The organism is Vreelandella titanicae BH1, from assembly GCF_000336575.1.
Classification (GTDB): Bacteria; Pseudomonadota; Gammaproteobacteria; order Pseudomonadales; family Halomonadaceae; genus Vreelandella; species Vreelandella titanicae.
In genome coordinates this window covers 285,259-342,929 of sequence record NZ_AOPO01000005.1, presented here as the reverse complement: position 1 = coordinate 342,929, position 57,671 = coordinate 285,259, and the positions used below count along the sequence as shown (strand labels likewise).

Sequence of the window (57,671 nt, the reverse complement as noted above, 5' to 3'; positions counted from 1 at the left end):
CCGCCCAGCCAGACGCCCGGAAATCATCGAACCGAAGGTACCGCCGAGATAGGTCAAAAAAATCAGCCCCAGGCCACTGGCGGCTAATTGGTACGGCGCTGCCGCCAACCGAAAGGTGATATAGCTGTATTGATTGATAAAAATCAGGAAGTTGATACCCCCCAGGCAGTAAGCAGCGAGCAGTACCGGGTTACGCAAATGATTGACTAAATCGCTTACCGCTTTGCGCAGCTCAAAGCGCTGGGGAGTAAAGGCGCGGCTATTGGGCAACAGGCGCCAAAACACTCCACAGCCAATTAGCGTCATAATGCCGACCGCTAGAAATGCTGCCGTGGGGCCGCCAATTTCAGCGGCGCCGCCACCGACGATACGCCCACTGATGCCGCCAAGTGAATTAGCGCCAATATAGAGTCCTACAGCGCTTAATAACGCCGGTTTCTCAAACTCATCGCCCATCCAGGCGATCGCCACCGCTGGCAGCCCGCCCAGCACAAAACCCTGCACCAGGCGCAAAAACAGCAAGCTTTCAAAGGTGGGGGCGAATGCCAAGGCAATAGAACAGCCGCCTGCAAGCAGCAGAGTAATGCGCATTATGCCTTCGCGACCAATGGCATCCGAGAGTGGCCCAAAGACCAACAGCGCAATGGCTAAGGAGAGGGTCGACACCGACATGAGCAGGCTGACACCTAAGGTCGAGACCTGATAGGTCTCCTTTAACCCCGGCAGCAGCGGCTGTGGTGCGTATAAATTGATAAAAACAAGAAATGAGCCGAGGCAAAGCGCCAAGGTGGCGCGCCACCAGGCGCGCGATTTGGCTTCAATCATGCCGTTCCTAAAACGTGTTCGGTCTGGCTACTGGAAAACGCTGCCGCCCAGTTGGGCCAGATGCGTTGGCTCCAGCGCGCGACGTGACTGCCAGTAGTAGCGCTGCCAGTAACTATTATTCAGGCTGGAGATAATGACCCCTTTTGAGGTCGAGGCGTGGAGAAAATACCCATCGCCCACGTAGATACCCACATGGTTATAACGACCCGGCGGTCGGAAGAACACCAGATCGCCCGCCTGCAGCTCTTGGCGGTCGATCGGGCGTCCCTCGTGTACTTGACCACGGGTGGAGCGCGGAAGCTCTAAATTAAAGGTGTCACGGTAAACATTGCGAACCAAGGCCGAACAGTCGATGCCTCTTTCTGAGGTGCCGCCAATTCGGTAAGGCGTTCCTGCCCAGCGCTGGTGTTGCGCCATCAGCGCCTCGCGAACCACTGTTGGCGGCGGTACTTGCAAGCTGCGCAAATGCGCATCGATGGGATCAACCGGGGACATTTGCGGGTTCGCCCCCATTCCCGGCAACGTCATTGAAAAGTAATTCTCGGGGGCCTGAATATTGTTTTGTCGCGCTGAACCTGCACAGCCAGCGAACAATGTAACTAAAAAACAGACACTTACGACACGGACAGCGGTCACAGCGGGGCGTGGCGACGCAACCATGCGATTAACCTCGTGACATTAATAAGAGGGCGGTATGACAAAACTCATTTTTTCTAAGCACGACTATAAGCTAATTATCATATGTTTGGCGAGCATCAATGTAATGTGCGCTGATCGCCCGGTAAGGTATCAATATGCAGTGGCGCAAAATGGCGTGGTTTATTGCCCGGAAAATCCAAGCTCACCCATGGGCCAGCCAAAACCGGCGCGCCGCATATCCAGGCCACCAGCGCCTGACGAAAACCAGCTAAAAAGCTTTCTCGCTCTGGGGTTTCGCCCATAAAAAACGAGAAGCCTGCGTACATCCCCATGGCGTACTCCTGCCATCCGGCATAGTGATCTGCCGCCAATTGGTAAGCACGATCCAACACCTTAGCGAAAGCAGCGCTATCCAGCCAGTTTAACTGCCGCGCGGCAATGGCCAAATCGACCAGCTGGGCAATATCCCAGGCCGCCATATCCACCTCATTACAGCCATCTTCGTTGTCGCGCACACGACGTAAGCGAAGCAGGTGGTGGCGTTCATCTTCAGCACAGTCGCCGGATTCAAGAATGGCGATTTCAGCGCTTAAGCGCTCAGTATTGAGGGTATAGGGCGCGTAGTTAATCTGATACTCCTGACGATCCCCCGACTCTAGCATGTAGGTCAAAAACTCCTGCATATCGCCTGCGTTGCTCAAGTGGTAGTGGCTCTCCACCCACTCGCGAATCTCGGCGCACTCACGGGCACTCTCAGGCTGGGGCTCACTCCATACGGCACTGTTCAACGGGCCCACCAGCGACATAGCGGTGAAGTGACTCAAGGTGGGGCGGCTACCCGGTTCACGCCAGGCGTCATGACGCCAATCCAGCCAGTGAAACAGACTACCGGGATCTTCAATGTGCCAAATAATTTCATTTACCAGCGAGGCGTGCTCAGGCTCGGGCAGACAGCTCTCCCAAGCGAACCAGGCTTCCAACAGCCGCTTGGCATTGGGGTAAAAACGGCACAGGCAGCTTCGCAGTGCGCTGGCATACTCCATTAACGGCGCGCGATCGAATAAGCCGCTGTCGAGGGACATATGCAGATAGAAGGCGAATTTTTCGGCCATATGGATCGTGGCCGCATGGCGGCTTACCCCTTTAACCGCATTGCGCTGCTTAAGCTCTTCCGGGGTCGGCTGACCAAACCAGCTTTGCGAGGGAGGCAAAACGCCATGCACGGCGTCGGCCGCCAACTGATTAAGATGGTGCGCCTGAGCGGGTAACCAGTAGCGCGCCAGTGCATGAGCGCCTTCATCGGCATGTAAGCCAAGTGACTCCTGCAAATAGAGCGCCGCATCGGCACGCTGCTCTTCCGGCAGCGCCGCGGAGGGGGCTATCTGGCGCAGCATGGCATCCGGTTCGCGTACGCTGGCCAGCGCCAACAACCAGTGATGGGGCGTATTGCGCCACTGCCGAATGCGCGCTTGAGATGCCTTGCGTGTAGGCTCATCCAATAGCTCCCCTGGGGAGCATTTCCAGGGGCTATTCCAAGGGCTATGGGCGCTGTGCAGCAACAACTGATGCCGCTCGCTGGGTGTTTTACCCCGCCGGTCAATGCCATCAAACAGACTCTGCCCGCGCCCGTACGCATTCAGCACGGCATACCAGTCGTGGTAGCGCCGACTGAGTAAATCAGCGGCGTGCCCCGCTAAGTCATCAGCCTCTTCCTGGCTCAGCAAGCCACAGCAGGCGCCAGCCCAGGCAAGTTCCACAATCCGTAGCCAATCCCAAGCCGCCCACTCCAGGGGCTCGCCTTGAGTGACGAACTTATTCAGCACCGGCGCATAGGGCGAATCTTCCACAACGCTACGCTGCCACTCCATGCGTTGGGCGTTGTCCATACTGAGCAATTCGCGTGCTTCGATATCCCAGCGCTGGCGCTCGCCTTGAGCGCCTAGCCAAAGCATCACGCCTATTAGCGCGTCACGGTCATGGACATCCCACACGTGGGCCAGCCACTCGGTGGCCTCGGGCCAGTCGGTTTGGCTGGCGGGATAGACAATAACCGGCCGGAACAGCGCGCATAGCCGCCAGCTCTGCGCTTCGGGCTGCTGGGGCCATAGCGAAGCGGGAGCCGGCAGTTCAGCCAGGGCATTTTCAAGCGTATCCCAGGTAACCCCTTCGCCATCGGTTTCAAGCTTAGCCAGCGCTTGGCAAGCGTCAATAAAACGGTCATCGGCCCCCACTTCCCAGCCCCGCGCGCCTAACGCACGGCGCAGGTCTGCTAGCCAGGCACGTAGGTCGCTGTAATCACTGGTGATGCGGCGAGTTAGGTGATGCGCCCAATGACGGGCTTGATCAGCCTCTAACCAGCCAGCCGCTCCCGCCAACGCGGCCCATTCCAAAGCGCCTAGCAAACGGTCAGCGCTACCTGCGGGAGCCCCCAGCCCGTGGAAGAGCTGTTCGGCCAGCTCGCCTCGATTGGTAATGCCCAGTTGTAGCAGGCGCTGCTCTGCCGCTCCTGCATCGACCGCCAGCGGATGAGGAGTAAACGCCCAATCACACAGCACCAGCTGTTGGGCCCACCAGGCATTTAACACGTCGATCAAGAGGCACCTCGAAAAAGCACAATAACACCAGCCAATAGCCGGAAGTAAAGCTGCCTAGTGTAACGGAAAGTGGTGCGAACACCGATAGCCTTAGGCCTCGGTATGCATAAAACGACACCGCCCGGCAAAAGGCCGGGCGGTGACATACAGGTAGCAACTCAATCGCTACGCTTTTTTAACCTTACTGATTACCCAAAGAAGCACCACGGCACCCACGATCGCGGTGACTAGCGAACCGATAAAGCCACCGGACGAAAGGCCCAGAAGGCTAAACAAAAAACCACCTATAACCGCACCAACGATACCGACACCGATGTTACCCAGGATGCCAAAACCGCCGCCGCGCATGATGTTGCCAGCAATCCAACCAGCCAAGCCACCAATGATTAACCATGCAATAAAGCCCATATAGTCTCCTTACTATCTCGATTACGGGTTGCAGTTACGCGTTTTACCTTAGAGTCACGCTTGTTCTACCATAGCACACAGCGTTAGTGTTCGGCGCCTATTCGGTATCGATGCTTGGCAACTCTTAAAGGAAAATTCATGATCCCCGACTCGCTCAATCAACTGATTAAAAGCACTCAAGGACAGCAAACGACACAGTGGGAAGGCCGCGACGTGGTGCTTTTCAATATGCCTTGGGGCGAGTTGGTGGTTAGTCTCCAGGGCGCTCAAGTGCTGCACTTCTGCCCTGCTGGTGATACCGGCTGGTTATGGCTGACGCCTACGCCCCAGGCGCTGCCAGGCGCTATCCGGGGTGGTATTCCGCTCTGCTGGCCGTGGTTTGCCGACGAGCGCTATGCCGATGAGAGCCCCAACCACGACGGCCCTTTCCATGGCCTTGCCCGCCATGCTGAGTGGCGTCTAGACGCTGTTGATGAGCACGCCGAGGGAATTGAGCTCCACCTCTCTCCAGCACAGCCCCTGCATACACTGCTTACTGCGCGCCTGGTGGTACAAGCCAACGCCCAGCGCTTGAACGTTGAGCTGATTAGCGAAAACATCGGCGAAACGCCGATTAAAACCAGCGGTGCGCTGCATACCTATTTAGCCGTTGCCGATACCCACCAGTGCCGCCTGGAAGGCCTTTCCGGCGCGCGCTATCTCGACAAACTGCGCGACTTTGCGGAGAGCGAACAGCAAGGCACGCTGGCCGTTCAAGGCGCCGTTGACCGCATTTATCACACCAATGAAGCCGTGCTGCTCAACGATGGTGAGCGCAGCCTGCGCATCGGCAAGCAGTCCAGCGACTCCACGGTGGTGTGGCACCCCGACCAAGACCTGCCCAGCGACACTCCCGCCGACGTAGCGCGCCACTTTATCTGCGTTGAAGCCGCCAATACGCGCCTAGACCCAGTCTGGCTAGTGCCTGGCGCCCAGCACCTGTTAGGCACCACCCTCAGCCGCAGTTAATCTTCGGTTCATCAATGCTTTGCTATCATGTGCTCAATGGCATTAGAGCTAGGGAGATCCAATGGATCCGCAACAATGGCTAGAAGCCGCCACGCTGGCGTTTAATTTAATCGGTATGGTGGTGTGCTTAGTGGGCCTAACCTTGGCGCAGAAGATGACTCGGCGCTGGCCAGGCTACACACTGGCGGGGGTTGGCTTTTTGATCGCCACCCTACCGATGCTTTCGCAACTGGTATTAATGTTTAGCCAGTAAAGGCTAAGAGAGCCTGCCTGGCTTGGCCGATCGTCGCGAGAAGCACGGATTTTGAGCCAAATTTATCGATCGATTGAGGCGAATAGCGTGCTATTTAACGAAATTGATCGAATAAAGTTGGCCAAAATACCGGGATTCGCAGTAGATCAGTGTTAAGTCAGACAGGCTCCTACAAAGGGATCGAAAGGATGCGCCAGCCGTTAAGTCGCGAACTGAGCAATTTATTAGAGCGTGGGCGAGATCGCCAGCTGCGCTTGGCGGTCACCGGCCTTTCCCAAGCGGGGAAAACCGCGTTTTTGACGTCGTTGGTCAATCAACTGCGTCATGCGGGCGTTGAGGCGCAGCTCGATTTGCTACCCGCTGCCCGGGAAGGCCGCTTGCTGGGTGCCCAGCGGCTTAACCAGCCCGACTTAGGCGTGCCACGGTTTCCCTACGACCCCGGCATGGCTGCACTACGCGATACGCCGCCGCGCTGGCCGGAGCCCACTCGCGGCATCAGCGAGTTACGCTTACAGCTGCGCTACCGCCCTGCCCGCAGCGGCTGGCTAACCCCTGAAATCGCCCACCTTACCCTGGATCTATTCGACTACCCCGGCGAGTGGCTGCTCGATTTGCCGCTGCTGCAGCACGACTTTTATAGCTGGAGCCAGGCCCAGGCGTTACACGAGGGCGAACAGCGCCGCAGCCTGTTTAGCGAATGGCTTGCCGCAGTAGAACAACTCGACCCCGCTGGCGAAGCGGATGAAGCCCAGCTTGCTGCTCTTGCCGAGGAGTACGCTCAAGGCCTTCGTCGCGCCAAAAAGGCCGGTTTTTCCGACCTGCAGCCAGGGCGTTTTTTACTGCCCGGCGAACTGGAAGGTGCGCCGGTGCTGCAGTTTTTTCCGCTACCGCAGCTCGACGCCTCTCAACTCAACACCTCTAGAGAAACGCTGGAGGCACTGCCTGCCAATAGCCTTTACGCTACCCTGGCGGCGCGCTTTCGCTACTACCAGCAGCAAGTGGTCAAGCCCTTTTATCGCGATCACTTCCGCCGCTTTGACCGCCAGATTGTACTGGTGGACGTGCTTGGCGCGCTCAATGCCGGGCCAGAACGCTTTGAAGACCTTTCCAGCGCGCTACGCCAGTTAATGCACAGCTTCGATTATGGCCAACGCAGTCTACTTACGCGCCTGTTCGCACCTAAAATTGACCGCCTGGCGATTGCCGCCACCAAAGCCGATCACGTCACTCCCGATCAACACGGCCACTTGGTACAGCTGTTGGAGGCCCTGCTGGCAGAGCCTCTCAAAGACCTTCGCTTTGCCAACGTGCCGGTTAAAGCGCTCTCGCTGGCGGCCATTCGTGCCACTGAAGCCCGTGAGGTAACCCATGAGGGTAAGCGTTCACCTGCACTGCGAGGCACCACACTAGAGGGCGAAGAGGTGCTGGTTTACCCCGGCGATGTGCCCGCCCGGCTGCCCGCTGCCGATTTCTGGCAGCAGCAGGGCTTCGACTTCCCCGCCTTTCGCCCGATGCCAACCAGCTCAGAAGCGTTGGATCATATCCGCATGGACGCCGCCATCGACTGGCTGATTGGAGATAAACTGACATGACCACCCCACAGCCACGCCGCCACTTCACGCTGGATGACCAGCCTGAAAAGGCCGCTGATGCAGAGACAGTCCTACGTCAGCGCGAAGCCTTTGCTGGCGCCAGCGAGCATCATCCATTGGCGCCCCTTCCCGAAGATAAAGCGCTGCCTGCTGCCAGTTTAGGTGCGCCGCGTAAACGCCGCTGGGGGCTGCTATTTGCCCTGGTGGGTGGTGCCGGGCTAGGCACGGCAGAACTGGTCACCGGCATTCCTGATGCGATGGCTCAGTCGCAGTGGCTAGCCATGGCCTGGCAGCTGTTCGGGGTCAGCCTGATTGGCTTGGGCGGCCTCTCCCTGCTCAAAGAGGTGGGCCGTTTGCGCCGTCTCAAGCGCCACGACAAACTGCGCGGCGATCTGGCCGAGCTGCCGCTACGCTCGCCCAAGCAGGCCCGGGCCATGGCCGAGCAGTTGAGGCGCCAACTTAAGCTCGCCGACGATGACCCGCACTGGCTAGCCTTTCAGCGCGCCAGCCAACCCCACCATAGTGGTGAGGAGATCCAGACGCTGCTGCGTTACCACCTGCTAGCGCCGCGTGACCGGGAAGCCCAGCGCCTGATTACGCGTATGTCCGGTGAAACCGCCATCATGGTCGCCATCAGCCCGCTAACACTGGTGGATATGGCGCTGGTGGCCTGGCGCAGCCTGGCGATGGTGGATCGACTCTGCCGCCTTTATGGTCTCGAGCTGGGCTACGCCAGCCGCCTGCGGCTGTTTCGTAACGTGCTGCACAACATGGCTTTTGCCGGTGCCAGCGAACTGGCCACCGACGCCAGTATGGATATGCTCTCGCTGGATTTAGCCAGCCGCCTTTCCGCCCGTGCGGGTCAAGGCCTCGCCACCGGGCTGCTTAGCGCGCGCCTTGGGTTACGCGCCCAGCGGCTCTGTCGTCCGGTGCCCTTCACTGCCGATGAGCAGCCCAAAATCGCCGATCTACGCCAAGACCTGTGGCGGCAAATCAAACGGCTCGATAAAGAAAAGGTGCCGCAGAATCGCTAAAGGGTTAAACGGCGGCACCCCTCCTTTTCGGCCACAAAATGGGATTCAACGCTGTTTATCCTCATGATGGGGGTTTGACATGGCATCTTCCACTGAGGAGACGTAGTGTATGAACCATCCCAATGATCCTGAGTCGCCTTCGGTAACGAGCGACATGCAGACCGACTATGTCGTCGGCCAGGACAATATCAAGGGGCAGCTTGGCCCCATCGGTTTCGACATCCACAACCGCGTTTTTGTGGTATCCGCGCTTGCTTCCGCTATCTTCATCGTCCTCACCCTGCTGTTTCCAGAGCGAGCGGGGAGCACTTTTCAGTCCATTGTTGCCTTCTCGACGGGAACGTTGGACTGGTATTTCATGATTCTGGTCGACTTCTTTATTCTGTTCTGCTTAGCGCTGGTGGTTTTGCCTTATGGCTCAGTCAGGCTGGGCGGGGCCGATGCGCGACCGGATCACAGCTATCTCTCCTGGTTCGCCATGCTGTTCACCGCGGGAATCGGCATCGGCCTGCTGTTCTTCGGCGTACTCGAACCGGTTTATCACGCCAATGTCTCGCTGCCTCTGGGCATCGCATCCCCCTTCGGCGCCGATGGCGAACTGAACTCAGCGGCTATTGATGATGCCAGCGCCATGGGCCTGGCGGGTACCTATCTACACTGGGGTATCCATGGCTGGGCGGTGTATGTGGTGATGGCGCTAGCGCTGGGCCTGTTTACCTATAACAAGGGCCTGCCATTCTCTATTCGCTCGGCGTTCTTTCCCATTCTCGGTGAGCGTGTCTGGGGCTGGTGGGGCCATGTGATCGATATCCTGGCGGTGTTTTCCACCCTCTTCGGGCTGGCCACCTCACTTGGGCTTGGGGCACAGCAGGCTAATGCGGGGATGAACTTTGTCTTCGGCCTGGAAGTAAGCACCTTGACCCAGGTCATCGTCATCATTCTGGTGACGGCGGTGGCGCTGGTGTCGGTTTGGCGCGGTCTTGAGGGCGGCTTGAAGAAGCTCTCAGAGATCAACATGATCCTGGCCGTTCTGTTCTTCTTTTTTGTGCTTTTCGCTGGCCCTACTCTGCTGGCCATGGCGGGTTTCTGGTCGGGACTTACCACCTATGTCACGGACTTTATTCCTCTGTCCGCGCCCTTTGGTCGTGAGGATGATGCCTACCGCCAGTCCTGGACGATTTTCTACTGGGCTTGGTGGATTAGCTGGGCACCTTTTGTGGGGATGTTTATCGCTCGGGTATCCCGGGGCCGCACGGTGCGTGAATTTATCCTCTGCGTTTTGCTGGTTCCCAGTCTGTTTATCTTTGTCTGGATGGGCGTCTTTGGCTCGACCGCCCTTGAACAGCTCTATGCTGACCCGGCGGGCAGCCTGGTTAAAGAGTATGTCATCGACAACTACAGACCCGAGCTTTCGCTGTTCGGCATGCTGAACGAACTACCCTTGACGGGGCTGATGTCGACCCTGGGCATCGTGCTGGCGCTGATCTTCTTTGTCACCTCCTCGGATTCCGGCTCCCTGGTCATCGATACCATCACCGCCGGTGGTAAAATCGATGCTCCGCGGCCACAGCGGATGTTCTGGGCGGTCGTCGAGGGTCTCATCGCGATTGTGCTGCTTATCGGTGGTGGTCTGACCGCCCTTCAGGCCGGTGTTACCGCCACCGCTATTCCGTTCTCGATTGTGATGCTGCTGATGTGCTACTCGATCATCAAGGCGCTCAATGGCGAGCTACGGCTTATTCGTAAGTAATACCTGCAGTTGAAATCTTTAGGTAACTACAAAAGAGGCCCCCTGCTGAAACCAGCAGGGGGCCCACTATTTCACAACAGGTTCAAGTCAAACCGCTTACGCAATACGCTGCTCGGTCTCGGCATCAAATAGAATCGCTCTGCCCATATCAACACGTAGCGATAAGCGCTCCCCTGCAACCACTGCGCATTTAGGCCCAACACGGGCGGTAACTTCCTGTTCGCCAAGGGGTAAACGCAGCAAGATATCCGCCCCGGTAGGTTCTACCACCGCCACACTGGCACTTAGCAGCGTTCCTTCGGCTTGGGACGTTAATCGCTCATCCTCTTCGCTGAAGTGCTCTGGGCGTAGGCCAAGAATGACCGGCTGGTTAAGCCGTTCGGCCATATCTGGGGCGATGCGCTCCTCCGGCCAGGGTAGCACCAGCTCATCCTCACCTGGCGTGGCAATCCTCAGTTGATACCCACCGTTATCGTCCTCCAGTGTGGCGCGAATGAAATTCATCGACGGCGAGCCCATAAAGCCAGCCACAAACATATCCACTGGGTTGTTGTAGACCTCATCCGGCGAGCCGAGCTGCAGAATATGGCCATCGCGCATCACCGCAATGCAGTCGGCCAGGGTCATGGCTTCGACCTGATCGTGGGTGACGTAAACAATGGTGGTACCCAGGCGCTGGTGGAGCTTTTTGATCTCGGTACGCATATCCACGCGCAGTTTGGCATCCAGATTAGAGAGCGGCTCGTCAAACAGGTACACCTTTGGCTCCCGGGCCAGCGCCCGCCCCATGGCTACCCGCTGACGCTGCCCGCCGGAGAGCTGGGCAGGCTTGCGTTCCAGCAGGTGAGTGATCTGCAGTAGATCGGCTACCCGCTCCACGGCCGCTTCCCGCTCGGCTTTGGGCACCTTGCGCATCTCCAGCCCGAAGCTGATGTTCTGGCGTACGGTCATGCTGGGGTAAAGCGCGTAGGACTGAAACACCATGGCGATATCCCGATCCGCGGGGGTGCGCCAGGTCACGTCTTCACCATCGATATAAATATTGCCAGAGGTCACCGGCTCAAGCCCGGCAATGGCATTCATCAGCGTGGACTTACCGCAGCCCGAGGGGCCAACCAGAATCAGGAACTCGCCGGAATCGATCGAGATGCTGACGTCTTTGAGCACCCGCTCGCTGCCAAACTCTTTGCGCACGTTGTGGATTTCTAAAGCTGCCATAATGAAAATCCTATTGTAAAGCGACTGACAAAACCCACTTATTTGGATGGTTAGAAGTAGCCCGTAGCGGGGGTCTTTCGCCATGGATGGCGAAAGTAGCGCCCAGGGATGGGTTCACAGCGCCCCCGCCTAGGGCTGCTTCTAACCTTTTAAGAAAGGTTGCCATTCACTTAATTGTTATTAACCTTTAACCGAGCCTGCTGTCAGCCCGCGCACGAAGTATTTTCCCGCCAACACGTACACCACCAGGGTGGGCAGCGCGGCAATCATCGCCGCCGCCATATCCACGTTGTACTCGCGAACGCCAGTGGAGGTATTCACCAGGTTGTTTAGCGCCACGGTAACGGGCTGGGTGTTGTGGGCTGAAAACGCCACGCCAAACAGGAAGTCGTTCCAGATTTGGGTGAACTGCCAAATCACTGAGACGACAATAATCGGAGCCGAAACCGGCAGTAGAATGCGCCAGAAGATGCGGAAAAAGCCCGCGCCATCCAACTTCGCCGCCGATACCAGCTCGTTGGGGATACCCACGTAGAAGTTGCGGAAGAACAGCGTGGTGAAAGCGATGCCAAAGACCACGTGAACCAGGATCAACCCGGCGCGGGAGCTGGAGATCCCCAGCCAGCCGAGGGTTTGCGCCATGGGCAACAGCACCACCTGGAAAGGAATAAAACAGCCAAACAGCATTAATGCGAAGACTAATTCAGAACCTTTGAAGCGCCATTTGGTTAGCGCATAGCCGTTAAGGGCACCGATAGTGGTTGAGATCAGCACCGCTGGAATCACAATCGCAAAGGAGTTCCAGAAGTAGCCGCCAACGCCATCGCAGCGCATGCCGGTACAGGCTTCACCCCAGGCTTTTGTCCACGGCGCGAAAGTAGGATTTTGCGGAAACGAGAGCAGCGACCCGGCGCTGATTTCGCTCAGCGGCTTCACCGAGGTCATCAGCATGACCACCAGCGGTAGAATATAGAACAGCGCGGCGAGTATCAGCACACCATAGAGCAGACCACGGCCCAGCCGCGCAGCGGGCGTCTGACGACGAATCACATTAGCCATGCTTGCGGCTCCTTAATTCGGAGTAGAGATAAGGAATCAAAATCGCCAACACGCCGCCCAACATCAGCATGGCGCTGGCAGAGCCCAAACCTATCTGCGCCCGGGTAAAGGCATGAGCGTACATAAAGGTGGCGGGTAAATCGGTGGCGTAGCCAGGCCCGCCGCCGGTGAGCGCGACGACTAGGTCAAAGCTCTTAATCGCAATATGGGCCAAAATCATCACCGCGCTAAACACGACCGGGCGCAGGCAGGGCATCACCACGCGCAGATAAATCCGCGGCAGACTAGCGCCATCCAACTGCGCTGCTTTGATAATGCTGTCGTCGATACCCCGCAGCCCGGCTAAAAACAGCGCCATCACAAAGCCTGACGCCTGCCATACGGCGGCAATCACCAGGGTATAAATCGCCATATCCGGATCGACAATCCAGTCAAAGCGAAACGACTCAAAGCCCCAGCCTTGAACCATCGCCTGAATGCCTAGCTGCGGGTTGAGTAGCCACTTCCACACCACGCCGGTAACGATAAATGACAGCGCCATGGGGTAAAGATAGATCGTGCGCAGTGCCCCCTCTTGGCGAATTTTTTGATCGAGTAGTATCGCCAGCAGCGAGCCAATCGCCAGGCAAATCACCACGAACAGCACGCCAAAAATCATCAGGTTGGTCGAGGCGACCCACCAGCGCTCATTGGCCATTAAGCGTGCATATTGACCAAAGCCGACAAAGTCATAGCTGGGCAGCATGCGCGAGCTGGTTAGCGAGAGCACGAACGTCCACAGCATGAAGCCGTAAACAAAGAACAACGAAATGGCCACCGACGGTGCCAGCACCAGACGAGGCAGCCACGCCTGCAAACCGCCGGATGGCGTCGACCGCTTAGCGCCAGCCCCTAAAGGCGTCGCAGAGGTATTTTTCATGGGGAGGGAATCTCTCATGGAGAAGTATCCTTGCCAAGCAACGAAGGCGCCGCCGTTGCAGCGGCGCCTGAAGAACGCTAACGCTAGAAAAGCCTAGAAAGAGGCCGCTTCGGCAGCGCTCACCATACGTTCTGCCGCTTCTTCAGCAGGCATATCGGCGTCGTTGAAGTAGTTGGTAACCACATCAAAAATGGCACCCTGTATATCCGCACGTACGGCCATGCCGTGGGCCATACTGGGCACTAGGCCACCCTCTTCAGCGGTGCGCTGGAAATCAGCCAACGACTGCTGGGCACAGCTATCGAATTCGCTCATGTCCAGATCTGGCCGCGCAGGAATCGAGCCTTTGGCAAGGTTAAACGCTTCCTGGAAAGTAGGCTCAAGCACTAGGCGGGCTAACGCTTGCTGCGCTTCGCGCTCATCGTCGTCAGTGACCCGGAACATGGCCAGACTATCGATATTGAAGGTGAACGCATCTTCGGTGCCCGGCGCTGCGGCACAGAGGTAATCTTCCCCGGCGGTCAGTCCAGCCGCAGTGAACTCCCCTTTGGCCCAATCGCCCATCAGCTGAAACCCTGCCACTCCTTCAATCACCATTGCCGTGGCAACATTCCAGTCACGCCCGGGCATGCCTTCATCCATCAGCTCGCGGGTACGCTTGAAGTCCTCAAGGGCATCGATCATTTGTTCGCCGCCCAGGGCTTCAGGGTCTAGTTCTACCAATGCCTGCTGATAAAACTCGCTACCCTGACCACCTAACAGTACGCTTTCGAAGACCGTAGCGTCCTGCCAGGATTGGCCGCCATGAGCCAGCGGTACGAAGCCCGCTTCTCGGATAGCCTCACCTGCCTCGAATAGTTCATCCAGCGTGGTGGGCATCTCTACCCCTGCCGCTTCGAGCACTTCGGGGTTGGCCCACAACCAGTTTACCCGGTGTACGTTGACGGGTACCGCCACGTATTGGCCGTCGTGACGCATGATATCGGCCACGACTTCCGGCAGCAGCTCATCCCAGCCTTCCGCATCGGCAACGCCGTTCAGGTCACCGAGCAAGCCAAGCTCACCCCACTCCTGAATTTCGGGGCCTTTGATTTGGGCTGCAGAGGGTGGGTTGCCCGACATGGCACGAGATTTAAGCACCGTCATGGCGGTTTCACCGCCGCCGCCTGCCACTGCAAAGTCCTGCCAACCGTAGCCTTCAGCTTCCATTAACTCTTTAAGCACGTTGGCAGCGCGAGCTTCACCACCGGAAGTCCACCAGTGCAGCACTTCTACTTCACTCGCTTGAGCGGTGGTGGCTAGCGTGGCACCTGCCAGAGCAAGCGCGAGGGTCGTTTTCTTTAACGTCGACATGGAGTAACTCCTTATATTGTTATTGTCCTCTCGGACGTTCGACATCCAAGAGGTTACGCCAAGGTGAGCGTCAACGGGAGTTACCGAGTACTGCATAGTGTTGGGGTTTTATTACAAACCTGTAATAGTTTCCTGGCGGGGTAGCGTGAGAGTCACCACCAGCCCACCAACAGCATGGTTGGCGAGCGTAATATCGCCACCGTGGGCGCGGGCAATATGCCGAGCAATACCCAACCCCAGGCCGCTACCGCCAGTGTGTCGGCTGCGTGAGGGCTCCAGGCGAACAAAGGGCGAAAACACCCGCCCCAACTGCTCTTCGGGTATACCTGGGCCGTGGTCACGAATACGCATGGTGACAACATTACCGTGATCGATTAGCTGCACATCGGCCTGCTTTCCATAGAACACCGCGTTCTCAAGCAGGTTTGCCAGGCAGCGCTTAAGCGCCAGCGGTTTGGCAATCAGCGGTGGAATAGGGTTACCGCTTTTAGTCTCGATAGTGACCTTACCGCCTTGAAGGCTAAGCTCTTCGGCCAACTCTTCGATCAGGTGCGTTAGATCAACGGACGCCGGCTCTTCGTGCAGATCCAGGCCTTTCACCGAGGCCAAGGCGCCTTTAACCAAGCTATCCAGCTCATCCAGTGAGGCGCAAAAGCGCTCGCGCTGATAGTCGTCATCGAGCATCTCAGCGCGCAGGCGCATGCGGGTTAAGGGGGTCTTTAAATCATGGGAAATCGCCGAAAACAGCCGTTCGCGCTCCTCAATCTGCTCGCGAATACGCCGCTGCATACGATTGAACGCCGCGGCGGTGGCGGCCACTTCTTTGGGGCCACTCTCCCGTAGTGGCGGCATATCCAAATCATCGCCCAACTGATTCGCTGCCCGTGAAAGCCGCGCCAGTGGCCGGGTCACGCTGGTAATACCCAATAGAGAAAGCGCCAGCACACTCAGCAGCACCAGTAACCCGACCAGCAAACGCTCTTCAGAAAGCCAGCGATAACCGCTGAAAATATCGGGTACGCCCAGCAGCGTGGCAACATAGAGCCAGGTGCCTGGGGCAAGCTCCAGTTGAACCACTAAAATCGGCGGCGAGAGTGGCTCCATCAGCAGGCTGTGCTGCCCCCAGCGGGGCGGCAGGTCGTAAAGCAGTACCTCGTTATTGAGCACTCGCAGGTTTTCCGGACGGGAGAACTCGACAATCACGTCGTCAATATTGAGCTGCTGGGTAAGCACCGAGCGCACATTGTTCACTACCACCTGTTTTTCCGGCCCCGAGCCGATATCGTCGATGGCCAGCCTGCGTTCGTTGACGCTAACAAAAAAGCGTGTGCCGCCCATATTTCGCAGCTGATCGAGCACAATATGGCGGTAGTCAACGGGCAGTGAGCGGAAAAACTTCATGGTGGAGGCGATACTAAACGCCATATTGGTGGACAGCTCATCAAGCTGTGCCAAGTGGCTGGAGCGCACCTGGGAAGTCCAGATGGCGTAGCTGGCCCCTTGGGCGACCAGCACTCCGGCGATCATGATGATCACGAAGCGCCCGCGCAGCGAAGTCGGCAGCCAGCGGGCAGCTCGTCGGGATAAGCGTCGACGAATGGTTGCCCACTCCACGCGTCTCACGTTAATGCATCTACTTGGGCGGTTAACACATAGCCTGCCCCGCGCACCGTTCGAATCAACTGCGAGTGCTGGGCATCTTCACCCAGCCGTTGGCGCAGGCGGCAAACGTGGACATCAATGGAGCGATCAAGCGGCGGCGCGTCCCGCCCACGGGTAAGCGCGTATAGATCATCCCGAGTGAGCACCTTCGCCGGATGCTCTAAAAACACCTGCAATAGCTGAAAATCAGCCCCTGAAAGCGCGGCGCGCTCGCCCTGCAGGTCAATCAACTCGCGGGTCATGCGGTCGAGTTGCCAATTGCCGAAACTGACCCAGCGCGCCTGCCCCGCAGGCAACTCTGGTGGAGCACTGCGGGTGCGTCGCAGTACCGCTTTGACGCGCGCCAGCAATTCGCGGGGATTAAACGGCTTGCCCAAGTAGTCATCAGCACCCAGCTCCAGACCCAGAATGCGGTCGGTCTCATCGGCACTGGCGGTAAGCATGATTATCGGCACATCGCTGTGCTTTCGGACGTCACGGCAGATGGTAAAGCCGTCGTCACCGGGGAGCATTAAATCGACAATCAGCAAGTCGGGGGCGTGTTCAGCACGCAGCGAATGCAGCGCTTGGGCACCGTCCGCCGTAAATACCCGGTAACCGTGCCGCCCCAGGTAGTCCGCGAGCAGTTCACAAATTTCCGGGTCATCGTCGACCACAATCAAAGTAGCAGGGGTTGTCGTCATCTCAGCGGGTTCAGCCCTACGCTATTGTCGTTATTGGGCCTTGATGATGGTCGAGGAAACTGTGCATCTCAAGCCCCCTTCGACTAATGATGAAATCACCTGTGGCTACGCTATTTCTATGTATTAATAAGAATGCTAACAAAAAAATACAATATTTACTTAATGCTTTTGTTTGCTTAGCCGATTAATAATGTAGATATAGAGCAATAACCAGCGCTTTCGTCACTATCATCGGCCACATATTGATGGCGGTTAAGCAAAGCCACAAGGAGGTATTGCAATGACAATCGGTATCGGGCCATCTACTCCGGTGACCTCTCAATCTACATCGGGTAGCCGCACCCAGGATGTATCGACCAAGGGAACCGAACAGGGCGAAAACACAGCGCCTACTTCTGGTTCATCGAAACCATCAAGCCAACTTTCCACTTTGGCTCAGCAGTTAAGTGACAGCGCCCTGCGTGCCGAAGAGCGTGATGCTAGCCTGGATCGTAAAGCGTTAGGGCAAAAAGCCGATGCACTGCTAAGCCAAATTACCGGCCAAGGCTACCATAACAACCGAGCTCGATATGATGCCGAAGTTCCCAACACCGATGATCCAGAACTCTTGGAGCGAGCAAAGCAGGCCACCTCCTTTGTTAATGGCAGAGGTAGCAATCCTTTTAGCGGCTTGTCTCAAGATCAATTAGTACTGATTATTTATGACGATAGTGGCACGTTTACGGCCAATGAACAGCGCGCAGCCTGGCAAGAAGATTATGATCAGCGGCAAGTATGGAAACAGGCCGTCGTAGCCCGTGGCAAGCTGGAGTACAGCCAAACAGGCAAGATGACCGACTTCTTCAAAGAAGTGCTTGGCAATTACAACGACCTGCCTCCCATCATGCAGGCACAATATCCCGACTTCTATGCCCCACGCCTTGAGCACCTGATCGAGATGGATTTCAACTTTATGACCCACCGCGCCGAAGGCAAAGGGGCACCTGAAGATATTTTTGACATACTGATGTCGAGCGAAGACTTTGCCAATCTTGGTAAACGCTTTGCTAACTCAACGGTTAGTTGAAAAGAGATAATAGTAAATGCGAAGCAATTCTAGCGCTGAGGAAGATATTTCACGCGAAGCGCTCATGGCCGATGCCAACGCTCTTCCTCAACAGCTTAATCAAAGTCTGCTTGAGGCTTTTATTGGCAAAAACGATGAAAAACCCACTGAACGTAGCTTTATAATGAAAATGTTTGATTGGCTGAAACCACCAGCGAATAAATAAAGCGTAACGTCAGTTTTTGAACAGCTCATCAAGGGAGTTGGCGGTCAAGATCGCTCCAGACCACTCATCCAACTGCGCAGGCGTTGCTTGCTCCAGCCGCTGTTCTGCCCAAACAGGCAGCTCGCCAAATTTTAGGCCAAGCTGTTGAGCTGCTTCAGATTGACCTCAGCCCCAAGTCGCTGCAAGTGACGAAATTAAGAGCCACTAATTAATACGTAACCCTACAGCCCAAAGCGCTTTTTCAGCCATTGGGCAACGGCGGCTTCGCCATGGTGACCGATACGTTCAGCGCCGGTGACACGATCAAATAGCGCAGGGTGGGCATTGGCCATTACCTGGGCCTCCCCTGCTAAATCGAGCATTTCGGTATCGTTAAGATTATCGCCAAACGCTAGGCAATCTGCAGGCGTTAAGCCCAACCGTTCCAGCAGTGATGACAGCGCCACGCCTTTGTTGACCCCACCGGCCATGATTTCCAGAGAATCAATGGTGGAATAGGTAATATGCAGCCCGTCGCCGTGGGCCTCTTGCGCCTGTGCTTCTAACTGCTTTAGCGCCTTTGGGTCGCCTAGATAGAGCACTTTGCCTACACCGTTAGTGTCCATTTGCGCGGGGGACACGACTTCATAGCCAAACCCTGTAGAGGCATGAAGAGATAATAAATGTGGAGCTTCTGAATCAATATGCCAGCCGCTTTCGCGATAAAGATTAAGCCGTACTTGAGGAGGGCGCGGAAGACCGATTAGCGTCTTTGCATATTCAGGCTCAAGGTGATTAGCCGCCAACAAAGCATCGTTGGGATCATGTACATAAGCACCATTGGTGCTAATCAAGTGCGCCGGAATATCCAACTGATCACGAAACACCTTCATATCGTGGTAGTGGCGGCCAGAGGCGAGTGCGACATGATGACCTTGCTTCACCAATGCTCTTAGCACCTCTACGGTGCTTGCGTGCAGGGTGTGGTCGCTTCCTAATAGGGTGCCATCCAGGTCAGAAACAATCAGGCGAGGTGTCATAGCGCGCTCCGTGAGTATGAATATTCAGCTTAACCGATTCCCTTGAGCGCATGTAAGCCTTTGACTCGCCATTACCAAAGCCAACATCAGGGCCAACATCGCATAGCGACAATTGGCGCAGCCTGCGGGAATCCGTATAGTGGCAGCCTAACTCTCGCCAACTGATTGAGCTCATGCTTCAGAACAACGCCATGCTTGCCCAGCTCAAGCAACAGATTCGTCAAACCACCCCCCGTGCTGAAGGGGTGATCAAAGCCACCGACAAAGGTTTCGGGTTTCTCGAAACCGACGACGGTGAATCCTATTTCGTGCCGCCGCCCGCCATGAAGCAGGTGATTCACGGTGATCGCGTGGAAGGCGTGATTCACGAGAACGGTGACAAAAAGTCCATTGAGCCGGAAAAGCTGATTGAAGCGGGTCTTGATCGGTTTGTCGCCCGGGTGCAGAAGCGCGAAGGTCGCCTATCTGTCGCCCCCGACCATCCGTCGATTAAAAACGTTATCAAGGCGCGGATTAAGAACAGCCTTGACGAAGACTCCATTGCTGACGGCGATTGGGTCGTTGCCCGCTTGGTACGCCATCCACTAAAAGCCGATGACCGCGCTTTCTTTGCCCAGATTGATGAGCTGGTCGCCAAAAGCGATGATCCGGCAGTGCCATGGCGCGTCACACTTGCACGCCATGCGCTGGAGCAAGAGTGCCCCGATGCGGGCACCGACTGGCCGCTGATCGATGAAGGCCTGACTCGCGAAGATTTAACGCCCACGCCCTTCTTCACCATCGATGGTGAGAAGACCCGCGATATGGATGATGCGCTGCACGTGGCTACTCGTGCGGAAGGCGGCTGGCGGTTGAGCGTAGCGATTGCCGACCCCACCGCTTATGTGGAAGAGGGCCATGCGGCTGATTTAGAAGCCCGCACTCGCGCCTTTACCGTTTACCTGCCTGGCCAAAACGTCACTATGCTGCCAGAGCAGCTAGCAGATGATCTCTGCTCGTTGTGGGAAGGCAAGGAGCGCCCCGCGCTGGCCTGTACGCTGGATATTAATGCCGACGGCAGCATGGGCGATTACCGCTTTTTTGCGGCGAACGTTAAATCTCACGCCAAGCTCATTTACGACAACGTCTCCGACTGGATCGAAGGTCAAGGCGACTGGGCACCCGCGGATGAGATCGCCGAGCAGCTTACTGCGCTGCGTGATTTGACCGAAGCGCGTACCGCTTGGCGCAATGAACACGCGCTGGTGTTTAAAGACCGTCCCGACTACGTGTTTGATCTCGATCCCGCCGGTAACGTATTGGCGGTGCGCACCGAAGAGCGCCGCATTGCCAACCGCATGATCGAAGAGTCGATGATTGTGGCTAACGCCTGCTGCGCGGATTTCCTGGCCCAGCACATCGGCCACGGTATCTTTAACGTGCATCGCGCGTTCGAGCCCGAGAAAGCCGAAGCCGCCCAGGAATTCTTGGCAGGTCAGGAGATCGTGGTCGAACGCGAAGCGCTGACAGAGCTTGCCCGCTACACTGAGCTTAAGCGTGTGCTGGAAAGCCGCGATGACGCCTGGCTGGATGCGCGCCTGCGCCGCTTCCAGGGTTTTACCAGCATGTCGGCCCAGCCCGGCCCACACTTTGGCCTGGGCCTAGCCGCCTACGCTACCTGGACCTCGCCGATTCGTAAGTATGGCGATATGGTCAACCACCGCCTGATCAAACGCGTGTTGAAAGGCGAACAGGCCCCCGCCGAAGCGACCCAGCAGCTCACCGAGCAACTGACGGAACGCCGCCGCCTGAACCGTATGGCCGAGCGCGACGTGAAAGACTGGCTCTACGTGCGTTACCTAACGCCCGCTGCACAGAACCAGGATACGTTTGAGGCCGAAATCATGGCCATCAACCGTGGCGGCATGCGCGTTCGTCTGGTGGAAAATGGCGCAACTGCGTTTGTGCCCGCCCCCTTGATGCACAGTGACCGCAGCAAAGTGGTCATTGACGATAAAGAGGGCCGTATCCAGATCGAGGGCGAAGAGCGTTACAAGCTTGGCGATCCGCTGCGCATAGTGCTCACTGAAGCACGCGAAGAGACTCGCTCGCTAGTGGCAAAGCCTGCCAATTGACGGGTAGGCAATAGCTAGACATTACTCAAAGGGGCAGCGTTCACGCTGCCCCTTTTTTAGTGTGTTTGATATCTGGATTCGCTACTAGCTATTGGCAAGTGGTCAAAAAAGCTCTTCGTTTCGCTCACTGATTAAGGGCCAGCTAGCGTCTTTTTCAGACACCACCGTGGGTGGCATCGGCCACTCAATCGCGAGACGTTCATCGTTATAGCGCAAACCACTTTCAGCCTCGGGATGATAGGCAGCCGAGACCAGATAGCTGACTTCAACATCGTCGGTCAGCGTCTGAAAGGAGTGCGCAAAGCCTGGCGGTACATACAGCTGGCGCCGGTTTGCGTCGGTTAATTCAAATAACTGATGGTGCAAGTAGGTTTCCGAGTCTTTACGGATATCCACGATGACATCGACAATCGCGCCTCGAATGCAGCGCACCAGTTTGGCTTCGGCATGGGGCTGCCGCTGATAATGCAACCCCCTTAAGGTGCCACGCTGAGCAGAAAAGGAGGTATTCTGCTGCACAAAGTCACTCAGCAGGCCATGGCGCTCAAACTCCGCATGGCACATGGTACGGGCAAAAAAACCTCGCTCATCACCATGCGGTTCAAGCTCTATCAGGCGGGCATCCTTGAGGTTCGTTTGATGAAAATGCATGTCTTACTCCGTGAAAGTAGCAGCGACACCAGACGTCAATTCCAGGGCAAACATGGCTTCCTGTTCGGCATAAAGACGGTCGATCAACCGCCCTGGTGGTATACGCACATCATCAAAGGTCAGCGCCGCATCCTTTTCCACATGCCCCACCACCTGGCAGCCCAGCGCTAGCCCGATAGGTAATAGCCGATCCCTGCGTATTACCTCGATATTTTCCGCCACTCCATAGACTTCGAAGCCACCGAGTTCTTCAATTGTATCGCCCTCCTGCAAAGCTTTTTTGGCTACGGCGATGACGCCCACCCTGGGGCCCTCTATGGGGGATAACACGGGATCACGGAACAGCACGGCGCGGGCAACGGACGTGGGCACTTCGAAATGGCACAGATGGTAAGGCGTCGTGAAGCAGTAATACGGCCCCTCGCCCAGCTTGTAGAGTTCGAGATAGTGGCGCTGACGGGGGCTGTCGGTCGTCCCTAGCACAAACACGCCTGGCCCCGGCCGTGCCCCAACAACGTAATCCACCAGCCCCGGCCCCTTCGGGTTCAGGTAGGGCTCAAATGCCGATACCGTCTGTTCGATGGGTATTAAGGGCCCACCGGCCACACCATCGGAGAAATCAGGGCCAAGCATGCCGCGCTGCGCCACTTGCATACCGGTGCCGTTGGCGACGATCGCCTGTTCGAACGATATCTTGGTGCCATCAGCAAAAGAGGCCACCATTGCCGGCTTTTGCCCCCAGCGTTTGGCAAAACCTTCCTGGGTAGCCGGGTTGCGATATGGGTCATGCAAGCCTTTAATGTTGCCACACAGTACCGGCTTAATGCCTAGCCCGGCGACGAACCGATAGAGATTCATCTGTACACCAGGCTGGTCGCCATCAGCAAAGCTGTAGACAACCCCTGCCGCATCGGCTTTCACTTTCAAGATGGGGCCGATAGTGCCGTCGAGTTCCGCGTTCATTTGAATGACGTCTTTACCACTTTCCAGCGCCGCCAGGACGGCATGCGCCGCGAACTCCAACGAGCCAGTGACTTCAATAATTGCATCCAATCCCTCTGCGCGTGCCAGTGCCACGGCATCCTCGATGACTGCCGGTCGCCCAGCCGCAATCGCCGCTTCAAGTTCCTGCTGAGTCTCGCAGGCGACTGGCTCAATCCCGGTTTGCTGGAAGACTTTGATCGCTGCATCCAAATGACGATTGGCAATCGCACAAAGGCGCATCCCGGGCGTAGCGGTCATAATCTGCAGACCGATACCGCCCGCTTGGAACCCCGCCCCGACCATCCCCACTCGAATGGGATTACCCTGCGCCTCTCGTTGGGCAAGCGCCGTATCAACAATAATCATTGATGGTTCATTCCTTCCAGAGCTTCCAGGGGGCGCCTTCTGCCCAGGCGGTCTCGAGTACCATTCTGTCTCTCAGCGTATCCATGCTTTGCCAGTACCCGTTATGATGGAAGTAGCCCAATTTCCCCAGCTCGATCATCCGGTTCATGGGCTCGTTTTCCCATACGGTCTGGCTATCGTCGATCGTCTCGAACACTTCCGGATTACAGACGAAGAAGCCGCCATTGATCAGCCCTCCATCTATTTCGCCCTTTTCACGAAAGCCCTCTACCTGGCTGTTGCCCTCTTTCAAACGCAGGGCACCGTAGCGGCCTGGCTGCGTTACTGCCGTCAGGGTGCACCAATTTTTCGAGGCCAGATGTGAGTCGATCAAGGCATTGATATTCAGATCACTCAACCCATCGCCATAGGTCAAACAGAAAGGCTCATCTGCCAGGAGAGACATTGCCTTCTTGAGACGCCCTCCGGTCATGGCATCGGCGCCTGTATCCAGCACAGTGATTTTCCAATCATCATTAACGCTCTGAAGCCAGTCGACGTTACCTGTCTTCAGATCGATGGTGTAATCGGTTCGATTGCCGCGATAATTGAGGAAATAGTCACGGATGTACTCCACCTTATAGCCACCCAGGACGATAAACTCCTTTAAGCCATGATGGGCGTACATCTTCATGATATGCCAAAGGATCGGCCGACCACCCACTTCCACCATGGGCTTGGGGCGAATGGCTGTTTCTTCACTTAAGCGCGTTCCGAACCCTCCCGCGAAAATTGCGACTTTCATAGTCTAGCCTCCGTTTCAGGCCTCAAGGTTAATGTGGGTAGCAGCAGACAAAGCACTCGGGGTGACTGCATCACACATTTGCCAGCGCAGGTTTTCAGATAGACGGCGCGCAGTGATATGTGCCTGCAGCGCATGCAGACGCATATAGCGCGAGGCTCGGAACTGGGTATCGGAAAACTCCATGCTTTTGAGCCCATTGATCAATCCCATGATCGAATCTATTAGCGTCATTTGTGGTTGGTGCTCAGGTGCCAACTTGGCAAACAGGCTGAAATCCACTTGGTAGGAGCGACTGTCCGCCGGGGCTTGGGTATTGATACTCAGCGTGGTGCCGGGAACGGCTTTGGCCACTGCAGTGGCTAAGTCTCGCACTTGATGATTGCGTTCGTTCGATCCGGTATTGATATTGAGTATGCGCCCGCCGTTTTCAGGCTTGCGCTGTACTGCCCAATCGACAGCTCTGGCCATATCGGAGACGTCGATCAAGGGCCGCCAGGGAGACCCATCGCTAAGCACGGTAATATGCTGCTGACTTAGGGCACAGGCAACGAAATCATTGAGCACCAGATCCAGCCGTAAACGCTCTGACATTCCGCAAGCAGTCGCAAAGCGTAAACTGGTAATCACCATGTCGCCCCCAATGCCGGCTAACGCTTCTTCAGCTGCTATTTTCGAGCAGGCATAGGCGGTAACGGGAGCCACGGGATCCAACTCACTGCGCGGAGCCCCTAAAGCGATGCCATAAATGCTGCAACTTGAGGCAAAAACGAAGTTTTCTACCCCCGCCTGAGCCGCTGCCTTGGCAATCTCAACCGTCGCCTGCTGATTGACCTCAGCTGTCACTGCGGCGAAACGGTCTCCCATGGGGTCATTGGAAATCGCCGCCAGTTGAACTACAGCCGTATAACCTTCAAAAAAATCAGCCGGAATATCTCGCACATCCCCCATAAACTGCTGGTCGAGATAGCGCTCAGGAAGAAGTTCGGCATTCGTCAAACAGTGTGCGAAGTAGGCAGTGTCATACCCATGAAGAGTGGCGGATGGGTGACGTAAGGCTAGCTCCCGCACCACAACGGAGCCAACATAGCCCATGTTCCCTATGACCAAGATTTTCAAAATACCACCTCGCCATTATCGTCAATTAAACGAGTTTCCCTACGCTCTTATTTTCAAGCTTATTTAATTCCGATGTTTTTATTCATGCCTACTTGTTGCATTGCATATTTCTGGACTAAAAAGTGTATAGCAGGTAACACAAGGATACTTTAAAGAAATAAAAAAATTGCCACTTCCCAATCAGTAACACTTAAGCCGGACAATATGACTACTGCTTATATAAGTAAAAATCACATGTAAACTAACAACACTACACTCCTGCACTAGTTTTTTAATGTATTAAAAATCAATGTACTATGATCTTTATAATTAAATTTCTTCCGGTAGCCCTCATGAAAAGCCACACACCCACACACATTACAATAAGAAACATAAAAATTACCAAAGATTACATTTTAAAGATAAGTGACACCGCTTTTACTGTCAAGAATAGAGGCGGGTTAAAAATCTAGTCTGCAGTACTATTTTTTTCATGTAATAAAGCAAAAAAAAGAGTGCTTTTTTCAAACATTGCTTTTTATTTCTCTATATACTTTTTATAAAATCTGCCATCAATCAGTCTTACTAGCAGCTCACCCAGCCTATGATAAAGCCTCGGCGTTGATGCCAGTGGTGTTTGTTCCCATTGACTACGGCAGAGGAGTGATTGATGACAAAAAAGAGCGTACCCAGACCGAAGAATTAGAGTGTTATACGCTTGTCAGTTCGCTGCGCGAAGAGGACCACTTCCTGATGGCACAACCTAGTGAAAAACTTTATTAGCCCATTAAAAAGCAGCAGCGCCTTTGAGGCGCCACTGTTGTTATCAGATTATTAGAACTCTGCTTGTCTTGCAGCCGAGGATAAGGCCATTGCAGGCTTGTACTCTGTTGCTTTTTTCACAACAGCTTCATCTATTTGAAAGGCAGCTACCAGCTCGCGAAGTCGCCCAGCCTGATCTTCCAGGGAAAATGCTGCATTAGTCGACTGCTGAACCAAGGTGCTGTTTTGCTGAGTGGTAGAATCCATTTCAGTAATAGCAGTATTGATCTGCTCAATACCACTGCTTTGCTCCCGAGTGGCAGAGGAGACCTCGACCATCAGCATAGCGAGGCGCTGGATCACCGCTTCCGTCTCACCTATGGTCGCAGCGCCTCGCTCCGCTTGGTCAGAACATAGCTTTATTTTGCTACGCGTATCGTCGAGCATACTACGAATCTCACCTGCTGAAGCGGCACTGCGGCTTGCTAGCGCACGAACTTCTGTAGCGACCACTGCAAATCCACGGCCTTTATCACCAGCACGCGCCGCTTCAACGGAGGCGTTTAAAGCCAGGATATTGGTTTGAAATGCAATCGTATCGATGGCCTCAACGATCTTATCCATGCTTAGCGATGCGGCTGTCACTTCGCGCATTAATTCCACACTTCGGGAAACTTCTTCACCACTGCTTTGCATCTGTTGCGAAGCATTATGGGCCAGCGTATCAGCCTCTTTGGTTGAATCACTATTCTGGCGAACCGTTGCCGTCATCTCCTCCATACTTGAAGCCGTCTCCTGCAAGGCAGCTGCTTGCTGCTCAGTACGAGCGGCGAGCTCCTGCCCACCTTGGGCAATTTCATTGGCTCCGTTCAAGACATTCTCGCTAGAGTCACGTAGTGATGCGACCAAGGTAGTGAGCTCTTTACTCATTTCGGCCATGGAGGTTAATAACTGAGCCGTTTCATCACGTCCTGTGGTTACGATATCGTGTCGCAAATCTCCTTCCGCAACGCGCCTAGCAACCTCAACCGCTCTCCGCAAAGGCAATACAATGCTACGCGTAATAGCAATTGCCAGCGCCAGCGCCATCAACAACGCCACCCCCGCGAAAATACAAAGCTGCCAAATAGCCAAACGATACTCGGCATTTATCGCCTCGTTAGCCGTCTTGACCCCTTCAGCAGCCACTAGGCTAATTTCATCAGCCAACTCCTCAAGCTGGTAGATACTCTCTTTATGCTCACCGAAAGCCAGATTGGCTTGAGAGGTTTCGGTAATACTGCCTAGTTCAATTTGGCGATAGACTGACAAAAAACCCTCTTCATACCCCTGGAGGGCGCTTCCTGCCTGTTGGTACAAAGCATCGAGGCTATCTTTATCGGCAATTTGGCTACCCGCCTGGAAGGCGGCCTGTATTTCTTCGATGGTCGCCACCCAACTTTGCTGATAAGCCGCTACACGATCACGACTGTCAATATTGATGAAGATATCTTTTTCAAAGCGCCGCGCTTGCAATGCCAGACGCTGAATTTCAGCGGCATTGCTTGCGAGTGCTACGTCCGTGTCCAAGGTTTTTTGGGCAGTATCCTTGGTGAAGGTGATGCCCATAATTCCCGCTATTAAAGTGCCCAAAAGAAATAGCGAGACCAAGCCAAAAGCCAGTGCGAGCCGTGTACCGATCTTGAACCGTGAAAGCATTGCCAAATCCTAACAAGTGAAAGAGCTAGGATTTTAGGCAACAAGAATGAAAACTGTAACTCAACCTTTGCAAACTATTGTCAACTTTTATACATAATCAAAGAGTATCTACTATACCAGCGCGTCTCACCTGCGCTAACTTACTGACAGACTAGACATAACCTGAGCAGATATCGGCCAGTTCTATGACACTATCTGCCGATGCTGACAGAAGAACCGCAGCATTTCCCGGGCAGCGTCAGGGCCTTGAGGGTCGGTATAGCTGCCCTTTTTGCTACCTCCTGACCAAGCCATGCCCCCATGGATACGCCACTGCTCTAAGCATGGCTTACCCGAAGCATCACGGTGGGTGGTACAGGTGTAGCCGCGGCCCTTGGAACGTTGCCTTGCACTACCGTCGCTCCTGCTTGACGCGATGTGCTGTACTGGGCGGCCACGCGATCCGCGTTGCGGGGGAGCACGGTGGTGTCGCGGTCGCCATGAAACATAATCGCTGGCACATCCGACGCCCACCCGGCTCCTTTTGCTTTGTTACCGCCAGCGAGGGGCCCTGTGCCTCCCTGCATGACCCCCAAGGCATCGGGGAAACTCTTGACCACGCCGTGGAGCAGCCCAGAGTGCACGCCTACCGCCGCAAAGATATCGGGGTAGATCATCGCCAGAGTGGTCGCCATGGTGGCGCCTGCCGAGAGCCCTGCCACATAGACACAAACGGGCTCCGTTGTCTCTGAACTGACTTATTTCTCCTTTATGGTGAAACGATGACACTCTTTGGGGTTGGAGGTTAGCTTGCACATTGCCGATGTGACGATGTTTCATGCCCCCGCCAGCGGCGGTGTGCGTACCTATTTGCAGGCCAAACACCGTGTTTTCTCGCGTATTCCACAGCTGCGCACCAGCCTGCTGGTGCCGGGGGCGGAGCGGGATAGTCTTGGCGACCACCACACGCTACCGGCGTTACACCTTCCTTTGGGGCAAGGTTACCGCTTTCCGCTACGCGGTTCTCCGTGGCGTGATGCACTGATTGATCTGAAGCCCGATCTGATAGAGGCTGGCGACCCCTATGTAACGGCCTGGGCGGCGCTCGATGCGGGGCAACGCCTCGGCGTGCCTGTGGTGGGCTTTTATCACTCTGATCTTCCGCGCCTGATGGGTGATCGCTTTGGGCGCTACGTTGAGAAACGCTTAACCCACTATGTCACGACGCTTTATAGCCAGTTTGATAGCGTGCTGGCACCCTGTAACGCCATGGCGAATCGACTGAATGACTGGGGCGTCAATAACGTTCGCGTTCAGCCATTGGGCGTCGATTTGGCGCAATTCAATCCCCAGCAGTGTGACTCTGCGTTTCGCCAAACCATGGGTATACCCAGCGACAAAAAGCTGCTGATCTTTGTGGGCCGCAATTCCCGCGAGAAAAATATTGATGTGCTGCTTACGACGATGCGTCAGCTAGGCAGCGATTATCATTTGCTGCTGATGGGGCCCGGCATGCCACATCACGTACCCAGTAATGTCACCATCGTTGATCGCTGTTGTGGCGCCCACGAGGTCGCGAAGGCGCTAGCCAGTAGCGATGCGCTGTTACATGCGGGCACCCGAGAAACCTTCGGCTTAATTGCTCAGGAAGCGATGGCAAGCGGCATTCCAGTAATAGCAGCGAACGCAGGGGCGCTGGCAGAAAACGTGCCGCTGGGGGCGGGTATTTTATGCAAACCGCTCGACCCCGTTGCCATGGCGGAGGCGTGTGTGGCACTGTTCAGTAATGATGTCGCCGCCAGTGGGCGCTATGCGCGCCGCCATGTAGAGCGCCATTTCAACTGGGATGGTGTCATGCATTCCCTGCTGGAGCACTATCAGCAGCTTTGCCACGGCAGCCAACCGTATGCACTCCACCAACACCACTAGTCGCCGTCAGCTACTGAAATGGCGACCCATCCATGGTGTGATGATTGCCTTAGCGCTGATTGCACCACTAGTGCTCACTGCTTGGTTGGGTGGCGCTGAAGCACTGCAGCGCGTCAAACACTTCCCACTTGGGCTGCTGTTATTGATGCTGGTGATGGCCTTTCTGTGCTGGAACCTGAATGCAGCAAGGCTACGTTTGATGCTGGGTGGCCGTGCGGGCAGGCTCGGCCAGCGCGGCGCGCTGGGTATCGAGCTGGCGTCCAAGTTTGCCCTGTGCGCCACCCCAGGCGGCAGCGGTGGCCCAGCAACCCTGTTGTTGTTGCTTGCGCGGCGCGGTTTCCCGCCTGCCAAGGGCGCGGCGGTGTTCCTGATTGATCAAGGCTGCGATTTACTGTTCTTCCTGGCCATGCTGAGCGGCCTGGTGCTCTTTTCAATGCTAAGCGACACCCAATGGCCACATCAGTCGCTCGTGCAGTGGGCACTGGTAGGATTAGCGTTCATGGCAGCGCTGGTGATTGTCGTAATGCGTTATCTACCCAGCCTATTGCGTTCACCCGGCGTGAACACGCCATGGCCAAGCCGATATCAGCGACGCTGGCTCGTACGGCGCCTATTGCGCTGTCGGCATGCGTTAAAGGTCACCCTTAAGCTCCCACGCAGTATACTGATCGCCATGCTAGCGCTGACGACGGCGCACTGGCTCATGCGCTACAGCTTGCTCTATTTGGCAGTACTGGGAGTAGGTGGCCATGCGGACTGGATGTGGACATTCTTGACCCAGATGCTGGCGATGGCAGCCAGCCAATTTAGTTTTCTGCCCGGCGGCGCGGGTGCTGCGGAGGTGGGCGTAGGAAGCCTGTTGTTACCGTTGATGGAGCGCGAGCAGGCCGCAGCAGCGGTACTGGTGTGGCGGTTGGTCAGCTACCATTTATATTTGGCGGCAGGCGCGCCGCTCTTTGTACTGTATAGCTATCGCATGCTGCGTCGCTCTGCGGCGTGATAGCAGATGTAATGGCGCAAGGGTAGAAACCAAAAACAGTAAGGGCGCCCCGAGAGGCGCCCTTATAGCGTGCAGCTAAACGTCAATGGCTTACCAGCCAGTCACTTCTTTCAGCGCATCACCGATTTCAGCCAAAGAGCGCACGGTTTTAACACCGGCGTCTTCTAGAGCAGCAAACTTCTCGTCAGCGGTGCCTTTACCGCCAGAGATGATCGCGCCCGCGTGGCCCATACGCTTGCCAGGAGGTGCAGTAACACCGGCAATGTAGGAAACCACGGGCTTGGAAACGTTGGCTTTGATGTAAGCCGCCGCTTCTTCTTCAGCCGTGCCACCGATTTCGCCGATCATGACGATAGCTTCGGTTTTCGGGTCTTTCTCGAACATCTCAAGGATGTCGATGAAGTTAGAGCCCGGAATCGGGTCGCCGCCGATGCCCACACAGGTAGACTGACCAAAACCGTGATCAGTGGTCTGCTTAACGGCTTCATAGGTCAAGGTACCAGAGCGCGATACGATACCGACACGGCCCGGCTGGTGAATGTGACCCGGCATGATGCCGATTTTGCATTCGCCTGGGGTGATAACACCTGGGCAGTTGGGGCCGATCAGACGTACACCCAGTTCGTCGCACTTCACTTTGGCTTCGAGCATGTCTAGCGTAGCGATGCCTTCAGTGATGCACACAATCAGCTTGATACCGGCATTCGCCGCTTCAAGAATCGAGTCTTTACAGAACGGCGCCGGTACGTAAATAACGCTGGCTTCCGCGCCGGTTTTCGCTACCGCTTCTTTCACGGTGTTGAAAACAGGCAGACCGAGGTGCTCCTGGCCGCCTTTACCCGGTGTAACACCACCGACCATTTGCGTACCGTAGGCAATCGCCTGCTCGGAGTGGAACGTGCCTTGGCCACCGGTAAAGCCCTGGCAGATGACCTTGGTGTTCTTATCGATCAGGATGCTCATTACTTGCCCTCCGCCGCTTTAACGACCTGCTGAGCCGCGTCGGTCAGACTGGTAGCCGCGATGATGTTCAAACCGCTAGATGCTAGTTTTTCAGCACCCAGCTCGGCGTTGTTACCTTCCAGACGTACGACAACCGGTACGTTGACACCCACTTGCTCAACGGCACCGATAATGCCTTCAGCAATCATGTCACAACGAACGATACCGCCGAAAATGTTAACCAGTACGGCTTTAACATTGTCGTCAGAGAGGATGATTTTGAACGCTTCTGCCACGCGCTCCTTGGTGGCGCCGCCGCCAACGTCCAAGAAGTTAGCGGGCTTGCCGCCGCTCAGGTTGACGATGTCCATGGTGCCCATGGCCAAACCTGCGCCGTTAACCATGCAGCCGATGTTGCCATCAAGCGCGACATAGTTAAGTTCCCACTTCGCCGCATCGGCTTCACGCTGATCTTCTTGCGAAGGGTCACGCATGGCCTGCAGGTCAGGGTGACGGTATAGAGCGTTGCTATCCAGACCCAGTTTGGCGTCGAGGCAGTGCAGATTGCCTTCTTCAGTGACGACCAGCGGGTTAATTTCCAACAGCGCCAGGTCTTTGTCGTGGAACAACTGAGACAGACCCAGGAAAATCTTGGTGAACTGCTTGATCTGGTCGCCCTTCAGGCCCAGCTCAAAGGCTAGCTCACGCGCTTGGTACGGCTGCGCGCCGACCAGCGGATCGATTTCGGCTTTGAGAATCTTTTCCGGCGTCTCTTCTGCAACCGTCTCGATCTCGACACCACCTTCGGTGGAGGCCATGAAGACCACACGACGGGTAGTACGGTCAACCACGGCACCGAGATACAGCTCATCGGCGATGTCAGTGCAGGTCTCAACCAAAATCTTGGCAACAGGCTGACCTTTTTCGTCAGTCTGGAAGGTTACCAGGTTTTTACCCAGCCACTGCTCTGCAAATGTTTTGGCTTCAGCCGGGTCTTTAATCAGCTTAACGCCACCCGCTTTACCACGGCCACCGGCGTGAACCTGGGCTTTAACCACCCACATGTCACCACCGATTTTTTTGCAAGCCTCTTCCGCTTCTTCGGGCGTGTCGACTGCAAAGCCTTTAGACACTGGTAGACCATAGTCGGCAAACAGCTGTTTACCTTGATACTCGTGAAGATTCATCGATTCATGCCATTGGTTGCATGTGACTCGAACGATGATCAGTTTCTAAAAAACTGGCCATCCCCGTTCTTTCGATCTTTGTGGATTAAGACAAAGCCGAAAGTTTGCGCCACCCTTAAAAGGTGGCGCTTCGTTGTTTAACTAAATTACTTACGCTTCTTGCGATTGGCCATATGAATCGCGTGACCATCTACCGCAAGCGCTGCTTCATGAATTGCTTCAGCAGTCGTTGGGTGCGCATAACACGTCAATGCCAAATCCTCAGCGCTGGAGCCGAACTCCATGGCAATCACACCCTGGGCAATCAATTCGCCAGCGTGTTGACCCACAATGTGCATACCGAGAATGCGGTCAGTTTCCGCATCAGCGATGATCTTAGCCATGCCATCTGAAGCGTTGTTGGCGAGCGCCCTACCGTTAGCTGCAAACGGGAAAGAACCCGTTTTAATCTCAATTCCAGCAGCCTTGGCTTCCTGCTCGTTAATACCGACCCAAGCCACTTCTGGTGCGGTATAGATCACGCTAGGAATAGCGTCATAATTCATCTCAGCCTTATGGCCAGCGATAATATCGGCCACCATAACGCCTTCTTCAGAGGCTTTATGCGCCAGCATCGGGCCGCGTACACAGTCGCCGATAGCATAAATGCCCGGGACGTTGGTACGGCACTGGTCATCGACAAAGATAAAGCCACGCTCATCCAACTCAACGCTAACGCCTTCGTCAATTACGCCTTTGGTGTAGGGGCGACGGCCAACACAAACGATGAGCTTGTCAAAGGTCATCTCTTGTTCGCCGTTGGCATCGCTGTACTTCACAACGACTTCTTCGCCTTTGACTTCCGAACCGGTCACACGAGCGCCGAGTTTGATATCCAGGCCCTGCTTCTTGAGTAGCTTCTGGGTCTCCTTGGCGATGGCGGTATCCACCATCGGCAGGAAGGTGTCCATGGCTTCAAGCATAGTGACTTCACTGCCCAGGCGACTCCACACACTGCCCAGTTCGAGACCGATGACGCCAGCCCCAATCACACCCAGACGCTTAGGTGCTTCGGTAAATTCAAGTGCACCACTAGAGTCAACGATCAAGCCTTCGGTCATCGGGGTCGGCGGAATCTCAACCGGCACAGAGCCCGCTGCGATAACAATGTTGTCAGCGTCATAGGTGGTTTTTTCACCATCATGGCCAGTAACTTCGACCTGCTTAGACGCGACTACTTTGCCGGTGCCTTCAAGGGCGGTAACACCATTGGCTTTGAACAGCGCGCTAATACCACCGACGTTCTTGGCGATGACCTGATCCTTGAACTCAAGCATCTTGGCAATGTTCGTTGACACATCGCTGATTTCAATACCAATCTCGGCGTAATGGTCACGGGCCTCAACAAACTTGTGCGAGGTTTCCAGCAAGGCCTTCGAGGGAATACAGCCCACGTTTAGGCAAGTGCCGCCGTGAACTGTTTTACCTTCCTTGTTAACCCATTTTTCGACACAGGCCGTTTTTAGGCCCATCTGTGCGGCACGAATGGCGGCGACGTAACCGCCAGGGCCGGCACCAATAACGATCACATCAAACTTATCAGCCATGTTGGCTCCTCTAGCTTGCTGGCCTTCCGCCCGCTTTAACTCGAACCGGGCGGAAGGCTGTGTACGATTGCAGATATATCCTGGTTAAGCAGAAGCGTACTAAATCAATATGACGCTTATGCTTTTTTAGATATCCAGCAGTAGACGTGCCGGGTCTTCCAGCAATTCTTTCAAGGTGACCAAGAATTGAACGGCGTCTTTGCCGTCGATCATACGGTGGTCATAAGAGAGCGCCAGATACATCATCGGGCGAATCTCGACCTTGCCGTTGATGGCCATCGGACGATCCTGGATTTTGTGCATGCCCAGAATGGCAGTTTGCGGCGGGTTGATGATCGGGGTGGACATCAACGAGCCAAAGGTACCGCCGTTGGTGATGGTAAAGGTGCCGCCGATCATGTCGTCCATGCCCAGCTTACCGTCACGACCACGCTTGCCGAAGTCGACAATCTTGCGCTCGACGTCAGCGATTTTCATGCTGTCGGTGTCACGCAGTACCGGTACAACCAAACCACGGTCAGTGGATACCGCAACGCCGATATCCTGATAACCGTGATAAACGATGTCGGTGCCGTCGATAGAGGCGTTAACGTCCGGGAACCGCTTGAGCGCTTCTGAAGCCGCTTTTACAAAGAAGCCCATAAAGCCCAGCTTAATGTCGTGAGCTTTTAAGAACGTCTCTTTGTACTGCGCACGGAGGGCCATGATCTCGGTCATGTCCACTTCGTTGTAGGTAGTCAGCATCGCCGCGGTTTGCTGCGCCTGAACCAGGCGCTTGGCGATGGTCTGACGCAGACGGCTCATCGGTACGCGCTTCTCGATGCGCTCACCTTCGGCAGTTGGTGCCGCGGCAGCTTTCGCTGGTGCAGACGATTTTGCTGCTTTCTTGGCAGAACCGTCTTTGACCGCTTTCTGAACGTCTTCTTTCAAGATGCGGCCACCTTTGCCGGTGCCTTCAATCTTGGCAACGTCCAGGTCATGCTCGGCAACCATTTTACGTGCGGCCGGAGCGAGGATTTTGTCACCGACTTTCTCGTCGGCGCCATCGCCATCGCTGCTGTCTGCTTTAGCGGACGCTGAATCGCCACCGCTTTCGCTTCCACTGTCGCCACCGGCCCCTTCGGTGAAGGTCGCAAGAATCGCTTCAGATTCAACCTGGCTACCCTCTTCGGCTTTAATTTCAGCCAGGGCGCCATCGGCCGGAGCGACCACTTCCAGCACAACCTTATCGGTTTCGATGTCGGCCAGCACGTCATCGCGCTTGACCGCTTCACCGACCTTTTTGTGCCAGGTCGCCACGGTGCCTTCCTGGATCGACTCAGGGAAGCTGGGGGCTTTTACGTCGTGTTGCTTGCCGCCACCGCTGGCTTTTTTCTCTTCTTTCTTACCTTCAGACTTCTCTTCGGATTTTTCAGCGCTGTCATCGCCCGAAGATTTCTCTTCTTTTTTGCTGCCAGACGCGCTGCCTTCGCCGATTTTGCCCAGCACCTGTTCTGACGCAACCGTATCGCCCTCTTCGGCCATTACGTCGGTCAGGGTTCCCGCTTCCGGTGCGACGACTTCCAGCACCACTTTGTCGGTTTCGATCTCAACAATCAGCTCGTCACGCTCAACGCTGTCACCCGGCTTTTTATGCCACGCCGCCACTGTGCCTTCGGCAACGGATTCCGGAAAGGTTGGCGCTTTGATCTCAGTAGCCATGTCGTTTCCCTTATATGTTCTCTAAATCCGGTGGTCGCTTATAAATTAAAAGCGTCTTCCACCAGCTGGCGCTGCTGTTCAGTGTGGACGGACATATAGCCAGCTGCTGGAGCAGCAGAGGCAGGACGTCCTGCAAATTTCAACTCGCGACCAAGGCCATCTTTCAGCATGTCGGCCACTGCACGCATATTGTGCTGGCTGGAGTACCAAGCGCCCTGATTAAGCGGCTCTTCCTGGCACCACACAATATCTTCTACGTTGGTATAGTCTTGCAGCGCTTCCAGAAGCTCTTCTTTCGGGAAGGGGTATAGCTGCTCAATACGCACAACTGCCGTGTCATGACGCTCATTCTCAGCGCGCCAAGCGGCTAAGTCGTAGTAGACCTTGCCAGCACATAGCACAACGCGTGTGACCTTCTTCGGCGCCAGATCTGCCTGGTCGGCGAGTACCATATGGAACTTACCGTGAGCGAGATCTTCAAGGCTCGAAATCGCTTCTTTATGACGCAGCAGCGATTTAGGTGTCATCACCACCAGCGGTTTGCGCAGCGGGCGAATCACCTGACGACGCAGTAGATGATAAATCTGTGCGGGCGTGGTGGGTACGCAGACCTGCATATTGTGCTCAGCACACATTTGCAGGAAGCGCTCCAAACGCGCCGAAGAGTGCTCCGGGCCCTGGCCTTCGTAGCCGTGTGGCAACAGCATGGTTAAACCACACACCCGGCCCCACTTCGTTTCACCCGACGAGATGAACTGATCCACGACCACCTGGGCGCCATTAAAGAAGTCACCAAACTGAGCTTCCCAGATCACCAAGTCATTCGGCGCAGTGGTTGAGTAGCCGTACTCAAATGCCAACACTGCTTCTTCCGAAAGGAAGGAGTCATGAATGGTGAAACGCGGCTGACCATCGGCCATATTCTGCAGCGGAACATAGGTAGTGCCATCTTTCTGATTATGCACCACCGCATGACGGTGGGAGAAAGTACCGCGCCCAACGTCTTGCCCGGTAATCCGGATCGGATGCCCCTGCTCTAGCAGCGTGGCGTAGGCTAGCGTTTCCGCAAAGCCCCAGTTAAGTGCCAAACCACCAGCCTGCATTTTACGCCGGTCTTCATAAATCTTGGCCACCTGACGCTGCACTTCGACGCCGTCCGGCACTTCACACATGCGAGCCGCTAACTGCTGCAGACGCTTCATATCAAACGTCGTGTCGGCATCACCAGACCATTCGTGACCCAGGTAAGGCGCCCAATCAACGAACAGAGAAGCGTTGGGCTCTTGCACCAGTGCATTGGCAACGTGGTTGCCTGCCACGAGATCATCACGATAGGTTTCGATCATCGCTTTAGCGGACTCTTCAGAGAGCACGCCCTGATCAACCAAGCGCTTGGCGTACAGCGAGCGCGCAGAAGGGTGATCTTTGATCTTGGAATACATCATCGGCTGCGTGCCTGACGGCTCGTCAGCTTCGTTGTGGCCACGGCGACGGTAGCAAACGAGATCGATCACCACATCTTTTTTGAACTGCTGGCGATAGTCGAGAGCGACTTGGGTGGCGTGCAGCACTGCGTCCGGGTCATCGCCATTGACATGAAAAATAGGCGCTTGAACCATCTTGGCAATATCAGTGCAGTATTCGGTAGAGCGTGCATCCAGCGGATGCGAGGTGGTGAAGCCCACTTGGTTGTTAATCACAATATGGACGGTGCCACCGGTTTTATAAGCACGGGTCTGAGACATCTGGAATGTCTCCATCACCACGCCTTGACCGGCAAACGCCGCATCACCGTGGACGTTGATCGGCAGTACTTTACTGCCCTCTTCGTCGTTACGGCGATCTTGGCGGGCACGCACCGAACCCTCTACGACAGGCGCGACAATTTCCAAGTGCGACGGGTTAAACGACATCGCCAAATGGACTTCGCCGCCCGGGGACATGACGTTCGAACTGAAACCCTGGTGGTACTTCACATCACCTGAGCCACGCTCGATGACTTTCTTGCCGTCGAACTCATCAATCAAGTCAGCTGGGTTTTTACCCAGAATATTGACTAGCAGATTGAGTCGACCACGGTGCGCCATACCGATGACCACTTCCTTGGTGCCATAACCGCCAGCACGCTGGATAAGCTCGTCCATCATCGGCACAAACGATTCGCCGCCTTCAAGACCGAAACGCTTGGTACCTGGATACTTGGATGCCAGGTAATTCTCCAAACCTTCGGCGGCCGTCAAACGCTCCAGCACGTGCTTGCGCACGTCGGCACTGAAATCAGGCGCACTGCGTACCGACTCAAAACGCCGTTGTAGCCAGCGTTTCTCTTCCGTATCGACGATATGCATGATCTCGCAGCCGATGGAGCGGCAGTAAGTACGCTCCAACGCATCTACGATGTCACGCAGTGGCGCTTTGTCGATACCTAAAAAGAAAGAACCGGTTTGGAACTCGGTATCCAGATCAGCTTTTGAAAGCTGATGAAAGGACAGATCGAGATCGGGGACGGGGGTGGGATTACGCAGCCCTAGCGGGTCGATATTGGCCTTTTGATGGCCACGGAAGCGGTAAGCGTTGATCAGTTGCAGGACTTTTACCTGCTTTTTGTTTTCACCGCTATCGGCAGCGGCGACTACCCGGCCCGGGCGACTTTCGCGCCCCAACTGGTAGAACTGATCACGCACGGGGCTAAGTGGAACATCGTGGGAGGCACTGCCCTCGGGACGCGGCAACTCATCAAAATAGCTGCGCCATTCGTCAGGGACAGACTCAGGATCGGCGAGGTACTGCTCGTAAAGCGCTTCCACGTAGTGAACATTGCCGCCACTAACGTGAGAGGAACGCCACATCAACTCCATTATGCCTTGTTGCATCTCTCGGTCACCCTGCACTGATGGGGTGGTATCGGTATCGTCGCAAACATGCGGCGACATCGCTATTGCCCTGCCGGCGGGGCGGGACATTTGCCGGCGGCGCCGGCCAACGGCCGGAAACCCTGTTCGTCTAGCTATTCTTCATCTAACACTTTATGTCGCATCTAGCGGTCATACTGTGCTTCTAGCGGTCATACGATGTTTCGTCTTCAGTTCATGCTCGAAAGCCGGTACCCCAGGCACCGGCTTTCAAACTTGTCTGATCAGCGGTGCGACGTGACGCCGCACCGCCTGACAAACCCTATGATAACAAGCGAAGCGCCATGATTTAAGTGGCATTATCACCCAACTTAAGTGGCAGGCGCTTTTTTACTAAGATGTCATAGGCTTAGGTAGCATCAGCGAGTAACATTTCGCGAATTTTACCAATTGCCCGGGTAGGGTTGAGCCCTTTTGGGCACACCGCTACACAGTTCATGATGCCACGGCAACGGAACACCGAGAACGGATCTTCCAGGTTGCTCAACCGTTCGCTGGTAGCCGTGTCACGTGAATCGGCCAGGAAGCGGTAAGACTGCAGCAAACCGGCCGGGCCGACAAACTTCTCGGGGTTCCACCAGAACGACGGGCAAGACGTTGAACAGCATGCACATAGAATACACTCATACAAGCCATCTAGCTTGTCGCGCTCTTCTGGCGACTGCAGACGCTCAATGGCCGGTGCAGGCGTATCGTTCTGCAGGTACGGCTGAATACGCTCGTACTGCTTATAGAACAGCCCCATATCCACGACCATATCGCGAATAACCGGCAGGCCCGGCAGCGGGCGCAGGGTCAGCTTGTTGTTTTTGACAACGTCTGACAGCGGCGTGATACATGCCAAGCCGTTTTTGCCGTTCATGTTCATGCCGTCTGAACCGCAGACGCCTTCACGGCAGCTGCGACGAAACGCCAAACCGCTGTCTTGTTCCTTCATCATATGAAGAACATCCAGCACCATCACATCGCGGCCTTTAGTATCGACCTGAAACTCCTGCATGTAAGGTGCGGAGTCGGTTTCCGGATTGTAGCGGTATACGGATACCTGAAGATTGGACATAGTGACTCCCTCTCGTCTATGCGGCGTTTAGTAGGTACGAACCTTAGGCTCGAACGTATCAACGGTTTTCGGCTTGAAGTTAACGTCGCGTTTTTTCAGCTCTTTCGTCGCTGGGAAGAAGAGCGAGTGCTTCAGCCAGTTGACGTCATCACGGTCTGGATAGTCGTAACGCGAGTGGGCGCCGCGGCTCTCTTTACGCTCTAGGGCAGCGATCGCCGTCGCTTCAGCCACTTCCATCAAGTTATCAAGTTCCAGTGCTTCTACACGGGCAGTGTTGAAGGCATTGGACTTGTCAGGCAAGTAGGCATTAGCGATGCGCTCGCGCAGCAGCGCTAGCTTGTCGACGCCTTCCAGCATGTTTTTCTCTTCGCGGAATACGCCGAAGGAGGTCTGCATGATTTCCTGAAGCTCAGCTTTCAGCTCAGGAATACTTTCACCACCCTCAGACTCATTCCAGCGCGTGATCCGCTTCATGGCCGACTCAATGTCAGACTCGGAAGCGTCCAGGTACTCAATGCCTTCGTTCAGCGCGCCTTCAATAAACATGCCTGCAGCACGACCGAAGACCACTAGATCAAGTAGCGAGTTACCGCCCAAGCGGTTAGCACCGTGAACAGAAACACACGCTGCTTCACCACAGGCAAACAGGCCGTTAACGATATGATCGTTACCGCTTTCGTCCATGGTAATCGCCTGACCATGAATATTGGTCGGAATACCGCCCATCATGTAATGGCAGGTCGGTACGACCGGGATCGGGTCTTTTGCCGGATCGATGTGAGCAAACGTCTTGGAGAGCTCAACGATACCAGGTAGGCGCTTACCAAGTACTTCTTCACCCAGGTGATCAAGCTTCAAGAAGACGTGATCGCCCTTCTCGCCACAGCCACGACCTTCCAGAATTTCCATGACCATCGAACGGGCGACAACGTCACGGCCCGCCAAATCTTTGGCATTCGGCGCATAACGCTCCATAAAGCGCTCGCCGTCTTTGTTGATCAGGTAGCCACCCTCACCGCGGCAGCCTTCTGTGACCAGCGTGCCCGCACCGTAAATACCGGTCGGGTGGAACTGCCACATTTCCATGTCTTGCATCGGGAAGCCCGCACGCAGCGCCATGCCAATACCGTCACCGGTGTTAATCAACGCATTGGTTGTGGAAGCATAAATACGGCCTGCTCCACCAGTAGCTAATACTGTGGCCTTGGACTTAATGTGAACCACTTCGCCCGTCTCGATACACATGGCGATACAGCCGACCACATCACCGCTGGCATTTTTGACCAAATCCACTGCATACCACTCATTGAGGAACACGGTATTGTTCTTCAAATTATTCTGGTAAAGGGTGTGCAACAGCGCGTGGCCGGTACGGTCAGCAGCGGCACAGGTACGAGCCGCCTGGCCACCTTCACCGAAGTTCTTCGACTGACCGCCAAACGGGCGCTGATAAATGCGACCGTTATCTAAACGCGAGAACGGCAGGCCCATATGCTCGAGCTCGAATACCGCTTTCGGGCCTTCAGAACACATATACTCCGCCGCGTCCTGGTCAGCGATATAGTCGCCGCCTTTAACGGTGTCGTACATATGCCAGCGCCAGTCATCATTCGGGTCATCGGACGCAATCGCGCAGGTAATACCACCCTGGGCAGAAACGGTGTGAGAGCGGGTCGGGAAAACTTTCGATAACACGGCCGTCTTTTTGCCGGACTTCGCCAGCTCCAGAGCGGCTCGCAGGCCAGAGCCACCGCCACCAATAATAATGGCGTCAAACGTCAGGCTACGCAGATTAGACATGTAATCAAGCTCCCCACAGAATTTGAATGCCCCACACCAAGTACACGAAAATGCCCAAGATGATGACAGCTTGGACACCCACGCGCAGGCGAGTGGACTTGAGATAGTCGGTGGTGACGGTCCACAGACCAATCCAGGCGTGTGCGGCTAAGGCGACGAACGCCAGTAGCGAGAAAATCCGCATCCACGTCTGGCTGAACAGACCGCTCCACGTGTAGTAATCGAGGTTCGGATTAAACAGCAGAAAGGCAACGATAAAGACCGTGTAGAGGGCCAAAATAACAGCAGAAACGCGCTGCATCAGCCAGTCAGAAAGCCCACTACGGCCAAAACTTGTAATGTTAGTTACCATACCCAAACTCCTGCCAGAATAATCAGAACAGCGCTGACCACGACGGTGATCTGCGCTTTTTTAACGCCACCCTCAAGGGTTACCCCAATATCGGCATCCATCAGCAGGTGCTTGATACCTGCTACAAAGTGGAATGCCAGTGCGGATAACAACCCCCAAGCAATCAACTTAGCCAAAAAATTATTGGCCAGTGCATCGCTAACGGCGTCGAAACCCGCAGGAGATGACAAGGACTTGCCCAGCGCCCAAAAAGCGAAAATCAGGCCAACGAACAGGATGACACCCGTGATGCGGTGTGTGATCGACGTCAGCGCCGGCAGTGGGAAATGTATCGTAGTAAGGTCTAGGTTTACGGGTCGTTTGCTATTCACGGCTTTGTACACACTCTCTTGGCCCGCTCTGCGACAGGTCGGGCATGGCCCGAGCGGGCGGTGGTTGCTGGAAGGGGCTCGGCCGTTGCCAAGTCGGGCACGACCACCTACCTGCCGGTCGCGCGCCGTGGATTATAAGAACCTTCGCCCTCGCTTACAAACCGAACTCAGCCCTAACTCGACTATGGTGCAAGAAAATTGTCCGCATCCTGAGTCGATTTTGCGCTGCAGCATGGTTATAGTGACAGTAGATTAGCAATTTGATAAGCCTGTTAACATATCATGTTAGCCTATCGTCAATCTTCTGACGCTTCGCCATAATGTAGGCTTTTTCATCGTATACAAAAACTATTCAAAGCAACAATATTTGTACAACCTGCAGCTAGCGCTTAGGCTAATTGACAAAATGTCGCACACTTCTATAGTGGGCAAGCCTTTTCGCCGGCGCGGTATGCGCAGCAATGACTTTACGTCCCAACCCGAATTCGAAAGGAGGCCAGCATGGCTGACAGGAAAGCGACATTGACGGTAGACGGTCTGGATAAACCGATCGAGCTACCCATGTATTCCGGCACACTTGGCCCCGACGTCATCGACGTACGCGGTTTAGGCGCTGAAGGCCTGTTCACCTACGACCCCGGCTTTATGGCCACTTCTTCCTGCCAGTCTGCCATCACTTATATTGATGGCGGCAAGGGCGTGCTGCTACACCGCGGCTACCCGATTGATCAACTGGCCAAAGAGTCCAATTTCGTAGAAGTGTGCTACACCCTGCTGTTTGGTGAGTTACCCAACGACGAGCAGTACGCGGATTTTGAATCGCGCATTCGCAACCACACCATGGTTCACGATCAGATCAACAACTTCTTTAAAGGGTTCCGCCGCGATGCCCACCCGATGTCTATTTTGTGCGGTGTAGTGGGCGGCTTAGCGGCCTTCTACCACGACCACATGGACATCACTCAAGAGGAAGATCGCGTGATCAGCGCGATCCGCCTGATCGCCAAGATGCCTACCCTGGCGGCAATGTCCCATAAGTATAATGTGGGTCAGCCCTTTAACTACCCGCGCAACGATCTGACCTATGCAGAGAACTTCCTCTACATGATGTTCAGCAACCCTTGCGAAGAGTACAAAATCAACCCGGTATACGCGAAAGCCATGGATCGCATCTTCATGCTGCATGCGGATCACGAGCAGAACGCCTCTACCTCGACTGTACGCTTGGCAGGCTCCACGGGGGCCAACCCATTCGCTTGTATTAGCGCAGGTATCGCGGCACTTTGGGGCCCCGCTCACGGCGGCGCCAACGAAGCCGTGCTGGCTATGCTCGACGAAATCGGTGAAGACTCCGAAGAGAACATCCAGCGCTTTGTTGATAAAGCCAAGGATAAGGACGACCCGTTCAAGCTAATGGGCTTTGGTCACCGCGTGTATCGCAACTTTGACCCGCGCGCCAAGGTAATGAAAGAGACCTGCGACGAAGTACTTGCAGAGCTCGGCATGGCCGACGACCCTCAGCTTAAAATCGCCAAGCGTCTTGAGCAAATTGCCCTAGAAGACGAGTACTTCATCGAGCGGAAGCTGTACCCGAACGTTGATTTCTACTCAGGCATCATTTTGAAAGCCATGGGTATCCCCACCAATATGTTCACCGTGATCTTCGCGGTATCGCGCACTATTGGCTGGATCTCGCATTGGCACGAAATGCTCAGCGAAAGCTACAAAATCGGTCGTCCGCGCCAGCTCTATATTGGCCACGACCAGCGTGACTATCCGAAAAAATAAACCATCCCCGCTTGACAGTACGATCAAAGGCCACCTTCGGGTGGCCTTTTGCGTATGGGCTGATTAACGCTCTGGTTCATAGACCACCAACGCACCACCACATGCGCTCGCGACCATTCACTAACCTACCAGATGCCTTGAGCAAGCTCTCCCCTTAGAGACCACCCCTTGCCCCTTCTGAGCCTAGGACGCTGCGATAGCCGGATGCAACATTGAAGGACGTCAAAAACGCCTAATTCGACTCCATTATCGCTTGACTTTTTTGCTTCTGGATCCTGCTCAAGGTTTTCCACACTATCTGTGGATAACCCTGTTCACAACCACTTCAAAACGTCCCGAAATCGCCATGGGCAGTGGGCCAGCCTTAAATTGGTTATTTTTTAACCTCCTGTAAGTCATTGTTTTTTAAAGACTTAAGTTCTGTTAAAGATTTTTTGCGTCAACAACAAGGGGTTGTGCACAACCTTTAAGCCAGAATCGCAAAAGTGGACAAGTCAAGCACAAAATCGTCCAAAAATTGTCGATTTGTAGCTCTTTTGTGAACAGCGGGAATACAAAAAGCCAGCAAATGAGAAGACTCATTGCCAGAGAAATAAACGATTAGGGAGGGATGCTGAATTAGTGGCGTCCCATAGGGGGTTCGAACCCCTGTTACCGCCGTGAAAGGGCGGTGTCCTAGACCACTAGACGAATGGGACGTATATCGAGCTGCTTCGCGAAAGGTACTGATAACAAGTACTACTAATTGGTGGAGCCTAGCGGGATCGAACCGCTGACCTCAACACTGCCAGTGTTGCGCTCTCCCAGCTGAGCTAAGGCCCCACATGTCGCGAAGACGGAGCGTATAATACTGATTCCGCTGGCCTTCGTCAACAGAAAAAACGCCAATTTCCTAAGGATGAGAAATTGGCGCTAGCGCTATCTCATGCGCGGTTAGCTGATTTTACTAAACTATTTCACGAAGCGATCTCACGAAATTCTTTTTCAAAGCGCTTGGCCTGCTTTTTCGAGACGCCGCCCAATACCTCTATCGCACTACGCAGGCGTGCCCGGGTAACGTCTGAACCCAGAATCGCCATGGCGTCCATCACTGAGGTGCTGGACGCGCTGCCGGTAATGGCAATAAACACCGGCGCCAGAAAGGCTTTCATTTTCAAGTCAAAGTGCTCAGCCAGCGTTTTCACCTCGTTCAACAGCGCCTCTTTATGCCAAGCCGAAACGCCCTCGAATCGCCAAACAAGGAATTGAAGCAGTTTGACCAGCTCCTCTTCCTCGAGCTTCACGCTATCAAACGACGCTTTTGTTAGCGCCGGAAGACCAGAGAAGAAGTGCCCTGCCAACGGCATTACCTGGGAGAGCGTCTCTACCCGTGGTCGCACCTGCGGCAGTATCTGCTTAACGTAAGCTTCATTGAAAGCCCAGTCACGCAGTGCGCTCAACAGTGCATCATCATCCAGGTCTTCACGGATATACACACCGTTTAACCAGGTCAGTTTCTCCAGATCAAATACAGGGCCACCTAACGAGACACGCTGAACGTCAAACTCCGCCATCATCTCTTGTAGACTGAATTTCTCGCGCTCATCAGGCATCGACCACCCCATCCGCCCCAAGTAGTTGGTAACGGCCTGGGGTAAAAAGCCCATCCGACGATAATAATTGATGGAGGTCGGGTTTTTGCGCTTAGAGAGTTTGGATTTATCGGGGTTGCGCAGCAACGGCATGTGACAAAGTTGCGGCATTTGCCAACCAAAATACTCATACAGCAGTTGGTGCTTTGGTGCGGAGTTAATCCACTCTTCCCCACGCAGCACATGGGTGATCGCCATTAGATGATCGTCGACCACATTGGCGAGGTGATAAGTGGGCATGCCGTCTGATTTAAGCAGAATTTGCGCGTCCACCTGCGCCCACTCCACTTCAATCGTACCGCGCAGCATATCGTTGACCACACAAACGCCTTCGGCAGGCACATTCATGCGCACTACATAAGGCCAGCCTTCCTGTTCACGGCGTGCTTGCTCCTGGCTCTCCAATGCTAAGTCAGCAGGCTTCAATGCCAGGTGCAAGCCCGCAGCCTTGCGGGTTTCACGCAGTTCATCAAGCTCTTCACTGGTGCGGTAACACTTAAATGCATGCCCGGCATCCAACAACTGCTGGGCGTATTGAGCATATATATCGCCACGCTCGCTTTGCCGATAAGGGCCGTGGGGGCCGCCAACATCCGGGCCTTCATCCCACTCAAGACCCAGCCAGCGCAGTGAATCGAGAATCATCTGCTCCGACTCAGGAGTAGAGCGCACCCGATCAGTGTCTTCAATACGAAGAATGAATTGGCCACCGTGCTGACGCGCAAAACATAGGTTAAAAAGCGCGATGTAGGCCGTGCCAACGTGGGGGTCTCCTGTGGGAGAAGGTGCAATGCGAGTACGTACGGTCATGAAAACGTCCTATTGGCAAAAATGCATGGCGATATTATACGCACCTTAGGCGCAACCAACAGCGTCGCGCAGGGAACGACTAGCGCAAGAAAGCGTCAGAGAAATTAACTCAACGTTATTTGTCCACTAATGCGCGCTAAAGCACAATCGCTTAGTATGGCACTGCAGCAACATCTTGGGTGCATACCCCAAGCTTGAGATAGACCAATAAAAGTATGTTCATAGCTCCACTATCTATATTAGAGAAATTTATAGTGGAAGACATTCAACGAGCTTGTTAGCTCATCATCAGGAAGACGAAATGGAATCGCTAGGCTCACGTATCAAGCAACTGCGGCTTAGGGCCAAGCTCAACAAAGCTGCTCTCGCACGCAAAGTTGGCGTGTCAGATGTCACCATTTCTTATTGGGAATCTGGGGCGATCAAACAGATCGGTCACGAACGCCTTGTGGCGCTCGCTGATGCACTCGACTGCTCCCTGGCAACTCTATTGGAAGGTGATAGCGCCCCCGAGCTATTAACGTTGACCCATACTGGTCCCCTCCCCTGGGAACAGGTACAGGCAACGACCATTAAAGTGCCCAGTCACCTCCCGCTGAACATCGACTGGAAAGCACCGTGCGTAATGGCAACACCCGGCCCAGGTACAGATTTTTCACCCGTTAATGCTGGCGATCTTCTGCTACTCGGGCCGACCCATGTGTTTCACAAAGCGGGCCACTATGTAGTGCAACGCGACGATCGTTTCGTCATTGAGCACTTCACAAAAGCCCCAAGCGACACATCGATTCATGCAGTACTGCTAGCCCATTGGCATCCTGCCTAAAGCGTCTACCTCCCCGGACTCTCTAGCACCTCCACCTGGTCACGCGTTTGCCTTGGCTCACTCCCCACCAAGAAGCGTCGTGAGTAGGTGGCCACTTGGCCCAGCCCATGGCGGGATTGATTTACCAGCTCTCCCGCCAGGTGCTGGCCCTCGTGGCCAATACGCGCTTGAACGGCTTCCGGCTGCACACTGCCTTCGGAAACCTCAACCTGTACTATATAGCCACCATCGGGTAAGCCACTGCCAGGGCCAAATGGTCCCGCTGCGAACACGCCATTCTCTATACGCGTCCGCTCACGCCAACGCACGCTGCTGATCTCGCGTTCGACAATAATCTGTACCAGCGTTTCATCGGGCAAGTTGCTCTCGCCTTCCACCATTAAACGCCGATCACTGCGCAGCGATACATGCGCCATTATCTCGACGACAAGAGGCGCCACCTCTTCTGCCGCAGCCACGTCTATCTCAGCAGCTGTGGGCTCAGGGGCTGATGTTTGTTCTGCAGTTGATACCGACTCACTCGGCTCGTCTGTTTCGCCACAGCCTACCAGTAGCGCAACGGATATCATCAACACACCAACACTGCTTAATACATTGCGCATATGCACTCCAAAATATTGCCCCGGAGCCTGTCAGGCTTGACCGATCGTCGCGAAAAGCACACGAATTTGCAGTAGATCAGCATTCAGTCTGACAGGCTCCTAGCAGCTTACCACTGCATAGCCGCCACCACAGTGGAATACTTGTATTGGCCCCGCGACAGGCACCGCTTCAGGTACAATATGCTTATCATGCTAACAAGACACTTTTAGGAGCAGCGGCTTTGGACATCATTTGGTGGTTGGCCTATATAGCACTGGGCGGTTTTGTGGGCTTGATGGCGGGCTTATTGGGGATTGGTGGCGGCGGCATTATGGTGCCAATTCTGACGTCGCTTTTCGTACTCCAAGGCGTGCCCCACGAGCACCTTGCCCACTTGGCTTTAGGCACCGCCATGGCGGCCATCATTCCCGCCTCTACCGCTAGCCTGCTTTCCCACCATCGGCACGGAGCCGTTCGCTGGGACATCGTGCGCTTTATTACCCCTGGCATATTAATCGGCACCTTTTTGGCGACCTTTATCGCTGCGCTGCTGCCCACCCGCGGCCTTGCCATCTTTTTCGCCTGCTTTATGGTGCTAATGTCGCTCCAGATGCTGGCAAACATCAAGCCCAAACCGAGCCGCGGCTTACCCGGCCCTATCGGCGTAAGCGGTGTGGGGTTGGGCATCGGTGGCATTTCCGCGCTCGTTGCTATTGGCGGTGGCTCACTAACAGTGCCCTTCCTCACCTGGTGTAACGTCATGCTACCCCGAGCAATAGGCACCTCAGCAGCCGTAGGACTCCCTATCGCAGTTGCTGGTGCACTTGGCTACATAATCAACGGATGGTCTATCCAAGGACTGCCCAGTGCAGCGCTCGGCTACGTTTACCTGCCCGCGCTACTGCTCATGGCGCCCTTCAGTATCCTAACGGCTCCCATCGGAGCAAAATTAGCGCATAGGCTGCCCGTCAAACTTCTCAAACGAGTATTCGCGTTTATGCTGATGGGGCTGGCACTGCAGATGGTGTATGCGGTGTTTACTGCTTAAACCCAGGCTTTAGCGTAAGGTCCTTTCTCGGAATGCTAAAATGGGCAGTATATGAGAAACTGCCGTCCTTTTTACGGCGCTTGCGAATCGTTGCCATACTTGCCTCTCAGATGTACCAAATCAAAAGCGGCTCAAGTACCAAATATGTACCAACGAACCATGTAAAACGCCGCCCAACCACTGTAAATATGAACAGTTATGAATGATACCACAACCGCGCAAACCCGCATGAAGTCTGGCATTGCCCGCCCGGAGCTGGATAGAACTTTCTCCGTCGCGCCTATGATGGACTGGACAACCCGCGATTACAGAGCGCTAGCACGCACCTTAACCAAGCGTGCGCTGCTGTATACCGAGATGGTCACTACCGGTGCGATTTTGCACGGGACGCCCCGTGAGCGCTTTTTGGGCTATAACGAGGTGGAGCATCCACTTGCACTGCAGTTAGGCGGCAGCGACGCCAGTGAGCTGGCTGAGTGCGCAGCGATTGCCGAAGCCTGGGGCTATGACGAGGTGAACCTGAACGTCGGCTGCCCGAGTGACCGCGTGCAGAACAACCTGATTGGCGCGTGCTTGATGGGCTACCCCGAAAAGGTGGCAGAGGCAGTGCGGGCAATGCAGGCTGCGGTGTCTATTCCGGTCACGGTGAAGTGCCGTATTGGTATTGATGACCAGGATGAGGACGCTGATCTTGAGCGGTTTATCGCTATCGTTGCTGACGCAGGCTGCGAGGTGTTTACCGTTCACGCCCGTAAGGCGTGGCTGCAGGGTTTGTCGCCTAAACAGAACCGCGATGTGCCGCCGCTTAACTACCCCCGTGTTCATCGTCTAAAGCAGAGCCGCCCTGAATTGCATATTGGCATTAACGGCGGGATTAAAACGCTGGCGGAGTGCCAAGCGCAGCTTACCCATGTGGATAGCGTGATGGTGGGGCGTGAGGCGTATCAAAACCCGTGGCTGCTCGCTGGTGTCGATGAACAGTTGTTTGGTGAGCAAGGCCCGGCAGAGAGCCGTTTGGATGCTGCGAACGCTTTCCGGCCGTATATTCAGCAGCGCTTGGATGAAGGCGCGAAGCTGAATCATATTACCCGCCACCTGCTGGGTTTATTCCAGGGTTGCCCCGGCGGCAGGCGCTTCCGGCGTCATTTGTCAGAACACGCCCATAAAGAAGGCGCAGGATTGCGCCTATTTGATGAAGCGTTAAGTTTAGTGCGTGAGCCAGAGGCTCAAGACACACAGCCCGCCGCCCTTTCTGCCCCCCTTCCCGCTTAAGCGTTGAAGGTGTGGACGGCGCGCCGTGTGCTTAAAAAGTCACGCGTTAGCCGCCTTTCACGCCTTTAGCGATGCGGTCGCCGACTTCCTGGTCAATATTGCGCCAATACTCAAACGCACGCTGAAGCACCGGCTCCGTAACACCATCCGATAGATGACCAACAACGTTCGACACCAAACGGTCACGCTGGGCGTCATCCATCACTTCACGCACCAGGGTATGGGCCTGCCCCCAATCGTCGTCATCGCGGCGCAGGGTGTAGGCGGTGCGCACAAAGTCACCACTCACTTCCCAGGTGTTATCCATAGGGTAGCGCTCAGCATCGGCAGAGGGGCCGCCTTTCGAGTTGGGTGCATAAACCGGGTCGGTGACATTTTGCACCCGCATCGCGCCATCTTTAGTGTAGCTGTGCACCGGCGACTTCGGCGAATTCACCGGGATCTGCTTATAGTTCACGCCAAGCCGCGCGCGGTGGGCATCGGCGTAGGAGAACCCACGCGCCAGCAGCATTTTATCAGGGCTTAAACCGGTACCTGGTACCATATTATTGGGCTCAAATGCCGCTTGCTCGATCTCGGTGTGATAATCCGTGGGATTACGATCCAAGATGAGTTTACCCACTTCAATCATCGGGTAGTCCGCATGGGGCCACACTTTGGTCAGATCGAAGGGGTTATAACGGTAGGTCTTCGCCTCTTCAAACGGCATGATCTGCACTTTCAGCGTCCAGCTGGGGTGATCGCCATTTTTAAGGGCTTGATAGAGGTCGCGGGTATGGTAGTCAGCGTCTGCGCCAGCCATTTTGTCCGCTTCTTCCTGGGTGAGGAAATCGATTCCCTGGTCGGTTTTAAAATGGTACTTGACCCAAAACCGCTCACCCTCTGCGTTGATCCACATATAAGTATGGCTGGAATAGCCGTTCATATGACGCCAGGTTTTCGGGATACCCCGATCCCCCATCAGCCAAGCCACTTGGTGAGCCGATTCAGGCGACAGCGTCCAGAAATCCCACTGCATATCATGGTCACGAAGATTGGTATCTGCGCGGCGCTTTTGCGAGCGGATAAAGTGCTGAAACTTCATCGGGTCGCGAATAAAGAACACCGGTGTATTGTTCCCCACCATGTCGAAGTTGCCTTCTGTGGTGTAGAACTTGATCGAGAACCCGCGCGGATCACGCCATGTGTCCGGGCTACCCCGTTCGCCGGCCACGGTTGAGAAGCGCATCAGTGTTTCAGTGGTCGTGCCCGGCTGGAACACGGCTGCCTTGGTGTACTTGCTGACATCATGAGTCACTTCAAAGCGCCCAAAACCGCCGCCACCTTTGGCGTGAGGCTGACGCTCGGGAATACGTTCACGGTTAAAGTTTGCCATCTGCTCAATCAAGTAGTGATCGTTGAGCAGAATCGGGCCGTTGGGTCCTATGGTAAGCGAGTGTTCGTCACTGGTGACCGGTATACCCGCATCTGTCGTGGTGTGATTAGGTTTATCGCTCGTCATCGCTTTTCCTCCATGTCACGGTAGACGTGGCGTTTGATCGCCACTCGTTCGAGTCCGATGAAAGCTTAGCTATTTGTTTTGGGTGTTATCATTTTGAGTAGCCGCTAACAAAGCCCGTCCTTAGGTATAGTCAAATGGCTACTGACTTGCCATTTATAGTAGCTAATCCTTAACTATTGAAGCGATAGCGTTGAGTTATGAACTACGATTAATAAAACGAATCAGGTGGCGGCACCAAGCTTGAGTTAAAGCTCTCAATAGCCGTTTCTGCCTCATCAATTTCATCAAAACGGGCAATATGGAATAGCGCCTCTCCTTCATTGGCCAGCGGCAAGCGACTCATGCCAATCACAATACCGTCGGCAGCGGCGCGCACTTCGCCTTCATCATTGCCAAAAGGGTCAGCGACTTTGCCCAGCACCTCGCCTTTCGCAACGCGGGCGCCTAGGCGCACCTTGGGGCGCAAAATGCCGTCGATAGGTGCCCGAGCCCAGCTTGACCCTTTGGCAAGCTCCGCGGGTGCTGGCGTGCGGCGGCGTTGTTCGCCGGTCAGCATGCCTAGTCGGCGCATGACTCGCAGCACACCGCGAACCCCTGGGGCAATCGCCCACTCGTCAAAACGCAGCGCCTCGCCGGCTTCATAGGTCAGCACTGGAATCCCGCGGTTCTGAGCGTAGTGGCGCAGGCTACCTTCACGCAGTTCCGCATTTAGCACTACGGGCGCACCGAAAGCATCGGCCATACGCTCGGTTTCGCTTCCAGGACGGAGCTGGGCACGAATTTGCGGCAGATTAGTGCGGTGGATTGCACCGGTATGTAGGTCAATAATATGGGTAGCGTGATCGACGATTTGTTCGCGAAACAGATTTGCAATACGGCCGCCAAGTGACCCCGACTCGCTGCCTGGAAAACAGCGATTTAGATCACGCCGATCAGGCAAATAGCGGGTTTGCTGCAAGAAACCAAGTACGTTTACAACCGGCACAGCGATCAAGGTACCGCGGATACTACTAATCGCTTTCGCGCGCAGTACCCGGCGGACAATCTCCACGCCGTTGATTTCATCGCCGTGAATGCCACCACATACCAACAGCACTGGTCCATCCTTACGGCCATGAACGACTTCGACAGGAATATGCAGGGGCGTATGGGTATATAAGCGCGCCACCGGCACATCAACTTGTAAGCGTTGGCCGGGCATAATGGTATGTTCGCCCAGCTGAAAAGGAGCTCGCGCCATGCTTTCTGTCCTGTTTTTTTAATTCGTTTTGCTCACGACATTAGGGCCAGTTTCATTGCCTGTTTATACGCTTTCAGTCGTGAAATGACGAATTTGTTAACCCACGTTATGAGATGGCTCATTTAACCATACAGTTTTGAATGTAAATGTTCTCCCTCTTAGGTTAAAATATGACCATACTGTGTCGATAATGAGGTTGCATTTCCATGGCAAGAAAGACCAAAGCAGAAGCGGCTGCTACACGAGAAGCACTGCTTGAAGCTGCTGAAGAGGTATTTTTTGCCAAGGGCGTGGCGCGCACCTCCTTAGAGCAAATTGCTCGCCATGCAGGCCTTACTCGCGGCGCCGTTTATTGGCACTTTAAAAACAAAGGCGACCTGTTCATGGCGCTGGTTGAACAGGTGCGTATGCCCTTCCAATCGCTGATGGATGAGGTCGACAAAGCCGACGCCGAATTATCACCATTGGAGTCTATACGACTGGCCTGCCATGCGGGTTTAGTGCGCCTTGAGCAACCTTCTTATCAGCGAATACTCTCCATCCTGCTGCATCGCTGCGAGTTCTTCAGCGATATTAACCCGCTCGACATGCAGGAGCAGATCGGCAACGAGTGTTTTGAAGAGATGCTGAATGTCTTTGTGCTCGCTGAGCAGCAACAATTGTTGCGCGAAGACCTTAGCCCCGAAATTGCAACGCGCTTGATGCAGTCCATGCTGGGAGGCCTGTTCCACGACTGGCTACGTAACCCCGGAGCTTTTTCGATTCGGGAACGCGGTGGCGAGCTGATTGATACCTCTATTCGCATGATGCAGCGTTAAACATTGCACCCACTCTCGCTGCAATGCAGCAAGTATGCTTATACTGGCCCCACTGTTCTAGCCGTGTGAGTACCCTATGGATGCCTTGGAGTTTGTTCGCATACGCGAATTAGAAGTCGCCGTACGCATTTGGAACCCTACTGCCCCCCGCACTTTGATCGCCTGGCATGGCTTTGCTCGTCACGGTGGCGACTTTAGCGCGCTGGCGCGGGAACTCGGCAGTGAATGGCGGATTATCGCCCCAGACACCCCGGGCCGCGGCTTATCAAGCTGGTCGCTTTTCCCTGCTCACGACTACCTTTATAGCCATTACGTGACAGTAGCAATCGCACTGCTTGACCACTTTGAACTCGATTACATCGATTGGCTGGGCACCTCGATGGGTGGCCTGCTAGGTATGTTGATCGCCGCTGACCCACAACACAGTGGGCGTATTTCCCGGCTGATTCTTAACGATGTGGGCCCCGAGCTGAACACGCAGGGTCTTATTGGTCTCTCCAGCTATTTCGGCGTTACCCACCGCTTCTCTAACTTCAGCGAACTCCAACAAGAGCTCAATCAGCACTACGCTAGTTTCGGTATTACCGGTGAATCCGCATGGCGCGAACTAGCGCTCAACAGTGCCCGTCGGTTACCGGATGGTAGTTGGACGTATCACTTTGATCCGCGCATCGGCGAGCAGTTTGTACACGATACGCCGCGCGACATGTGGGCAGACTGGGCGAACATTCGCTGCCCGACGATGGTGATACGCGGTGAGGAGTCCACACTTTTAGACCCGGAAACACTACCGCGGATGACCGCAGCACAGCCTAAGCTTGTGACGCTTACAGTGCCTGACTGTGGTCATGCGCCCATGCTGGATAAACCAGCACAGGTAGACCCCATTCACGACTTTTTAAACCGCCCCGCACCTCGTCCTACCTCCGTTGATAAGACGCAAAACGCCACTGTCTGGCAGCGTGCAGTGCAGTGGCTGACACAGCAGTGGCGGCGTTGGAAATAACCGGGATGCCTAGCATTTAGGCTTCCCGGTGACGCCCTTCAGATAGAACGTCGTATTAGTGGGAGGTGGAGTAATGGGTTGAGTGGCGATTTTTCTGGTTTAGCCGCAGTCTATTCAAACGAACTCGCGTTTCGAGATACGCCTTCTCAGAGACGCTGCGATAGGCGCCCTCTTCAGGTAAGTACTTCACCAGCACTCGGCGCTCCCCCTGTACAGGTAGGGCATCGTGCTTGCTCAGCAGTTTGACCCTGCTATTGGGCTCATTATCAATGACTGCGAACGCCTGCCCACCAGTACCTTCGCGCTCAGTCACCACCACCGTTTGCCCCAGTAAACAGCGGCGCGTGAAGGGGCGATAACGGTGCAGCCCACGGTGCAAGGCCTGGCAGAGCATAGCCGCCAAAGGCGAAGCAACCACCAGCGTAGCCCATAGCACCAGCACCCCTACCGGTATACGTATCAAGCCAAGCGGTAGCCACCGCAATACCAGTAGTTCGATCACCAATGTAAGCACTGCTGCAATGGTCAGAATCACCGTCAAGGCCAGCGTCGCGGGAACCCCAGCGAAGCCTAGAGAAACCAGCGTGCTGGCGAGATGGTCTTCTTTGAGGCTATCGCGTTCAAACAGCTCCAGAGGGGCTAAACGGATAATCACTAACAGCCAGTAAAGAGCCAACAACCCGAGTAGCAACGTAAAGACGATGGTCGGAAACTGCGTAGCAGCGTGCAGTAGATCGTTCATGATGGCGCCTCCCCCGGTACTTAGCCGGTGATGTATTGTTACTTCCAGCTTAGTCCAGATTAGCTTTTGGGCGCCACCTCTACCTTGATCTTAGTCAGCTAGCTTGATTATCGTGACCGCAATAAAAAGCGGGTGCCATCCGAAGATAGCACCCGCCTGTTCTTGATGGTGGTTAATCGCTAAGGACTAGGCTTTGTCATGCTCAAGTGCCGACTGTGAGCTATCATGCCTATTCCCTTTCATCTTGCGACCTAGCCAATCAGAAACGGTTGCAATCATGGCGTAGAAGCTGGGAATAAACAGGCTGCCCAAGGTGGCAACTGAGAACATACCCATAGCGACCGTGGTACCAATGTGATGACTGCTCACGTCGCTGGCACCGGTCGCCAATGCGAGCGGTAAGGTACCAAAGATAAATGCCAGGGAGGTCATCACGATGGGACGAAAGCGCAGCTCTGCTGCTGTAATCGCCGCTTCACGGATTGATTTTCCCTGCTCCTTACGCTGCAGTTCGGCGAATTCGACAATCAGGATGGCATTCTTCGCCGCAAGCCCGACCACCACCAACATGCCGATCTGCACATACACACTGGTGTCCAGCCCGCGCAACGCGATACCCCCAATACCCCCCAGGAAAGCAAAAGGCGTTGCAGTCAATACCGCTAGCGGTAAAGACCAACTCTCATACTGAGCCGCCAGGATCAGGAAGACCATCAATAGGCCGAAGACAATCGCTAGCGTCGCGGCGCTGCCCATATTGGACTCTTGGTATGCGGTACCCGTCCAGCCCATGCCCCAGTTGCTGCCCAGCGCTTCCTCCACGACTTCGTTCATTGCTTCGATCGCCTGAGCTGAGCTATAACCAGCAGCTGGCTCACCCTGGAACATTGCACCGGCATAAACGCCGAAACGGGACACTACCGACGGACCGGTTTGGCGCTCAAGCTCGACAAATTCAGAGAGCGGAATACGTTCGCCATTTCCGCCACGCACGTAAACGCTGCTGACGTCTTCCGGCGTCTTCCGGAATTCATCTTCGTTTTGTAGATAGACCTGAAAATTACGGTTTTGATAGCTGAAGTAGTTCACAAAGCCGTTACCAAAGGTATTACCCAGAGCCGAGTTAATGTTCTCCAGCGCCACGCCGTAACTTAATGCTTTTTGCTGATCAATGTTGGCACGATAAGACGGGACATTAACGTTGAACGTTGTAAATACCCGGTTCAAGGCAGGATGCTGGTTAGCTTTCTGCATGATTTGCAGCGATGCTTCATACAGCTCACGTGCCGATGCACCATCAAAGGACTGCAAGTAGCCGGTAAAACCACCAGTGGTCGAAAGCCCCATGATAGGTGGCAAGTTAAAGGCCATCGCGGAACCACCATCAATACTTGCGCCCAACCCCATAATGCGCCCTACAAGTTCTGTGGCAGTCAAATCACGCTCAGACCAAGGGCTTAGATTGATAAACATTACCCCCCGAGCGGTATTCACGGAACTCGACAAAATGTCATAGCCCGCCACCGCGGAGGAGTATTCCACACCGGGAATATCTTCAATCGCTGCACTGAGTTTTGACATATAGCGCTGGGTGCGATCCAGCGACGCGGCGTCAGGAAGCGACACGCTGACCAGCACAACCCCCTGGTCGGTTTCCGGCACCAGCGTTGAAGGCGTATTGGCGTAGAGCCAGTAGGAACCAACCCCTGTCGCTACCGTGAGCGCTAATGCTAACACCCAAAACCGTACCAAGCCTTTTACGACCCACATATAGGCAGCGGTGATCCCCGCAAACAGTCGGTCAAACAGGCGTAGCGGTGTATTTAGGGCGCGTTTGAATTTGGACT

General features: G+C 55.0%; 48 protein-coding genes and 2 tRNA genes (2 of these 50 only partly in view). 16 read left to right on the top strand and 34 right to left on the bottom strand.

Annotated elements, in window-relative coordinates; all coding sequences use genetic code 11:
• The 4 genes from HALTITAN_RS12360 to HALTITAN_RS12345 form a co-directional block, all read right to left on the bottom strand.
• Window positions 1-825 carry the 5' portion of an MFS transporter gene (locus HALTITAN_RS12360; protein ID WP_009287316.1) on the bottom strand. 366 nt of this gene lie to the left of the window's left edge, so 825 of the gene's 1,191 nt are visible here — the first part of the coding sequence; its start codon is at window positions 823-825; the stop codon falls past the left edge of the window.
• A gap of 27 nt (window positions 826-852) precedes the next feature.
• A complete protein-coding gene (locus HALTITAN_RS12355; RefSeq protein WP_009287315.1) occupies window positions 853-1,485 on the bottom strand; it encodes a C40 family peptidase in 633 nt (210 codons plus the stop codon).
• Window positions 1,486-1,580: 95 nt separating this feature from the next.
• A complete protein-coding gene (locus HALTITAN_RS12350) occupies window positions 1,581-4,058 on the bottom strand; it encodes a DUF1266 domain-containing protein (RefSeq protein ID WP_009287314.1) in 2,478 nt (825 codons plus the stop codon).
• Window positions 4,059-4,223: 165 nt separating this feature from the next.
• Entirely contained in the window at window positions 4,224-4,466 is a 243-nt protein-coding gene (locus HALTITAN_RS12345) for a GlsB/YeaQ/YmgE family stress response membrane protein (protein ID WP_008958536.1), read from the bottom strand.
• A 138-nt stretch (window positions 4,467-4,604) separates the two neighbouring features.
• Here HALTITAN_RS12345 and HALTITAN_RS12340 point away from each other — a divergent pair, with 138 nt between their 5' ends.
• The 5 genes from HALTITAN_RS12340 (at window position 4,605) to HALTITAN_RS12320 (ending at window position 10,103) form a co-directional block, all read left to right on the top strand.
• On the top strand, window positions 4,605-5,474 hold the full coding sequence (locus HALTITAN_RS12340) for a D-hexose-6-phosphate mutarotase (RefSeq protein WP_039859316.1): 870 nt from the start codon (window positions 4,605-4,607) through the stop codon (window positions 5,472-5,474).
• A gap of 61 nt (window positions 5,475-5,535) precedes the next feature.
• Entirely contained in the window at window positions 5,536-5,727 is a 192-nt protein-coding gene (locus tag HALTITAN_RS12335; RefSeq protein ID WP_022520445.1) for a hypothetical protein, read from the top strand.
• A 188-nt stretch (window positions 5,728-5,915) separates the two neighbouring features.
• Window positions 5,916-7,319: a YcjX family GTP-binding protein gene (locus tag HALTITAN_RS12330; RefSeq protein WP_039859315.1), complete on the top strand. Its 1,404-nt coding sequence runs from the start codon at window positions 5,916-5,918 to the stop codon at window positions 7,317-7,319.
• Window positions 7,316-8,353 (top strand): YcjF family protein, encoded by a 1,038-nt coding sequence (locus HALTITAN_RS12325; RefSeq protein WP_009287311.1) that lies wholly within the window; start codon window positions 7,316-7,318, stop codon window positions 8,351-8,353. Before HALTITAN_RS12330 ends, HALTITAN_RS12325 begins: the two co-directional genes overlap by 4 nt.
• Window positions 8,354-8,462: 109 nt before the next feature.
• Entirely contained in the window at window positions 8,463-10,103 is a 1,641-nt protein-coding gene (locus HALTITAN_RS12320; RefSeq protein WP_009287310.1) for a BCCT family transporter, read from the top strand.
• A gap of 96 nt (window positions 10,104-10,199) precedes the next feature.
• On the opposite strand, the gene HALTITAN_RS12315 is transcribed toward HALTITAN_RS12320, so the two are convergent.
• The 6 genes from HALTITAN_RS12315 to HALTITAN_RS12290 all read right to left on the bottom strand — a co-directional run bounded on the left by HALTITAN_RS12315 (window position 10,200) and on the right by HALTITAN_RS12290 (window position 16,997).
• Entirely contained in the window at window positions 10,200-11,321 is a 1,122-nt protein-coding gene (locus HALTITAN_RS12315) for an ABC transporter ATP-binding protein (protein WP_022520449.1), read from the bottom strand.
• Between the two features lie 180 nt (window positions 11,322-11,501).
• Entirely contained in the window at window positions 11,502-12,380 is an 879-nt protein-coding gene (locus HALTITAN_RS12310) for a carbohydrate ABC transporter permease (protein ID WP_009287309.1), read from the bottom strand.
• On the bottom strand, window positions 12,373-13,299 hold the full coding sequence (locus HALTITAN_RS12305; protein WP_027959701.1) for a carbohydrate ABC transporter permease: 927 nt from the start codon (window positions 13,297-13,299) through the stop codon (window positions 12,373-12,375). Before HALTITAN_RS12305 ends, HALTITAN_RS12310 begins: the two co-directional genes overlap by 8 nt.
• 93 nt (window positions 13,300-13,392) lie before the next feature.
• Window positions 13,393-14,652 carry an ABC transporter substrate-binding protein gene (locus tag HALTITAN_RS12300; protein ID WP_039859314.1) on the bottom strand — a complete coding sequence of 420 codons (1,260 nt, stop codon included), beginning with the start codon at window positions 14,650-14,652 and terminating at the stop codon, window positions 13,393-13,395.
• Between the two features lie 111 nt (window positions 14,653-14,763).
• A complete protein-coding gene (locus tag HALTITAN_RS12295; protein WP_009287306.1) occupies window positions 14,764-16,275 on the bottom strand; it encodes an ATP-binding protein in 1,512 nt (503 codons plus the stop codon).
• Window positions 16,272-16,997, bottom strand: a complete 726-nt coding sequence (locus tag HALTITAN_RS12290) for a response regulator (RefSeq protein WP_009287305.1) — start codon at window positions 16,995-16,997, stop codon at window positions 16,272-16,274. The genes HALTITAN_RS12295 and HALTITAN_RS12290 overlap by 4 nt, the downstream gene beginning before the upstream one ends.
• A gap of 280 nt (window positions 16,998-17,277) precedes the next feature.
• Here HALTITAN_RS12290 and HALTITAN_RS12285 point away from each other — a divergent pair, with 280 nt between their 5' ends.
• Both HALTITAN_RS12285 and HALTITAN_RS25570 read left to right on the top strand, forming a co-directional pair.
• Window positions 17,278-18,063, top strand: a complete 786-nt coding sequence (locus HALTITAN_RS12285) for a hypothetical protein (protein ID WP_009287304.1) — start codon at window positions 17,278-17,280, stop codon at window positions 18,061-18,063.
• Window positions 18,064-18,127: 64 nt separating this feature from the next.
• The gene (locus tag HALTITAN_RS25570) at window positions 18,128-18,268 is read left to right on the top strand and encodes a hypothetical protein (RefSeq protein ID WP_155705729.1); all 141 of its coding nucleotides are present in this window, start codon (window positions 18,128-18,130) and stop codon (window positions 18,266-18,268) included.
• A gap of 221 nt (window positions 18,269-18,489) precedes the next feature.
• Here HALTITAN_RS25570 and HALTITAN_RS12275 read toward each other — a convergent pair whose 3' ends face one another.
• On the bottom strand, window positions 18,490-19,287 hold the full coding sequence (locus tag HALTITAN_RS12275; RefSeq protein WP_039859313.1) for a Cof-type HAD-IIB family hydrolase: 798 nt from the start codon (window positions 19,285-19,287) through the stop codon (window positions 18,490-18,492).
• A 173-nt stretch (window positions 19,288-19,460) separates the two neighbouring features.
• On the opposite strand from HALTITAN_RS12275, the gene HALTITAN_RS12270 reads away from it, so the two are divergent.
• Window positions 19,461-21,401 carry an exoribonuclease II gene (locus HALTITAN_RS12270; protein WP_009287303.1) on the top strand — a complete coding sequence of 647 codons (1,941 nt, stop codon included), beginning with the start codon at window positions 19,461-19,463 and terminating at the stop codon, window positions 21,399-21,401.
• Window positions 21,402-21,503: 102 nt separating this feature from the next.
• On the opposite strand, the gene rfbC is transcribed toward HALTITAN_RS12270, so the two are convergent.
• The 6 genes from rfbC to HALTITAN_RS12235 form a co-directional block, all read right to left on the bottom strand.
• Window positions 21,504-22,052, bottom strand: a complete 549-nt coding sequence (rfbC, locus tag HALTITAN_RS12265; RefSeq protein ID WP_027959709.1) for a dTDP-4-dehydrorhamnose 3,5-epimerase — start codon at window positions 22,050-22,052, stop codon at window positions 21,504-21,506.
• A gap of 3 nt (window positions 22,053-22,055) precedes the next feature.
• Window positions 22,056-23,402: an NAD(P)H-dependent oxidoreductase gene (locus tag HALTITAN_RS12260; RefSeq protein WP_039859312.1), complete on the bottom strand. Its 1,347-nt coding sequence runs from the start codon at window positions 23,400-23,402 to the stop codon at window positions 22,056-22,058.
• A 7-nt stretch (window positions 23,403-23,409) separates the two neighbouring features.
• Window positions 23,410-24,186, bottom strand: coding sequence for a glucose-1-phosphate cytidylyltransferase (rfbF, locus tag HALTITAN_RS12255; RefSeq protein WP_009287302.1), 777 nt, complete (start codon window positions 24,184-24,186; stop codon window positions 23,410-23,412).
• A 15-nt stretch (window positions 24,187-24,201) separates the two neighbouring features.
• Entirely contained in the window at window positions 24,202-25,302 is a 1,101-nt protein-coding gene (locus tag HALTITAN_RS12250) for an NAD-dependent epimerase/dehydratase family protein (protein WP_039859311.1), read from the bottom strand.
• An 813-nt stretch (window positions 25,303-26,115) separates the two neighbouring features.
• Window positions 26,116-27,741: a methyl-accepting chemotaxis protein gene (locus HALTITAN_RS12240; RefSeq protein WP_039859310.1), complete on the bottom strand. Its 1,626-nt coding sequence runs from the start codon at window positions 27,739-27,741 to the stop codon at window positions 26,116-26,118.
• A 317-nt stretch (window positions 27,742-28,058) separates the two neighbouring features.
• A complete protein-coding gene (locus tag HALTITAN_RS12235) occupies window positions 28,059-28,415 on the bottom strand; it encodes a PHB depolymerase family esterase (protein WP_027959714.1) in 357 nt (118 codons plus the stop codon).
• A gap of 115 nt (window positions 28,416-28,530) precedes the next feature.
• On the opposite strand from HALTITAN_RS12235, the gene gpgS reads away from it, so the two are divergent.
• Window positions 28,531-29,649 carry an N-acetylglucosaminyl phosphatidylglycerol synthase gene (gpgS, locus tag HALTITAN_RS12230; RefSeq protein WP_035538532.1) on the top strand — a complete coding sequence of 373 codons (1,119 nt, stop codon included), beginning with the start codon at window positions 28,531-28,533 and terminating at the stop codon, window positions 29,647-29,649.
• On the top strand, window positions 29,627-30,649 hold the full coding sequence (gpgF, locus tag HALTITAN_RS12225; RefSeq protein WP_051052016.1) for a glucosaminyl phosphatidylglycerol flippase: 1,023 nt from the start codon (window positions 29,627-29,629) through the stop codon (window positions 30,647-30,649). The genes gpgS and gpgF overlap by 23 nt, the downstream gene beginning before the upstream one ends.
• A gap of 90 nt (window positions 30,650-30,739) precedes the next feature.
• Here the strand turns inward: gpgF and sucD are convergent, their stop codons facing one another.
• The 9 genes from sucD to sdhC all read right to left on the bottom strand — a co-directional run bounded on the left by sucD (window position 30,740) and on the right by sdhC (window position 42,560).
• Window positions 30,740-31,612, bottom strand: coding sequence for a succinate--CoA ligase subunit alpha (gene sucD / locus HALTITAN_RS12220; protein WP_009287300.1), 873 nt, complete (start codon window positions 31,610-31,612; stop codon window positions 30,740-30,742).
• Window positions 31,612-32,778, bottom strand: coding sequence for an ADP-forming succinate--CoA ligase subunit beta (gene sucC, locus HALTITAN_RS12215; protein WP_009287299.1), 1,167 nt, complete (start codon window positions 32,776-32,778; stop codon window positions 31,612-31,614). The genes sucD and sucC overlap by 1 nt, the downstream gene beginning before the upstream one ends.
• A gap of 146 nt (window positions 32,779-32,924) precedes the next feature.
• Window positions 32,925-34,364, bottom strand: coding sequence for a dihydrolipoyl dehydrogenase (gene lpdA, locus HALTITAN_RS12210; protein ID WP_009287298.1), 1,440 nt, complete (start codon window positions 34,362-34,364; stop codon window positions 32,925-32,927).
• Window positions 34,365-34,490: 126 nt separating this feature from the next.
• A complete protein-coding gene (gene odhB, locus HALTITAN_RS12205; protein WP_039859309.1) occupies window positions 34,491-36,065 on the bottom strand; it encodes a 2-oxoglutarate dehydrogenase complex dihydrolipoyllysine-residue succinyltransferase in 1,575 nt (524 codons plus the stop codon).
• Between the two features lie 38 nt (window positions 36,066-36,103).
• A complete protein-coding gene (locus tag HALTITAN_RS12200) occupies window positions 36,104-38,938 on the bottom strand; it encodes a 2-oxoglutarate dehydrogenase E1 component (RefSeq protein WP_027959716.1) in 2,835 nt (944 codons plus the stop codon).
• Between the two features lie 388 nt (window positions 38,939-39,326).
• Complete coding sequence (locus tag HALTITAN_RS12195) at window positions 39,327-40,037, bottom strand: succinate dehydrogenase iron-sulfur subunit (protein WP_009287296.1); 711 nt, start codon at window positions 40,035-40,037, stop codon at window positions 39,327-39,329.
• A gap of 27 nt (window positions 40,038-40,064) precedes the next feature.
• Window positions 40,065-41,837, bottom strand: coding sequence for a succinate dehydrogenase flavoprotein subunit (gene sdhA, locus HALTITAN_RS12190; protein ID WP_022520468.1), 1,773 nt, complete (start codon window positions 41,835-41,837; stop codon window positions 40,065-40,067).
• A gap of 4 nt (window positions 41,838-41,841) precedes the next feature.
• Window positions 41,842-42,189 carry a succinate dehydrogenase, hydrophobic membrane anchor protein gene (gene sdhD / locus HALTITAN_RS12185; protein WP_022520469.1) on the bottom strand — a complete coding sequence of 116 codons (348 nt, stop codon included), beginning with the start codon at window positions 42,187-42,189 and terminating at the stop codon, window positions 41,842-41,844.
• Complete coding sequence (sdhC, locus tag HALTITAN_RS12180) at window positions 42,183-42,560, bottom strand: succinate dehydrogenase, cytochrome b556 subunit (protein WP_196518187.1); 378 nt, start codon at window positions 42,558-42,560, stop codon at window positions 42,183-42,185. The genes sdhD and sdhC overlap by 7 nt, the downstream gene beginning before the upstream one ends.
• Before the next feature lie 501 nt (window positions 42,561-43,061).
• On the opposite strand from sdhC, the gene gltA reads away from it, so the two are divergent.
• Window positions 43,062-44,348, top strand: coding sequence for a citrate synthase (gene gltA, locus HALTITAN_RS12175; protein WP_009287293.1), 1,287 nt, complete (start codon window positions 43,062-43,064; stop codon window positions 44,346-44,348).
• A gap of 622 nt (window positions 44,349-44,970) precedes the next feature.
• Here gltA and HALTITAN_RS12170 read toward each other — a convergent pair.
• The 3 genes from HALTITAN_RS12170 to gltX form a co-directional block, all read right to left on the bottom strand.
• Window positions 44,971-45,046, bottom strand: a tRNA-Glu gene (locus HALTITAN_RS12170).
• Between the two features lie 48 nt (window positions 45,047-45,094).
• Window positions 45,095-45,170, bottom strand: a tRNA-Ala gene (locus HALTITAN_RS12165).
• A 134-nt stretch (window positions 45,171-45,304) separates the two neighbouring features.
• Window positions 45,305-46,789: a glutamate--tRNA ligase gene (gene gltX / locus HALTITAN_RS12160; protein ID WP_009287292.1), complete on the bottom strand. Its 1,485-nt coding sequence runs from the start codon at window positions 46,787-46,789 to the stop codon at window positions 45,305-45,307.
• Window positions 46,790-47,090: 301 nt separating this feature from the next.
• Between gltX and HALTITAN_RS12155 the strand changes: the two genes are divergently transcribed.
• On the top strand, window positions 47,091-47,615 hold the full coding sequence (locus HALTITAN_RS12155) for a helix-turn-helix domain-containing protein (RefSeq protein WP_176316289.1): 525 nt from the start codon (window positions 47,091-47,093) through the stop codon (window positions 47,613-47,615).
• A 5-nt stretch (window positions 47,616-47,620) separates the two neighbouring features.
• Here HALTITAN_RS12155 and HALTITAN_RS12150 read toward each other — a convergent pair whose 3' ends face one another.
• Window positions 47,621-48,217 carry a hypothetical protein gene (locus tag HALTITAN_RS12150; protein WP_039859308.1) on the bottom strand — a complete coding sequence of 199 codons (597 nt, stop codon included), beginning with the start codon at window positions 48,215-48,217 and terminating at the stop codon, window positions 47,621-47,623.
• Window positions 48,218-48,438: 221 nt separating this feature from the next.
• Between HALTITAN_RS12150 and HALTITAN_RS12145 the strand changes: the two genes are divergently transcribed.
• The gene (locus HALTITAN_RS12145) at window positions 48,439-49,245 is read left to right on the top strand and encodes a sulfite exporter TauE/SafE family protein (RefSeq protein WP_039859307.1); all 807 of its coding nucleotides are present in this window, start codon (window positions 48,439-48,441) and stop codon (window positions 49,243-49,245) included.
• A gap of 198 nt (window positions 49,246-49,443) precedes the next feature.
• A complete protein-coding gene (dusA, locus tag HALTITAN_RS12140; RefSeq protein ID WP_009287289.1) occupies window positions 49,444-50,517 on the top strand; it encodes a tRNA dihydrouridine(20/20a) synthase DusA in 1,074 nt (357 codons plus the stop codon).
• A gap of 46 nt (window positions 50,518-50,563) precedes the next feature.
• Here the strand turns inward: dusA and HALTITAN_RS12135 are convergent, their stop codons facing one another.
• The gene (locus HALTITAN_RS12135) at window positions 50,564-52,018 is read right to left on the bottom strand and encodes a catalase (protein ID WP_009287288.1); all 1,455 of its coding nucleotides are present in this window, start codon (window positions 52,016-52,018) and stop codon (window positions 50,564-50,566) included.
• A gap of 208 nt (window positions 52,019-52,226) precedes the next feature.
• The gene (locus tag HALTITAN_RS12130) at window positions 52,227-53,258 is read right to left on the bottom strand and encodes a succinylglutamate desuccinylase/aspartoacylase family protein (RefSeq protein ID WP_009287287.1); all 1,032 of its coding nucleotides are present in this window, start codon (window positions 53,256-53,258) and stop codon (window positions 52,227-52,229) included.
• 206 nt (window positions 53,259-53,464) lie between these two features.
• Between HALTITAN_RS12130 and HALTITAN_RS12125 the strand changes: the two genes are divergently transcribed.
• On the top strand, window positions 53,465-54,076 hold the full coding sequence (locus HALTITAN_RS12125; RefSeq protein ID WP_039859306.1) for a TetR family transcriptional regulator: 612 nt from the start codon (window positions 53,465-53,467) through the stop codon (window positions 54,074-54,076).
• 76 nt (window positions 54,077-54,152) lie between these two features.
• On the top strand, window positions 54,153-55,082 hold the full coding sequence (locus tag HALTITAN_RS12120) for an alpha/beta fold hydrolase (RefSeq protein ID WP_009287286.1): 930 nt from the start codon (window positions 54,153-54,155) through the stop codon (window positions 55,080-55,082).
• A 55-nt stretch (window positions 55,083-55,137) separates the two neighbouring features.
• Here HALTITAN_RS12120 and HALTITAN_RS12115 read toward each other — a convergent pair whose 3' ends face one another.
• Entirely contained in the window at window positions 55,138-55,824 is a 687-nt protein-coding gene (locus tag HALTITAN_RS12115; protein ID WP_009287285.1) for a hypothetical protein, read from the bottom strand.
• 186 nt (window positions 55,825-56,010) lie between these two features.
• Window positions 56,011-57,671 carry the 3' portion of an efflux RND transporter permease subunit gene (locus HALTITAN_RS12110; protein WP_027959768.1) on the bottom strand. 1,528 nt of this gene lie beyond the right edge of the window, so the window shows 1,661 of its 3,189 coding nt (coding positions 1,529-3,189); the start codon falls outside the window, past its right edge; it ends in the stop codon at window positions 56,011-56,013.

Excerpts from the sequence above, each read along its gene's own strand:
- HALTITAN_RS12325 (WP_009287311.1), top strand. The coding sequence starts at position 7,316 with ATGACCACCCCACAGCCACGCCGCCACTTCACGCTGGATGACCAGCCT.
- rfbF (WP_009287302.1), bottom strand. The coding sequence starts at position 24,186 with ATGAAAGTCGCAATTTTCGCGGGAGGGTTCGGAACGCGCTTAAGTGAA.
- rfbC (WP_027959709.1), bottom strand. The coding sequence starts at position 22,052 with ATGCATTTTCATCAAACGAACCTCAAGGATGCCCGCCTGATAGAGCTT.
- sucC (WP_009287299.1), bottom strand. The coding sequence starts at position 32,778 with ATGAATCTTCACGAGTATCAAGGTAAACAGCTGTTTGCCGACTATGGT.
- HALTITAN_RS12235 (WP_027959714.1), bottom strand. The coding sequence starts at position 28,415 with ATGGCGACCACTCTGGCGATGATCTACCCCGATATCTTTGCGGCGGTA.
- HALTITAN_RS12310 (WP_009287309.1), bottom strand. The coding sequence starts at position 12,380 with ATGGCTAATGTGATTCGTCGTCAGACGCCCGCTGCGCGGCTGGGCCGT.
- HALTITAN_RS12340 (WP_039859316.1), top strand. The coding sequence starts at position 4,605 with ATGATCCCCGACTCGCTCAATCAACTGATTAAAAGCACTCAAGGACAG.
- HALTITAN_RS12155 (WP_176316289.1), top strand. The coding sequence starts at position 47,091 with ATGGAATCGCTAGGCTCACGTATCAAGCAACTGCGGCTTAGGGCCAAG.
- gltX (WP_009287292.1), bottom strand. The coding sequence starts at position 46,789 with ATGACCGTACGTACTCGCATTGCACCTTCTCCCACAGGAGACCCCCAC.
- HALTITAN_RS12125 (WP_039859306.1), top strand. The coding sequence starts at position 53,465 with ATGGCAAGAAAGACCAAAGCAGAAGCGGCTGCTACACGAGAAGCACTG.
- HALTITAN_RS12120 (WP_009287286.1), top strand. The coding sequence starts at position 54,153 with ATGGATGCCTTGGAGTTTGTTCGCATACGCGAATTAGAAGTCGCCGTA.
- HALTITAN_RS12115 (WP_009287285.1), bottom strand. The coding sequence starts at position 55,824 with ATGAACGATCTACTGCACGCTGCTACGCAGTTTCCGACCATCGTCTTT.
- HALTITAN_RS12195 (WP_009287296.1), bottom strand. The coding sequence starts at position 40,037 with ATGTCCAATCTTCAGGTATCCGTATACCGCTACAATCCGGAAACCGAC.
- HALTITAN_RS25570 (WP_155705729.1), top strand. The coding sequence starts at position 18,128 with ATGGCCGATGCCAACGCTCTTCCTCAACAGCTTAATCAAAGTCTGCTT.
- HALTITAN_RS12355 (WP_009287315.1), bottom strand. The coding sequence starts at position 1,485 with ATGGTTGCGTCGCCACGCCCCGCTGTGACCGCTGTCCGTGTCGTAAGT.
- HALTITAN_RS12320 (WP_009287310.1), top strand. The coding sequence starts at position 8,463 with ATGAACCATCCCAATGATCCTGAGTCGCCTTCGGTAACGAGCGACATG.
- sucD (WP_009287300.1), bottom strand. The coding sequence starts at position 31,612 with ATGAGCATCCTGATCGATAAGAACACCAAGGTCATCTGCCAGGGCTTT.
- HALTITAN_RS12345 (WP_008958536.1), bottom strand. The coding sequence starts at position 4,466 with ATGGGCTTTATTGCATGGTTAATCATTGGTGGCTTGGCTGGTTGGATT.
- HALTITAN_RS12315 (WP_022520449.1), bottom strand. The coding sequence starts at position 11,321 with ATGGCAGCTTTAGAAATCCACAACGTGCGCAAAGAGTTTGGCAGCGAG.
- dusA (WP_009287289.1), top strand. The coding sequence starts at position 49,444 with ATGAATGATACCACAACCGCGCAAACCCGCATGAAGTCTGGCATTGCC.
- sdhD (WP_022520469.1), bottom strand. The coding sequence starts at position 42,189 with ATGGTAACTAACATTACAAGTTTTGGCCGTAGTGGGCTTTCTGACTGG.
- HALTITAN_RS12305 (WP_027959701.1), bottom strand. The coding sequence starts at position 13,299 with ATGAAAAATACCTCTGCGACGCCTTTAGGGGCTGGCGCTAAGCGGTCG.
- HALTITAN_RS12240 (WP_039859310.1), bottom strand. The coding sequence starts at position 27,741 with ATGCTTTCACGGTTCAAGATCGGTACACGGCTCGCACTGGCTTTTGGC.
- HALTITAN_RS12260 (WP_039859312.1), bottom strand. The coding sequence starts at position 23,402 with ATGATTATTGTTGATACGGCGCTTGCCCAACGAGAGGCGCAGGGTAAT.
- HALTITAN_RS12270 (WP_009287303.1), top strand. The coding sequence starts at position 19,461 with ATGCTTCAGAACAACGCCATGCTTGCCCAGCTCAAGCAACAGATTCGT.
- HALTITAN_RS12130 (WP_009287287.1), bottom strand. The coding sequence starts at position 53,258 with ATGGCGCGAGCTCCTTTTCAGCTGGGCGAACATACCATTATGCCCGGC.
- odhB (WP_039859309.1), bottom strand. The coding sequence starts at position 36,065 with ATGGCTACTGAGATCAAAGCGCCAACCTTTCCGGAATCCGTTGCCGAA.
- gltA (WP_009287293.1), top strand. The coding sequence starts at position 43,062 with ATGGCTGACAGGAAAGCGACATTGACGGTAGACGGTCTGGATAAACCG.
- HALTITAN_RS12300 (WP_039859314.1), bottom strand. The coding sequence starts at position 14,652 with ATGTCGACGTTAAAGAAAACGACCCTCGCGCTTGCTCTGGCAGGTGCC.
- HALTITAN_RS12290 (WP_009287305.1), bottom strand. The coding sequence starts at position 16,997 with ATGACGACAACCCCTGCTACTTTGATTGTGGTCGACGATGACCCGGAA.
- HALTITAN_RS12135 (WP_009287288.1), bottom strand. The coding sequence starts at position 52,018 with ATGACGAGCGATAAACCTAATCACACCACGACAGATGCGGGTATACCG.
- HALTITAN_RS12330 (WP_039859315.1), top strand. The coding sequence starts at position 5,916 with ATGCGCCAGCCGTTAAGTCGCGAACTGAGCAATTTATTAGAGCGTGGG.
- HALTITAN_RS12275 (WP_039859313.1), bottom strand. The coding sequence starts at position 19,287 with ATGACACCTCGCCTGATTGTTTCTGACCTGGATGGCACCCTATTAGGA.
- lpdA (WP_009287298.1), bottom strand. The coding sequence starts at position 34,364 with ATGGCTGATAAGTTTGATGTGATCGTTATTGGTGCCGGCCCTGGCGGT.
- HALTITAN_RS12150 (WP_039859308.1), bottom strand. The coding sequence starts at position 48,217 with ATGCGCAATGTATTAAGCAGTGTTGGTGTGTTGATGATATCCGTTGCG.
- HALTITAN_RS12285 (WP_009287304.1), top strand. The coding sequence starts at position 17,278 with ATGACAATCGGTATCGGGCCATCTACTCCGGTGACCTCTCAATCTACA.
- sdhA (WP_022520468.1), bottom strand. The coding sequence starts at position 41,837 with ATGTCTAATCTGCGTAGCCTGACGTTTGACGCCATTATTATTGGTGGC.
- gpgF (WP_051052016.1), top strand. The coding sequence starts at position 29,627 with ATGCACTCCACCAACACCACTAGTCGCCGTCAGCTACTGAAATGGCGA.
- HALTITAN_RS12200 (WP_027959716.1), bottom strand. The coding sequence starts at position 38,938 with ATGCAACAAGGCATAATGGAGTTGATGTGGCGTTCCTCTCACGTTAGT.
- HALTITAN_RS12335 (WP_022520445.1), top strand. The coding sequence starts at position 5,536 with ATGGATCCGCAACAATGGCTAGAAGCCGCCACGCTGGCGTTTAATTTA.